The organism is Acidovorax sp. PRC11 (assembly GCF_031844105.1).
Classification (GTDB): Bacteria; Pseudomonadota; Gammaproteobacteria; order Burkholderiales; family Burkholderiaceae_C; genus Paracidovorax.
Genome location: NZ_JAUZUQ010000003.1, coordinates 1 through 56,113 on the forward strand (window position 1 = coordinate 1; position 56,113 = coordinate 56,113).

Consider the following 56,113-nt stretch of genomic DNA (forward strand, 5'->3'; position numbering starts at 1 on the left):
CGGCTGCGTACTCCACGGCTTCCTTGAGGATTTCGTTCTCCAGGGTTTTCTTGCCGAGCACGCGCTGGAGCTTGGTGATCTCCGCGCGGGCAGCCGCCAGTTCCGAAGCCGGCACCACGGCTTCACCCGCGGACACGGCCGTCAATGCCCCCTGGCGCTCGAGCTTGCGCCACTGGAACAGCAGCCCCGCCGAGACGCCTTCCTGGCGGGCCACCAGCGATACGCTCATGCCTGGCTCGTAGGTGCGCCGTACCAGGGCAGCTTTCTCCGCCGGGGACCAGCGCCTGCGGCGCTGGTCCTTCACCACTACCTCTACTGACTCCGTATGCCTAGTCATATGCACAGTCCTGTTCCTATCTCCAAAGATAAGCGACAGGACGGGGCCGGGGAATCAGGGGGCTATCTCATTTGCAGGGCCTGGATGCAGCCCAAGCCGGCGCGGCTCAAGGTGTGACAGCCCAGACCGCCAGGAAGTGGCTTGGGCGGTATCTCAGTGGCGGCGAAGCCGCCTTGGCCGATGCATCTTCCAGGCCCACACGCTCGCCAGGGCCATCGACGAGTCCAAAGCGCTGCTCATCGTCGAACTGCGCAAGCGTCGAATGCTGCAGTCACGCATTGCACGCTACGCAGGTGTCTCGGACTCCACCGTCAGCCGCGTGTTGGCTCGCGCAGGCCTGTCGCGACTTAGCGACCTGGAGCCCTCAGAGCCCGTGGTTCGCTACGAGCACGACGCGCCCGGCGACATGCTGCACATCGACACCAAGAAGCTCGGGCGCATCGTGCGTCCCAGCCACCGCGTGACAGGCAATCGACGCGACTCGGTGGACGGCGCAGGGCTGGGAGACCCTGTTCGTGGCGATCGACGACCACGCCCGAATCGCCTTTACGGCGATGCATCCAGACGAGAAGAAGCACGAGGCCGTCGAGTTTCTGCACAACGCCGTGGCGTACTACGCCGGGCTGGGCGTGAGCGTCAAACGGCTGCTCACCGACAATGGCTCGGCCTTCCGCTCGCGGGAGTTTGCGGCGGCCTGCAAGGCCTTGGGCGTGCAGCACAAGTTCACCAGACCATACCGGCCACAAACCAATGGCAAGGCCGAGAGGTTCATCCAGTCGGCCCTGCGCGAGTGGGCCTATGGCTGGACGTACCAGAACTCAGCCGAGCGAACCGACGCTCTGGCCGGCTGGCAGCATCACTACAACTGGCATCGACCGCACAGCGCCATCGGCAGCATCGCTCCGATGCACAGACTCAAATCTGCAAACAACCTCTTGACGGTTCACACCTAGCCCTTCAAACGCTGTCGCTCTGAACCTGACCCCCGGCCACGTGCAGCGCCAGTTGGTCGCCAACGGAGAAGTGTTGGCGCGCTACGGAGACGCGCCGACCACCGAACAGAGCACGAAGCCGACGAACAACCCGGTGTACGTGGACACGGCGGACTTCCGTCTGCAGGCCCCGGCGATGAAGCTCAAGAACCAGAGCCTGGACCCGGTGGCCTACACGGTGGTGGGCGGGGAGACGCTGAAAGACATCGCCCGCAAAGTGCTGGGCGATGCAAGCCTGTGGTGGCGCATCGCGGAGGCCAACAGCCTGGCGGTGTCGGGCGACGGGGCGCTCACGGCGGGGCAGACGCTGACGATTCTGAAGCTGTCGTTGAATGCGAACAGCGTGGAGACGTTCCAGCCGTACGACCCGAGCCAGGCGATGGGGAGCATGGATCCAGCGCAGAATGCCGAAGAGACCGCGACCATGAACGACGCGACTTGGCGTTCTTTGTTTTGTGGCCGTGTTGCCCACCCTGTTTTTGCCCTTTCGAGGAGTTGACCCCATGCCTCTCGCTTCCCCCGACGTCGCCGCGGCCTTCGCCCCCACCGGCCGCCTGCGCGCCTCCATCAACCTCGGCAACCCCATCCTCGCCCACCGGGACGCCCAGGGCGCGCCGGGCGGTGTCTCCGTCGATCTCGCCCGCGAGCTGGCGCGCCGCCTGGGTGTGGAGGCCGAGCTGGTGGTGTTCGATACGGCGGCGAAGTCGGTGGAGGCGGTGCGGGCGGGGAAGGCGGATGTCGGCTTTTTCGCGATCGATCCGCTGCGAGGTGAGGGCATTGCGTTCACGGCGCCGTATGTGCTGATCGAGGGTTCCTATCTGGTGCGGGAGGATTCGCCGATCACCGACAACGCGCAGGTGGACCGTGCGGGGGTGTCGGTGGCGGTGGGGCAGGGCAGTGCCTACGATCTGTTCCTGACGCGCGAGCTGAAGGCCGCGCGCATCGTGCGGGCACCGAGTTCGCCGGCGGTGGTCGGAACCTTCCTGGAGCAGTCGCTCGACGTGGCGGCGGGTGTGCGGCAGCAGCTGGAGGCGGATGCGCAGCGCCTGCCGGGCCTGCGCCTGCTGCCGGGGCGGTTCATGGTGATCCAGCAGGCGATGGGCCTGCCCAAGGACCGCCCGGAGGCCGCCGCCTGCCTGCTGCGGGAGTTCGTCGAGGAGATGAAGGCGCAGGGATTCGTGGCGGAGGCGATGCGGCGGCATGGGGTGCAGGGCGCATCGGTGGCGCCCGCGGCGCAGGTGGGCTGAAGTTCGGGCGCATGGGGCGCATTGGGGCGCATGGCTGCCAGGTCGTGGCCCCGGCGCGCCCTGGGCCGACAAGGCCGCTCAGACTGCGCCGACAGGCAGCGCGGCGGCGCACGGCGAGGATGGCGGCTGCTCGTTTCCCAAGGAGAACCCGTGCCGTCTACCCATCCCATCAAGACCTCGACCCCTTCCCGCCTGGCCCTCCCGGCCCTGCTGGCGGCCTGCCTGCTCGCCGCGCAGCCCGCCATGGCGCAGCAGCCCGGGCAGCCCGCTCGTGCCGGCAACATGCCGCCTCCCTCCGCTGCCGCCACTCCGGCTGCAACTGCGGCCCCCGCGCCGTCCGCCCCGCTGCCCGAAGCCAAGACCCAGGGCTCCCTGCGCTACACCTGCGGGGGCATCAGCGTGGACGAGTCGCAGGCCATGCGGGCCGCGATGAAGGACCATCCGCTGTCTCTGCTGTTCGCGGCGCAGGGCGGTGCCTACCTGGCCGACGTGCAGGTCAAGCTGGTGCCGCAGGGCTGGGGCGATGCCGGCGCGCTGACGTTCACCGCGAGCGGCCCGGTCTGCCTGCTCGACCTGCCGGCGGGCTCGTACGAGGTGGAAGCGAGCGCCGGCGGCAAGGAAAAACGCCAGACGGTGATGGTGGGCAAGGACGCGAAGACGCTGGACTTCCGGTTCTGATGCGTGTCCCGCGGGCGGGCCGATCGAGCCCGCTCAGTCGCCCGCCAGCAATCCTTCGACGATGTCGCGCCACTCCTCCGGTTCGATCGGCGTGATGGACAGCCGGTTGCCGCGCTGCAGTATGCGCATGTCGGCCAGGGCCGGGCGTTCTCGCAGCTCCGCGAGGCCGACGAGCCGCGTCTTGCGCACGGCCTGCACGTCCAGCAACAGCCAGCGCGGTCGGTCCTGCGGTGACTTCGGGTCGAAGTACGGGGATTCCGGGTCGAACTGGGTGGGGTCGGGCCGGGTGCCAGAAGCCACCCGGGCGATGCCGGCGATGCCCGGCTCCGCGCAGCTGGAGTGGTAGAAAAGCACGCCATCGCCCACCCGCATGGCATCGCGCATGAAGTTGCGCGCCTGGTAGTTGCGCACGCCGGTCCAGGGGACGGTGGCGTTCGGGGCGGCCAGTGCGTCGTCGATCGAGCATTCGGCGGGCTCGGATTTCATGAGCCAGAAACGCGGGGTGCCGGGCGGCGCCTGCGTGTCCGATCGTGCGTGTTCGGTGCTGGAGGAGGGGGCCGGCGAGGTCATGGCGGGATTGTGCCGCCAGCCGTCAGCCGTCAGCCATCAGCCATCAGCCTTCAGCCTTCAGCCGCCAGGGGCATCGCCCTGCGGCGAGGCGCGGCGGATGCAGCGCTTTCCGGTGGCGCCCCAGCGCGGATCTTCCTCCGCAGGAATGGCGAGCGGGTTGCGGAGCGGTTCTGCCAAAGGGGCGAGCAGGGCGTCCAGATCCGCAGGGGTGAATTTCGGCAGTCCGTCGGCATCGTGGCCCAGGACGCCATCCGCCAGGGCCTGCTTGCGGGCCTGCAGCTCCAGCATGCGTTCCTCGATGCTGCCTTCCACGACCAGGTGGTGGATGAATACCGGCTTGTCCTGCCCGATACGGTGAGCGCGGGCGGTGGCCTGTTCCATCACCGCCGGGTTCCACCACGGATCGAGGTGGATGACGGTGTCGGCGGCCGTGAGGTTGAGGCCCGTGCCCCCGGCTTTCAGGCTGGCCAGCAGGATCGGCGCCGAGCCCTGGGTGTCCGGTTCCTGGAAGCGCCGCACCACGGCGCCGCGCTGCCGGGCCGGGGTGGCGCCAGTGAGGGCCAGCCAGGGCAGGCGAAGCGCATCCAGCCGATCCGCGACCAGGTCCAGCATGCGCGTGAACTGCGAGAACACCAGCATCCGCCGGCCTTCCGACACCAGCGCCGGCAGCAGCTCGGCGAGCCGGTCGAGCTTGGCGCTTTCCATGCCGGGCGTGACCGCAAGGCCCGGGACGAGCCGGGGATCGCAGCACACCTGCCGGAGCTTGAGCAGGGCGTCCAGGATGGTGATGAGCGCGCCCTCGAAGCCCTGGCGTTCCAGGGCGCGGCGCACCTGCTGGTCGGCGCCGGTGCGCACGGCTTCGTAGAGTTCGCGCTGCCGGCCCTGCAGCACGACGCGTTCCACGATGGTGGTGCGCGGCGGCAGTTCGGGCGCCACGTCGTCCTTGCGGCGCCGCAGGATGAACGGGCGCACGCGCAGCGCCAGCAGTTGCGCGCGCAGGGTTTCGCCGTTCTCCTCGATCGGCTTGCGCCAGCGCTGGGAGAAGCTGCGCGCATCCCCCAGGAAGCCCGGCATCAGGAAGTCGAAATGCGCCCAGAGCTCGCCCAGGTGGTTCTCCAGGGGCGTGCCGGTGAGGCACAGCAGATGGTCGGCGCGCAGCCGGCGCAGCACGCGGGCACCGCGGCTGCCGGCGTTCTTGGCCATCTGCGCTTCGTCGAGGATGAGCAGGTGCCAGGGCTGCGCGGCCAGGGCATCGGCATCGCGCCAGAGCAGCGGGTAGGTGGTCAGCACGAGATCGTGGTCTGCCGCGCGCATGAAGTCCCCCGCACGGTCGGGGCCCTGCAGCGCCAGCACGCGCAGGCCCGGCGCCATGCGCGCCGCTTCCGCCTGCCAGTTGAAGAGCAGCGAGGTCGGCACCACCACGAGCGCGGGCCGCGCCAGCCGGCCGGCCTCCTTCTCGGCCAATAGATGGGCCAGGGCCTGGGCGGTCTTGCCCAGGCCCATGTCGTCCGCGAGGATGCCGCCAAGGCCCTGGGCGCGCAGGTACTGCAGCCAGGCCAGCCCGTCGCGCTGGTAGGGGCGCAGCGCGATGGCCAGGCCTCGCGGCGGGGCGACCGGCCGCGGCATTCCGGCGTCGCGCAGGCGCCGGGCCAGTTGCGCCAGGCCGGGGTCGCCCTGCAGTTGCCAACCCAGGTCCTGCCCGGTCTGGGCCTGCCGGTGCGCCACGCGGCCGCTCTGGTCGAGCGCGGCGCGCAGGGCATCGATGCGGTGCGCCTCCCAGGCCCCCAGCCGCAGCGGTTCGCCCGCGCGGCGCTGGTGCAGTGCCGGATCGGTGAGCAGGTCCACCATGGCGCCCACGATCGCCTTGAGCGGTGCCGCGGGTGCGTCGATGCGGCGCCCGCCCGGGGCGCGCAGCGGGATGGTGGCATGGTCGTCGATGGCGGCGAGGGCGCGCGCGTCCAGCCAGCGCGGATCGCGGCGCAGCAGGTCGGCCACCATCGGGGCGAGATCGAGGGTTTCGCCGTCGATCTCCACGCCCAGGCTCAGCAGCCAGGCGCCTTCGCGCTCGGGCAGCCGCAGCTTCTGCACGGAGCGCGAACGGCGGGCCAACGGTCCGGCTTCGCGGCCCAGCACCTCGCCGCTGGCGGCGTCGAGCAGGATGCGCCATCCCTGCACGGGCACGCTTTCGTGGGCGAAGCCCGGTACCGCCACCACGGACCAGCCCGCCGCCTGCAGGCGCGGCACGGTCTCGGCCCAGAAGTCTCCGAAAGCCGCCTCCTGCGGCAGTGTCCACAGCGGACCGGGCAGCGCGGGCACCACTCCTGGTGACCCGGCGGACGAGCCCGCGAGGGGAGACTGCCCGGGGGATGCATCGGCGAGCGCGTGGCCTATCAGGCCCGCGCCGTCGCCCGGAGCGCGCCACTGCAGGCGGTCCGCCGCTATGGGCACGAGGCCGGTATCGCGCAGCAGGTCGACCGCATCCGCCTCGGCACGCACGTCGCGGTGCAGCCAGCCATCCGCCATGCCCGGTACGGCGACGCGCGCGGGAGCGCGGGTGTTCAAGACGCTGGTGGGCGCGGGCGCGCTCCAGAGGGTGCCATCGTCCAGCTGGTAGGTCCAGTCCACCTGCGCCAGCGTGACCTGCCCGCCGCGCGGGCCGATGGCGCCTTGCGCGCGCATGCCCAGCAACCCGTCGCCACGGCCCAGCGTGCGCAGCGTGAGGCGGGGACGGAAGGCCGCCACCCCGGACGTCTGCTGGGAGCGAGGCTCTTGCGCAGAGCCCGGGGTGCCGAGGGCAGTCACCGGGCCGGCGGAGGAGGCCGGCGCTGAGGACGCCGTGTCGCGCAGCAATGCCAGGGCCTGCCGCGCTTCGTCGCCCGTCAGTCGCGGCAGATGCTGCAGCGCAGGAGAACCCGCCTGCGCCTGCAGGGCCTCGACCCACGCATGGACGGCGGCGCTGCCGGACGACGACGGCGGCGATGGCGACGACGGTGGCGATGGCGATGGCGATGGCGACGTGGCGGCGGGCGGAAGTGCGGCGGACGTACGGCGCGGACGGGGCATGGACGCATTGTGCCGCTGGCTTCGTGGCATGGGTACCGCCCGGGATAGGGCGGGTCATGCCATCACGCCCGGGAAACCCGCGGCGGGTGCCGCGAGCGCCGCGCGGTCCGCTCAGGCCTAGCCCCGGCGGCGAGGGGTGGGGGCGGGGGCGGGCAGCAGCAAGTCCGAGGTCTTCGCTACCTCCACGCAGTCCCGCAGATGCATTTCCCCGAGGTAGCGCAGCGTGGCGTAACCCAGCGCGGCCGAGGCCGCCTGGCCGGCCAGCGGCACGAACTTGGCGGCCTGCTGCGCCGTCAGGCGCACGCCGACGATGCGCAGGGCCCGCATGACCAGTTCACGGGTGATGAGCCGGCCGATGAGCGCGGAGCCCACCATGCCGACCGCCTTCTGCACTTGTTCGCGCTTGTGGGGTGTCAGCCGGTCGAGCTGCGCTGGCGTCAGCCCGAACTCGGCATTGATCTGGGGAATGAGGCGCGTCAGCAGGGCCGCATCCACCGCCCAGTCGAGTCCGGGCACGGGAACGACCCCTGCCGCCGCGGCCATCATCGCGCGGCGGTGCAACAGCTTGCGGCTGCGGGCGACGGCGGCCTCCAGAGCAGGATGGCCGCGGGCCAGCGCCTGCGCGTCGGGCGCACCGTCCTTGTCCGTGCCGGACGGCGACGGCGAGCGGTCTTTGCGGGCAGGTTTCGAGAACAGAGCCATGGCGATGCGGAGCGGGCGGCGCGGAATCAGCGGGCCCTGCTGCGGATCAGTCCATAGATCGCGAGCAGTACGATCGCGCCGATCACGGAGGCGATCCAGCCTGCCGCTTCCCCTTGCTCGTACCAGCCCATCGCCACGCCCACGTAGGTGGCCAGGAAGGAGCCGGCGATACCGAGCAACGCGGTCATGATCCAGCCGAGCTTGTCGTCACCGGGCTTGAGCGCGCGGGCGAGAAGGCCGACGACGAGGCCGACCAGCAGGGTTCCAATGAGGGAGAACATGGTTTTTTCGCTTTCCGGTACGAAGGAAGGATGTGGGTGATCCCAACGGGGCCGGGCTCCGTGCCCGGTGCCCCTCGGACGCCGCCAATCTACCCGGCGGTCCGGCATGGTCGTGTCAGACAAGGTGCACAGCGGACCACGGCCGGAGGCGGCCGATCCGAGTACCGCCGGGGTGCGAGGGGGGCTAATGTGGTCGGCCCGGCCCGTGTGGGAACCATCCCACAGGCCGTTGGGAGCGCTTCCGGCGCGTGCGGCCCCCTGTCCGTCTTATCGTTGCCCGACCAGCGAGCCCCCGAGAAAGGACGGATGCCAGGATGTGCGATGCGAACCGTTGTGCGGCAGGCGAGCGCCGGGCCCGGCAGTGGCTGGCCACGGCCCTATTGTGCTGCACACCCTTGGCGTGGGCGGCTTCGCCAGACTTGGACAGTGCATCGCTCGACCGGGGTGCACGGCCCGACACGACGGCGGAGCAGCGATACCAGTCGGCCATCCGGGAAGCAGGCGGCGGTCTGAAAGCCGCGCTGGCGGATTGCCGGTCCCAGGGCGCAACAGTGCGACAGGGCTGCGAGGATGAAGCGCGCAAGCGCTACCAGCAGGACATGGCGGAAGCGAAGGCGCTCTTGCACCCGCCGGGCACCCGGGCTTCCGGAGCGCCGGCCGGGCCGAACAAGGAGGTGGAGCCGCGGATCGTGGGCAAGCCCCAGCCGGGCTCCTGAAAAGCACAACGCCCGCAGAGCGGGCGTCGGATGGCACGGAGCAGGGGGATCAGTTGATCGGATTCTGGGCCGAGGCCTTGGGCAGCAGGCTGGCGGATTCCTCTTCGCTGAGAACGCGGCGGGCGCCGTTGAAGCGGAGCTTCCAGTAGGAAGCGCTCATGTCCTCGACACGGACTTCGGCGCCGGAGCGGGGCGCATGGATGAACTTGCCTTCGCCGAGATAGAGGCCCACATGGCTGTAGGCGCGGCGCATGGTATTGAAGAAGACGAGATCGCCGGGCTGGAGATCCTTCTTGTCGATCTTCTCGGTGGCCTCGGCCTGCTCATTGGCGCGGCGGGGCAGCGCGAGCCCGACGGTCTGGCCGTAGATCGCGCGGATGAAACCGCTGCAATCGAAGCCGCTGTCGGCGGTATTGCCACCACGGCGGTAGGGCACGCCGAGGAAGCCCATGGCGGTGGAGATCAACTCGCCGGTACGGTCCTGGACGGAAGCCCTCACTTCGCGCAGCTGATTGAGCACCTGATGGCGGTCGATCAGGAACCGATCGAGGTCATCAGTGGCCGAGGCGGCTGCGTTGTTGTGGGGAGCGGCCTGGGCGGTGGCGCTGGCGCAAACCAGTAACAAAAGGCAAATCCAACGTGACATGGGTCGCGAGAGTACCACGCCTCGCGGACGGTCAAAATGCAAAAAATGTTGCTGCAGGTCTTTTCTTCATCGGTTTAGCCTATCGGACAAGTCCTACAAGCACGGTGCGAACGTCGTTCGTGGCGCTGCAGGACAGCACCTCGCGCCGACTAAGACGGTTGCGTGGAAATTCATAAAGAGGACATTTGATGCGCATTTGCAGGAATTTGGCGGCTGTTGCGGTGTTCGCTGCGGTCGGTTTGGGTGTTGCGTCGGCCCGGTCAACCGAGCCTTCTCCACCGGCCCCCGTGGTTTCAAGAACACCGGTTACGGTTGAACACATCACCGAAGGGTTATCGAACCCGTGGGGCCTCGCATTCCTGCCAGATGGCAGTTTCCTCATCACGGAACGTCCCGGCCGCCTGCGCATCGTGTCCGGCGATGGCCGCTTGGGGTCGCCCTTGCAAGGCCTGCCGAAGATCGATGCCGGCGGCCAGGGGGGGCTGCTGGATGTGATCACCGATGCGCAGTTCGAGCGCAACCGGCGCATCTTCTTCTGTTTCTCCGAGCCCGGCGAGGGGAGAGGGGGCGCCAACGGCACGGCATTGGCCAGCGCCGTGCTGCCTGCCGGCGGGAAAACGCTGGAGTCCGTGCGGGTGATCTTCCGCCAGCAACCCAAGGTGGCGAGCCGGCTGCATTTCGGTTGCCGCATCGCCCAGGCGGCCGACGGATCGCTGTTCCTGACCCTTGGCGAGCGCTTCGAACGCAAGGACGACGCCCAGAAGACCGACAACCACCTCGGCAAGGTCGTGCACGTGCAGCCCGACGGCAGCCCTGGCCCCGGCAATCCGTTCGCCCAGGGGCAGGGTGGCCTCCCCGAAATCTGGAGCTGGGGCCATCGTAACGGGCAGGGCGCGGCCATCGGCCCCGACGGGCGGCTGTGGATGCACGAGCACGGCCCCCAGGGCGGCGACGAAATCAACATCCCGCAGGCAGGCCGCAACTACGGCTGGCCGGTGGTCACCTTCGGCGAAAACTACGGCGGCGGAAAGATCGGCGAGGGCCTGACCCAGAAATCCGGCATGGAACCGCCCGTGCACTACTGGGTGCCGTCGATCGCCCCTTCCGGCATGGCGTTCCTGACCAGCGACCGCTACGGCTCCGCCTGGAAAGGCAGCCTGTTCATCGGCTCCCTGAAGTTCGCGCGCCTGCACCGCCTCGAACTGAAGGACGGCCGCGTCGTGCGGGACGAATACCTGCTGGCCGACCTGGGCCAGCGCATCCGCGACGTGCGCCAGGGCCCCGACGGGTGGCTCTACCTGCTCACCGACAGCCCGCAGGGGCAGCTGCTGCGCCTGCGGCCCGCAGCGCCATAAGGGCGCCTGCCACGGCCCTTCCGCCGCCATTGCCGCGCCTGGTCCGGCGCGTCCCGCGAACGGCTCGCAGAACGGCCCGGCACGACCCGACATGGCATGAAGTGATGTGACATAGCAGAGCCCCCATCAGGCCGAGAGCGCCGGGTGGCCCCTGCAGCGAAATCAAGGAGGAGGCGAAGCCGGGGGACATTCGCGGAAGGGGCTACCCGGCGATCCCGGCCCGAGCGCAGAGCCCGCGCACCCCCGTCCCCGCATTCCCGCAGCGCCACGCACCGCCACGCCACACCCGTCGCTCACTAACCCCCCAGGTCTTGCGACAATGCGCCATTCGCCCATCCGAAGACCCGCCCCTCGCCCCGCCCCATGCTGCTCGACGCCCTTGAATCCCAACTCGTCCTGATCGACTACCAGGACCGCCTCATGCCCGCCATCTCCGACGGCCCGGCCGTGCTCGCCAACGCACGCCGGCTCGCGCAGGCGGCCCGCGCCCTCGACGTGCCCGTCTGGGGCACCGAACAGAACCCCTCCAAACTCGGACAGAACGACCCCGCCCTGCGCGCCCTCTGCCGCAAAACCCTCGCCAAAATGCAATTCAGTGCCGCCGAGGAAGGCCTGGGCGAATGGCTGCGCCCGCCGGCCCGCCCGCAGCAGGGCGGCAACGCCCGCAGCCTCCCGCGCCACCTCCAGAAACCGGCGGCGCAGCAGCCCGCCGACACGCGCGGCAGCATCGTGCTGGCCGGCTGCGAAGCCCATGTATGCCTGCTGCAGACCGCCCTCGACCTGCTGGAAGACGAATTCGAGGTGTGGGTCGTCACCGACGCCTGCGGCTCCCGCACCGAGCGCAATCGCGATGCCGCGTTCGACCGGCTCGCCGGCGCCGGCGCGGAACTCGTGACGACCGAAATGGTGGTCTTCGAATGGCTGCGCGGCTGCGAACACCCGGAGTTCAAGGAAGTGCTGGCACTCGTGAAGTAGCGTACCTGGGCGTCAGGCTGCCGCAAGCGCATGGTGGATGATGGAGTCCATACAAGAACCATCAGGAGACCCAACATGGCCCGAGACGCCGAATCCGCCGCGTATGCGGCCTTCCACCAGCGATCGCTCGCCGAGCGCGACGCCTTCTGGGCCGAGCAGGCCCGACTCATCGGCTGGCAGGTGCCGCCGCAGCGCATCTGCAACTACGACCAGCCGCCGTTCGCGCGCTGGTTCGAGGGCGGCACCACCAACCTCTGCCACAACGCGGTCGACCGGCACCTGCCGGACCGCGCCGGGCAGACCGCGCTGATCGCGATCTCGTCCGAAACCGACACGGAGCGCAGCTACAGCTTCGCAGAGCTGCACGCCGAAGTGCAGCGCATGGCGGCGGCGTTGCGGTCGCTGGGCGTGGAGCGCGGCGACCGCGTGCTGATCTACATGCCGATGGTGGCCGAGGCGGCGTTCGCGATGCTGGCGTGTGCCCGGATCGGCGCGCTGCACTCGGTGGTGTTCGGCGGATTCGCCTCGGGCGCGCTCGCCTCCCGCATCGACGATGCGGAACCCGTGGCCATCGTGAGTGCCGACGCGGGCTCGCGCGGCGGCAAGGTGGTGCCGTACAAGCCGCTGCTGGACGAGGCGCTGCGCCTCGCGCGCCACCGCCCCCGCGCGGTGCTGCTGGTGGACCGCGGCCTCGCGCCCATGGAGCTGCAGGACGGCCGCGACCACGACTGGGCTGCGCTGCGCGCCCGCCACCTGGAGGCGCAGGTGCCGTGCGAATGGCTGGACGCCACGCACCCGAGCTACACGCTCTACACCAGCGGGACCACGGGCCGGCCCAAGGGCGTGCAGCGCGACACCGGCGGCTACGCGGTGGCGCTCGCGGCGAGCATGCGGCACATCTTCGGCGTGGGCGCGGAGGGCGGGGTTTTCTTCGCCACGAGCGACATCGGCTGGGTCGTGGGGCACAGCTACATCGTCTACGGCCCCCTGATCGCCGGCATGGCGACGGTGATGTACGAGGGCCTGCCGGTGCGCCCGGATGCGGGCGTGTGGTGGCGCATCGTCGAGCAGTACCGCGTGACGCACATGTTCTCGGCGCCGACGGCGGTGCGGGTGCTGAAGAAGCAGGACCCGGAGTGGCTCCAGCGCTACGACCTCTCCAGCCTCCAGGCCCTGTGGCTCGCGGGCGAGCCGCTGGATGCGCCCACGGCGCAGTGGATCGGCGACGCGCTGGGCGTGCCGATCGTCGACAACTACTGGCAGACCGAGACGGGGTGGCCGATCCTGACGCTCGCCAATGGGGTGGAACGGCAGGCTGCGCGCGCCGGCAGTCCGGGCAAGGCCATGTACGGCTACGACGTCAAGCTGCTCGACCAGGCGACGGGCGAAGAACTCACGGCCCCCGGCGAGAAGGGGGTGCTCGCGATCGAGGGGCCGTTGCCCCCCGGCTGCATGCAGACCGTGTGGCGGGACGACGCGCGTTTCGTGCAGACGTACTGGAACAGCATTCCGGGGCGGCTGATCTACAGCACCTTCGACTGGGGCATCCGCGATGAGGACGGCTACTACTTCATCCTCGGGCGCACGGACGATGTGATCAACGTGGCCGGCCACCGGCTGGGCACGCGCGAGATCGAGGAGAGCATCGCCGCCCACCCGCAGGTGGCGGAGGTGGCCGTGGTCGGCGTGGCCGACGCGCTGAAGGGCCAGGTGGCGCTCGCCTTCGCCGTGGCGCGCGATCCCGCCGCCGCGGCCGACGACGCGGGGCGCCGCCGGCTGGAAGGCGAGGTCATGCAGCTCGTGGACCAGCGGCTGGGGGCGGTGGCGCGGCCGGCGCGCGTGCATTTCGTGGCGCTGCTGCCCAAGACGCGCAGCGGCAAGCTGCTGCGCCGGGCGTTGCAGGCCGTGGCCGAGCGCCGCGATCCGGGCGACCTCACCACCATGGAGGATCCTTCGGCGCTGCAGCAGGTGAAGGACCTGATCGGATAGGACGGCGCCAGCCGTCGGGGGCGCGCCAGGCGCTGGCCCAGCCGGGGAACTCCTCCGCCGCCATCGGCCGGGAGATGCGGTATCCCTGGGCCAGGGTGCAGCCCAGATCCAGCAGGGCCGCGCCCTGGGCCTCGGTCTCGACGCCTTCCGCGACGATCGAATAACCGAAGGAGTCCGCCAGCCCGATCACGCCCTTCACGATGGCGAAGTCTCCCGGGTCGGTCATCATGCCGCTCACGAAGCTGCGGTCGAGCTTGAGCGTGTCCATCGGCAGCCGCCGCAGGTAGGACAGCGAGGAGTAGCCGGTGCCGAAGTCGTCGAGCGACACCGTCGCCCCGAGCCGGCGCAACTGCAGCAGCTGCGGCACGACATGGTCCATGTCGTAGAGTGCCGCGCTCTCGGTGATCTCCAGGTCGAGCAGTTGCGCCGGCATGCCGGGGCGCAGCGCGATGCGGCCGGCCACCCACTGCGCGAAGTCCTGCTGCTGCAGATGGCGCGCGGAAATGTTCACGCTCACGGGCAGCTCCACCCCCCGGGAACGCAGCATCTCGATGAGCCCGAGCGCGGAATCGACCGCCCATTCGCCGAAGGCGGTCTCCAGTTCCGCCTGCTCGATGAGCGGCAGGAAGGCAGCCGGGGCGAGCAGCCCCCGGTCGGGATGCCGCCAGCGGGCCAGCGCCTCGGCGCCGACCACCGCGCCCGATCGCATGTCCACCTTGGGCTGCAGGTAGAGCTCGAACTGGCCGTACGCCAGCGCGCCGCGCAGTTGCCGGGCCTGGTCGGCGCAGGCCTGGCGCGCCCGCTCCTGGGCGGCGTCGAAGGCCTGCACGCGGTTGCGTCCCGCCTGCTTGGCGCCGTACATGGCATGGTCCGCATGGCGCAGCAGCGTGTCGGCATCGGCGCCGTCCTCGGGGTAGAGCGTGTAGCCGACGCTCGCCGTCACCACGGCGTGTTCCGTGCCCAGCGTGAAGGGCGCCGAGAGGTTGTCCATGAGGCGCTGCAGAAGCTCCTCGGCATCGGCCCGGTTGCGCAGGCCGGGCAGCAGGATGACGAACTCGTCGCCCCCCAGGCGGGCCACGCAGTCCATGGGCCGCAGCGCCCGCACCAGCCTGCCGGCCACGATCACGAGCAGCCGGTCGCCCGCGCTGTGGCCCAGCCGGTCGTTGACGGGCTTGAACCCGTCGAGATCGAGATAGGCCACGCCCAGCAACCGTCCATCCTGCTGCGCTGCGGCCATGGCCTGCTCCAGCCGGCCCGCCAGGTGCACGCGGTTGGGCAGGCCGGTGAGGGTGTCGAAGTGGGCCAGCCGGTGCAGCAGATCCTCCTGCGCGCGCTGGCTGGTGACGTCCATCGCCACGCCCAGCATGCGCAGCGGCCGGCCGCCCGCATCGCGGTCGACCACCTTGCCCAGGTGGCGCACCCAGCGCCCGGCCGCGGCCGGCGGGTCTGCCAGCGCGCCGGGGGGCGACGCCGGGAAGGCGGGGGCAGCGGGCTCTACGTACCATGTCGCGTCGAAATGGGGCTCCGGCCCGGCCAGATGGCGCTCCAGCTCCTGCGCGACGCTCTCGATGTCGGCGGGGGCCATGCCGCGGGTCCAGTGGATTCCGTCCGCCGCCACGGCATCCTGCGCTTCCGGCAGGCCATGGAGTTCGCGCCAGCGGGCATCCCCGGCGACCATGCCGGTGGCGAGGCTCCAGTCCCACAGGCCGAGGGAGGCGGCGGACAGGGTGAGCGACAGCAGGGCCTCGCGTTCGCGCACGAGGTCTTCGCCGCGCTTGCGCTCCGTGATGTCGTAGGCCGACACCAGCCACACCGGCACCCCGTCCAGCTCGGCGGCATGCATGGACTGCAGCAGGGTGCGGGTGCCGCCGTTGCGGGTGTGCACGGCGATTTCCAGGCCGTTGTGCACGCTCCGGCCGCTCATGTCGTGCAGCAGCCGCCGCCGGTCTTCCGGGGTGAAGATGCCGAGTTCGATCGCGGTGCGGCCGATAGCCTGCTCTCGCGGGATGCCGGTCAGCCGTTCCCAGGCCTTGTTGACCACCAGGTAGGTGCCGTTCGCCCGCTCCGACATCAGCACGGGATAGGGCATCAGCTCGAAGAGGTGCATGAAGCGGTCTTCGGACTGGGTGAGCCGCTCGGCGGCGCGCCGCCAGCCGTCGATGTCCTGGATGATGCCGCGCATGCCCGTCGCCGCGCCGTCCCGCAGCACCGGCTCCGCATGGATCCGGACCCAGACGGCGCGGCCGTCGTCGGCCCGCTGCACCTGCAGCTCCATGCTCCAGCCGGAGGCGGTCTCCAGGCCGTGGCGCATGTAACCGTCCAGCGGCGCCCGGAACGGCTCGACCACGAAACGATCCAGGTATTCGGAGGGGCCGGGGAGGCGGGAGCCGCGGGGCACCCCGTGGATGCCGAAACACGCGTCCGACCAATACACCAGCCCGGTGCCGCGCCCGTGTTCCCAGACGCCCAGCCCGGCCATGTGGCCCGCCTGCAGCAGCAGTCCGTGCGCCGCGGCCAGCTGATCGTGCGCAAGCTGGGTCTCGGACGTGTCCTGGAAGATGGATACCAGGCAGTCCCGGTCGCCGACGCGCATTTTCCGCGCGGAGAACAGCCCGGTGATGGTCCGGGTTCCGCTCAGCAGCGTGGCGGGCATCTTCTCGACGTGGCCCTGCCGGCGCAGCAGTTCCATCATGCGCTCGCGTTCCGCGGCGCAGGCCCAGACGCCGATGTCGAGGGTGGTGCGGCCGAATGCCTGCTCGCGGGTGATGCCGAACATCGTCGTGAATGCGGGATTCACATCGATGCAGAGACCGTCGTCGACGCCGGTGATGGCCGCCGCATCGGGCAGCATCTGGTAGAGGACGGATTGCTGCTCGTGCACCCGGCGCGCGGCCTCCTGCTCGTCGCGCGCGGGCGTGACGTCCAGGTGTACGCCCGTGGCGCGCAGGACACGGCCGTGGGCGTCGCGCTCCGCCACCTGCCCGCGGGAGAGGATCCACCGCCAGCGGCCCCGCGTGTCGCGCACGCGGTACTCGGCGCTGAACATGTCTTCCCGGCTCTGCCGGGCCTGGTGCAACTGCCCGGACACGCGCTCCGCATCGTCGGGATGCATCAGCGCGGTCCAGCGCAGGGCCGAGGCTTCGGTGCCATGCGCTTCGATGCCGAAGGCTTCGTAGAACCGTCCGTGGCAGGCGAGCCGGTCTTCGTGCAGTGTCCATTCCCAGCGCCCCCCCGCCGTTGCCTCCAGCATGGCCTGCAGGTCGGCCTGGCGGCGCAGCAGCGCATCGGTGGTGCGCGCGCGTGCGATCACCAGAAGGGCCCCGCCCCCGAGGACCAGGGCGCCCGCGAGCGTCGGCCAGGACGGCGCGCCGGACCAGGCGCGCGCGGCCAGGGCCAGCGTCGCCGCCAGACCGGTGACCGCGACCCAGCCGGGCCCGGGCCCGCGCAGTCTCCGCAATGCGCCCCAGGCGCAGCCCATGGCCCAGGCACTGGCGAGCAGGCCCGCGCCTGCGCCCGCGGTGTCCGGGCGCAAGGCCGCCTCGCCGACCGCGGCGACCAGCCCGCTCAGGGCGCCGGCCAGGGGACCGAGGCAGGCGGCGGCGATGGCGGTCGGAACCGCGTCTGCCGAAGGCCCTGCCCAGAGGGACAGACAGGAGGCGGCCCCCGCAACCAGGCCGCTGCCGATCTGCAGCCGCCGGTCAGGGGGCGTGGCGGCCAGGCGGCGGGCGGGCACCAGGGCCAGCGCCGCGACCAGCGCGACGTGGATCCAGAGCAGCAGCCCGGTATCAATGGCCATTTCGCGGGGGCGACCCGGCCATGCGGACGCCCGTCCGGAGGACGGTGCAGGCGCAGGCGCGGAGGGCGATATCGGGCATACGGTCGAGTTTAAAGCTCTACCGTGCCCGCGTCCGTCCGGCCGTATCGGGGTTTACACACGCTTGCGCAGCCGCGCGCCCACCAGCCCGGTGGACAGCAGGGTGCCGCCCACGATGATGCCTCCGCACAGAACCATCCAGGGCGTCACGGACTCCCCGAGGAACAGCACGCCGTAGGCCACGGCGAACACCGGCGCCAGGAACGTGACGGCCAGGGCGCGGCTGGGCCCGGCGTGCGCGATCAGCCGGAAGTACAGGATGTAGGCGATGCCGGTGCACAGCACGGCGATGGCGATGATCGCGGCCCAGGCCCGCAGGCCGGGGGCCTGGGAGGGCCAGGTCCACAGCGCCGGCACGGCGAGCGCCAGCGCCGCACCCAGCTGGCTGCCGGTGGCGGTGGCCAGCGGCGGCAGCCCGACGAGGTACCGGCGCGTATAGCTGGCACCGACGGCGTAGCAGGTGGTGGCCAGCAGGCAGGCGCCCATCGCCCAGCCTGCATGGTCCGACTTGAAGCCGATGGCCGCGGGGGCGCGCCAGGCCAGCAGGGCCACGCCCAAAAAGCCCAGCGCCAGTCCGGCCCAGCGCAGCCGGCCGATGCGGTCGCCCAGCCAGATCCAGGCCACCAGTGCCCCGAACAGCGGCACGGTGGCGTTGAGGATGGACGACAGCCCGGTGGTGATGTGCAGCACGGCCCAGGCGTAGAGCGCGAAGGGAACGGCGGAGTTGACGATGCCGCCGAGCAGGATGGGTTTCCAGTGGCGGCGCAGGGCTGGCCATTGTCCTTGGCGGAGCAGGATGGGCCAGAGGAAGAGCGTCGCGAGCGCCACGCGCAGCCCGGCCGTGGGCAGCGGTCCGAACTCCGATGCGCCCATGCGCATGAACAGGAAGGACGCCCCCCACAGCGCCGACAGCAACAGGAATTCGCCCAGCCAGTCGCGTGCCGGCGCCCCGGCGGCGGCCGCCGCGCTCACGCCTGCGCTCCGGCGGCCGGCGCGGAAGAGTCTCCGATATCGGCGGCCTCCCCTTCGCCCGGCCAGAGGGGCAGGCTGCGCAGGCGTGCGGGCAGTGCGCCTTCGATCCGCAGCAGGGCGGTCTTGCGCGGCAGGCCGCCCGCATAGCCGGTGAGGGTTCCGTCAGAGCCCAGCACGCGGTGGCACGGCACGATCACGCTCACGGGGTTGCGTCCCACGGCCGCGCCCACCGCCCGCACGGCCAGCGGCCGGCCCAGGTCCCGCGCGAGCGCCGCGTAGCTCGTCACCGCGCCATGGGGAATGGCGGCCAGGGCCCGCCAGACTTCCTGCTGGAAGGCCGTGCCCGCTGCCAGATCCAGCGGCACGTCGAAGCGGCTGCGGGCGCCCTGCAGGTACTCCAGGAACTGGGCGGCCGCGGCCGCCAGCAGCGGGTGGGTGGGGTCTTCGGGCCAGGCGCCCGGACCGTCGAGCCGGTCCGCGGGCTGGTGCCGCTGGCCGTCGAACCACAGGCCGGCAAGGCCGTGCGGCGATGCGGCCAGGCGCACGTCGCCCAGCGGCGTGGCGATGCGCGTCTGTACGCGGGAAGAGAGTTGCGCGATGGGCATGGTGGCGGCCTGTGGCGGATGGGAAGGAGAGGGCGGAAACGGGAGGCGAAGACGAAGACGAAGACGAAGGCGCGGCGGAGGGCGTCACCGGACGGCATCCCGGGGCATGCGCTCCACGGGCGTTTGGCGCTGTTTTGCGCAGGGTTTCTCGGCCTTGCCAGCGGGGAGCGGGTCCTCGGCCGCAGTGCGGCCGAGGCCGCTCCAGGCGCGCACCACGGCATAGCTGCGCCAGGGGCGCCAGGCCTGCGAGGCCTCTTCGGCGGCCTGCGCCGGCCGGGGCGCCGACCGGACGCCGAGGGCCTTGTGCAGCGCGACGTCGCCCGCGGGGAAGGCATCGGGCCAGCGCAGTGCGCGCATCGCGATGTAGTGCGCCGTCCAGTCGCCGATGCCGGGCAGGGCACGCAGCGCGGCCAGGGTGGCCTCGACATCGGCCGCGGCATGCAGCGCGAGGCGCCCCTCGGCCACGGCGCGGGACAACGCCAGGATCGCTGCCTGCCGCTGGCGCACGATGCCGAGCTGCCCGAGGGCGTCGGGCTCGCACGCAGCGAGTGCGGCGGGTGAGGGGAACAGCCGGGTGAGCTCCGGCCACGGCGTCTCGGTGGATTCGCCCCAGCGTTCCACCAGCCGCTGGGCCAGCGTGCGGGCGGCCGCCACGGTGACCTGCTGGCCGAGCACGGCCCGGACCGCCAGTTCGAAGCCATCCCAGGCCCCCGGCACGCGCAGGCCCTCGCCCTGCGGGAAGTCCGCCCGGAGCACGGCATGGATCGCGTCGGGGTCGGCATCCAGATCGAACAGGCCCCGCACGCGGGCGATCACGCCCGGCAGCAGCGGTAACAGGCTGGCTGAAACCCGCAAGTGCACCTGGGGCTTCGGCGGCCCGCCGCGCGGCCCGGCCCCGGCGTCGAACCGTGCGGCGAGCCAGCCCGTGCAGGCACGGCCTTCGGCATCCTGCAGCCGCACGGTGCGGCGCAGCTCCAGTGCCTGCGCATCCACGGCTTCCATGCCCTGGATACGGCGCTGCGCGAAGAACGCCAGCAGGGCCGGCGCGTCGAGAGGCGGCCGGAAGCCCAGCCGCACCGCGCCTGCGGCGGCACCGATGTCCAGCGCGTCGCCCGAGCGGCGCAGGGCGGTCGGCTGCAGGCCATAGTGCTGCGTGAACGCCGCGTTGAACCGGCGCACGCTGCCGAACCCGCTCGCCATCGCGACGGAGGTGACGGGCAGGGCCGTGTCGGTCAGCAGTTGCTTGGCGGCCAGCAGGCGGCGGGTCTGCAGGTACTGCAGCGGGGAAATGCCCAGGGCCGATTCGAACACCCGCCGCAGGTGGCGGTCGCTCACGCCCAGGCGCGCCGCCACGCGCTGGATGGGCGCGGCTCCGTCCCGGGCGCCGGGGCCCTGTTGCGCGCCTGCCGCCGCGCCGTCCCAGAGGGCGCCTTCGGCATCCAGGCAGCGCAGGGCCTCGCGCACCAGGATGCCCTGCGCGTCCTGGATCGACCAGGCCGGCAGGCGGGGGGCCAGTTCCGGCCGGCAACGCAGGCACGGGCGGAAGCCCGCGCTTTCCGCCTGGGCGGCAAGCGTGAAGAACCGGCAGTTCTCGCGGCGCGGCGTACGGACGGCGCACACCGGCCGGCAGTAGATGCCGGTCGACGTCACCCCGGTGAAGAACCGGCCGTCGAAGCGCGCGTCCCGCGCGGCGAGCGCCAGGTAGCGGGCCTCGTCGAGTGCATCGACGGCCGGGGTGGCAGGAGGGGTGGGGCGGGGCATGGAGGGCATCATAGGCCGCGCCCCTGACGCTGGCTGGCCGTTTCCGGACATCTCCCCGGACGCCCGGAACGCGGCCGTGCGTCGGCTGAGAATGCGGCCTCAGCCTACGCGCCGCGACCGCTCCGCCGGGTCGCCCGACGCCTACAATTCCCCGCGACCCGCCGGCCCCGCCGGTGCGGACCCGATCCGGACGCCGGTGCGCAGGCCCTTGCGCAGCCGGTGCCTTCATCCCTGCCAGCAAAGGAACCCTCCGTGCAGCTCCATTCCGCCATCTTCAAGGCCTACGACATCCGCGGCATCGTGCCGAGCACCCTGACCGAAGAAGTGGCGCGCGCGCTCGGCCGGGCCTTCGGCACGGCGGCCCGGCGCGAGGGCCAGGCCACGGTGGCGGTGGGCCGGGATGGTCGCTTGTCGGGCCCCGCGCTGTCGCAGGCGCTCATCGCCGGCCTGGTGGATGCGGGCATCGAGGTGATCGACGTCGGCGCGGTCACCACGCCGATGCTGTACTTCGCTGCGCATACCCTGTGCCAGAGCGGCATCCAGGTGACCGGCAGCCACAACCCCAAGGACTACAACGGCTTCAAGATGGTGCTGGCCGGCCGTGCGATCTACGGCGACGAGATCCAGGGCCTGCGCCGCACCATGGAAGAAGAAAGCTGGGACCTGCAGCCCGGCGGTTCGGTGCGGCAGGCCGACGTGCTGCCCGCCTACGTGCAGCGCATCACCTCCGACGTGAAGCTCGAGCGCCCGATGAAGATCGTGGTGGACAGCGGCAACGGCATCGCCGGCGCGTCGGCGCCCGGCATCTTCCGGGCCCTGGGCTGTGAAGTGATCGAACTGTTCTCGCAGGTGGACGGCAATTTCCCCAACCACCATCCCGATCCGAGCAAGCCCGAGAACCTGCGCGACCTGATCCGCGCGCTGCAGGAGAGCGACGCGGAACTGGGCCTGGCCTTCGACGGCGACGGCGACCGGCTGGGCATCGTCACCAAGGACGGCCAGAACATCTTCCCCGACCGCCAGATGATGCTGTTCGCGCGCGACGTGCTCTCGCGCGTGCCGGGCGCGCCCATCCTGTTCGACGTGAAATGCACGCAGCGCCTGGCGCCGGCGATCGAGGCCGCGGGCGGCCAGGCAGTGATGTACAAGACGGGCCATTCGCTCATCAAGGCGCGCATGAAGGAACTCGACTCCCCGCTCGGCGGCGAGATGAGCGGCCACATCTTCTTCAAGGAGCGCTGGTTCGGCTTCGACGACGGCACCTACGCCGGCTGCCGCCTGCTGGAGATCCTGAGCCGCCACGACGACCCGAGCGCGGTGCTCAACGGCCTGCCCACGAGCCACTCCACGCCCGAGCTGAACGTGGCCTGCGAAGAGGGCGAGCCGCACCGCCTCACGGCCGAGCTGCAGGCCATGGCCCAGGAGGCCTTCCCCGAGCCCGCGCGCATCAGCGCCATCGACGGGCTGCGCGTGGACTGGCCGGACGGTTTCGGCCTGATCCGCGCGAGCAACACCACGCCCGTGCTGGTGCTGCGCTTCGAGGGCCACACGCCCGAGGCGCTGCACCGCATCGAGTCCGCCATGATGCAGCTGCTGCAGCGCGTGAAGCCCGGCGCGACCCCGGGCGCGGCCGCGCACTGAGCGCCCCGCCATGCGCGTCGCAGCGGCCCAGACCACATCGCGGCCCGGCGGGCCGGCGGCCAACATCGACACCCACCTGCGGTTCGCCCAGGCGGCAGCGGATGCCGGCGTGAACGTGCTGGTGTTCCCGGAGCTGTCGCTCACCGGCTACGACCTGCCGGCACTGGAGCACTGGGCCCGCGCGCCGGAGGACCAGGCCTTCGCGCCGCTGCGGGAGGCCGCGCGGCGCCACGGCATGTCGCTGGTGGTCGGTACGCCGGCCCCTGCGGAGCGGCCGGGCGGCAGGCCGGGCATCGGCGCGATCACGTTCCGCGCGGACGGCGGCACGCAGGTCTACCGCAAGCGCCACCTGCACCCCGGCGAGGAAGCGCACGCCGAGGCAGGGACCGAAGACGCGCAGGTGCAGGATTTCTCGGGCCTGCCCGTGGCGATGGCCGTGTGCGCGGACATCGGCCATGCCGTGCACGCCGACGCCGCCGCGCGTGCGGGCGCGGCGCTCTACGCCGCGGGCGTGGTGGTGTCGGACGGGGGCCATGCCCACGATACGGCCTGCGCCCAGGGCCATGCGAGGCGCTGCGGCATGGCGGTGCTGCTGGCCAACCACGGCGCGCCCACCGGCGGCTATGCCTGCGTGGGCCGCAGTGCCTTCTGGGCCCCGGACGGCGCGTTGCTGGCCGAGGCCCCGGGCACGGGCGACTGGCTGGTCGTCGCGGAACGCTCGCCTTCGGGCTGGACCGCGCACGCGCGCCCCGTCGCGCCGTGAACCCGGCACGCCTGCTGTATTCCGCGCTCATGGTGGGCGCCCAGCCGCTGCTGCGGCGCAAGCTCCGGCGGCGCGCCGGTGCCGAACCCGGGTATGCGCACGCGGTCGAGGAGCGCTTCGGCCGGTACGGCGATGCCCTCGGGGCGACCGGTGCATCCGCGGCAGCGTCCGGCCCGCTCGTCTGGATCCATGCGGTATCGCTGGGCGAGACCCGGGCCGCAGCCATCCTGCTCGGCGTGCTGCGTCCGCTGTTGCCCGGCATGCGGCTGCTGCTCACGCACGGCACGGCCACGGGCCGGGCCGAAGGCGCGAAACTGCTGCAGCCCGGCGATCTGCAGGTCTGGCAGCCCTGGGACACGCCCGCGGCCGTGGGCCGCTTCCTGGAACGCTTCCGGCCCGCCATCGGCGTGCTCATGGAGACCGAGGTCTGGCCCAACCTGATCGCCGGATGCCGGGCGCGCGGCGTGCCGCTGGTGCTGGCGAACGCGCGGCTCAACGCGCGCTCGCTGGCCGGCGCGCGGCGGCTGGCGTGGCTGTCGCGCCCGGCCTATGGCGCGCTGGCCGAGGTGTGGGCGCAGAGCGAAGGCGATGCCGGGCGTCTGCGCGCAGCCGGCGCGCACGTCGGGGGGGTGTTCGGCAACCTCAAGTTCGACGTGGTGCCCGATGCGGCGCAGCTGGCCCAGGGGCGCGCATGGCGCGGCGCGGAACGGCGCCCCGTGGCGCTGCTGGCGAGCAGCCGGGAAGGCGAGGAGTCGATGTGGCTGGAAGCCCTGTCGCGGACTGGGGCCGGAGCGGCACGGCCCGTCCAGTGGCTCATCGTGCCGCGCCATCCGCAGCGGTTCGCCGAGGTGCGCGCGCAGCTCGAGGCCGCGGGCCTGAGCGTGTCGTGCCGCAGCGCCTGGGGCGCCGCGCCCGCGCCGGCCGACGTGTGGCTGGGCGATTCGATGGGCGAGATGGTCCTCTACTACGGCCTGGCGCATGCCGCGCTGCTGGGCGGCAGTTTTGCGCCGCTGGGGGGGCAGAACCTCATCGAGGCCGCCGCCTGCGGATGCCCGGTGGTGATGGGGCCGCACACGTTCAATTTCGCCGAGGCCGCGGACAATGCGGCGCTGGCCGGCGCCGCGCTGCGCGTGGACGGCATGGCGCAGGCCGTCGCCACCGCCGAGGCGCTGGTGCTCGACGCTCCGCGGCAGTCGGCGCTGGAGCTGCGGGCGCTGGAATTTTCCGCCGCCCACCGGGGCGCGGCCCTGGCCACGGCCGAGGCGGTGGCCGGCGTGCTGTACGGCGAAAGGCCGGTTCCCGCGGGCGAGGCCGGTTGCGGTGCGATCGGGTAGCGCAGGTCCCGCGCCTGGATGCTCGGCGGCGTGCCCGAAGGTGTTGCCGGTGCCGTCGACCCGGCCGCCCGCTCGGCACGACGGATAAAGAACCCCTTTCGCCGCCATAGCCAACCCCGATCGGCGAGTCAGTATCCATTCAGGTTGGTCGGCGGCGTGCGCGCGAATGCGGAGAGCGTGGCCACGGCAAGTGCCGAGATGGCGCAGGGCAATACCGACCTGTCGTCGCGTACCGAACAGGCCTCGCGCCGGATCGCGGACATCATCGGCCTGATCGACGGCATCGCCTTCCAGACGAACATCCGTGTCTCGCAGGTGGGAGAGGCCGTGGTGCAGATGGACCAGGCCACGCAGCAGAACGCCGCGCTGGTCGAACAAAGCGCCGCGGCGGCTTCCAGCCTGCGGGCACAGGCGGAGCAGCTGGTGGGGGCGGTGTCGGTGTTCCGTTTGCCGGGCGCCGCGGGCGCGGTGCGGCAGCTCGCGGCCTGATCCGGCTCCGCAGGCCGGAAAGACCCGGGGTTTTGCCGCAGCGCAGGCGCTGCCGGGGGGCCATGCCGCACAATGGCGGCTCCCCCGGGCGCCACCGGTGCCGGCGGGCTGCCACATGATCGAAAAGCACTACCTCACCCCGCTGTTCGCGCCCAGTTCCATCGCCGTGCTGGCGGGCCGGGCCGACGCACCCGACTCCCTCACCCCGGCCGCACGCGCCCTGCACGAGGCCCTGCGCGCGCAGCGCTTCACGGGCACGCTGCAGTTCCTCGACATCCACACCAGCGGCACGCTGGCCGATCTGGCGCAGACACGCGCCGATCTCGCCGTGATCGCCCAGCAGCCGCAGGACACGGCCGCGGCGCTCGAAGTCGCCGGCCGCATCGGCTGCCGCGCCGCGCTGGTGCTGTCGCACGGCATCGACGCCGACGGTGCGCTGCAGCTCAAGAAGATCGCGCGCCGCGAAGGCATGCACCTGCTGGGCCCGAATTCCCTCGGCCTGCAGCGACCCCACCTGCAACTCAATGCGAGCGCGGCCGGGCCGCTGGCACGCGAGGGCTCGCTCGCGCTCGTATGCCAGTCGGGCGCGCTCACGGCGTCCATCCTCGACTGGGCGCACAAGAACGCCGTGGGCTTTTCCACCGTGGTGTCCCTCGGGCCCCACACCGACGTGGACATCGCCCAGGTGCTGGACTTCCTCGCGAACGACGGGCGCACCCAGAGCATCGTGGTGTACATGGAAGGCATCGGCAGTGCGCGCCGCTTCATGAGCGCGCTGCGCTCGGCCGCCAACGCCAAGCCGGTGGTGGTGCTGAAGGCCGGCCGCAAGCCCGCCGGCAACGAGGCCGCGCAGACCCACAGCGGCGCCATCGTGGGCAGCGACGACGTGTTCGACGCGGCCCTGCGACGCGCGGGCGCCGTGCGCGTGCGTTCGTTCGTGGAGCTGTTCTCGGCCGCCAAGTGCCTGGCCTCGCGCTACCGGCCGGTGGGCAAGCGGCTCGCGCTCGTCACCAACGGCGGCGGCCCGGGCGTGCTCGCCGCCGACTGGGTGAACGAGATCCTGCTGGAGATGGGGCGGCTCTCTCCCGAGTCGGCGCGCGCGCTGGCGCCGCAACTGCCGCCGCTCGCATCCCTCACGGACCTGATGGACCTGTCGGAAGAGGCGGGGCCCGCCCATTACCGCGCCGCCATCGACGCCGCCGAGAAAGACCGCCAGATCGACGGCGTGCTGGCCATCCATTCGCCCAAGGCCGGCACCGATCCCGCCGAAGTGGCCACGGCGCTCGCCGAGGCCAAGCGCCTGATGGGCAAGCCGCTGCTGGCCTGCTGGATGGGCGACGCCACCGTCGGCCCGGCACGCGAGGTGCTGCGCGCCGCGGCCATCCCGAATTTCCGCACGCCCGAGGCGGCCGTGGGCGCCTTCGGCAACATCGCCTCGTTCTACCAGAACCAGCAATTGCTGCAGCAGACGCCGCCGCCGCTGTCGGCGCTGTCCAAGCCCGACATCGAGGGCGCGCGCCTGCTGATCGAAAGCGTGCTGGCCGAGCGCCGCCAGGTGCTCACCGAGATGGAGTCGAAGACGCTGCTGGCCGCGTTCCAGGTGCCCGTGACCAAGACGCTGCTGGCCCGCAGCGCGCACGAGGCGATGATGATCGCCACGCAGCTGGGCTTCCCCGTGGCGCTGAAGATCGATTCGCCCGACATCTCGCACAAGTCCGACGTGGGCGGCGTGGCGCTCGACATCCACAGCGGCACGGCCGCGCGCGACGCCTACACCGACATGGTGCAGCGCGTGGCGCGCCTGCAGCCGGGCGCGCGCATCAACGGCGTGACGGTGCAGAAGATGGCGCGCGCGCGGCGCGGCCGGGAGATCTGCATCGGCCTGGTGACGGACGACCCGTTCGGCCCGGTGATCACCTTCGGCGCGGGCGGCACCATGATCGAGCTGATCGACGACCGCGCGATGGAGCTGCCGCCGCTCAACCAGTTCCTCGCGCGCCGGCTCATCGAGCGCTCGCGCGTGGCCGAGACGCTGGGCGAATGGCGCGGCGCGAGCGCGGTGGACCGCGACGCGCTGGAGCAGACGCTGCTGCGCGTCTCCGAAATGGTGTGCGCGCTGCCGCAGCTGCGCGAGATGGACATCAACCCGCTCATCGTGGATGCGGGCGGCGTGGTGGCGGTGGATGCACGCATCGTCGTGCGCGACACCGCCCAGGGCACCGGCGGCCGCAGCGAGGGCTACGGGCACCTGGCGATCCTGCCGTACCCGGCGCGCTACGAGCAGATCTGGCCGATGCGCGGCGGCGGCGAGTTCCTCGTGAGGCCCGTGCGGCCGGACGATGCGCAGATGCTGCAGCGGCTGGTGAAGGAGCTTTCGCCCGAAAGCCGGTACTTCCGCTACATCTCGCAGATCGCGGAGCTGCCCGCGCCCATGCTCGCGCGCTTCACGCTCATCGACTACGACCGCGAAATGGCCCTGGTCGCCGTCCACCGCGAGCGCAGCGCGGGCGAGGACGGCGAGATCCGCGGCACCGAGCGCATCGTGGGCGTCTCCCGCTACGTGACCAACCCGGACCAGACCAGCTGTGAATTCGCGCTGGTGGTGGCCGACGATTTCAACGGCCGCGGGCTGGGATCGCGGCTGATGCTGAGCATCATGGAAGCGGCCCGCGACAAGGGCCTGACCGAGATCCAGGGCCTGGTGCTCTCGCACAACCCGAGCATGCTCAAGCTCATGCGCCGTCTGGGGTTCGAGGTGCGGGCGTATCCGGACGATCCGGAGTTCAAGCTCGTGGCGCACCAGCTCTGACGGTGCACGGCCGGCGCGCGGGACGCCCCGGTGGGCCGTCAGCGGGCCGAAATTGCCTCGATCGGCCGCAGGTCGTCCGGCGTCAGCGTGCCCGCGGCCTGGCGCAGCCGCAGCGACCCGAGCAGCACGTTGTAGCGCGCCTGCGCGAGGTCGCGCCGGGTCTGGTAGAGCTGGCTCTGGGCGTTGAGCACGTCGATGTTCACGCGCACGCCGACCTGGTAGCCGAGCCGGTTGGCGTCCAGCGCGCTCTGGCTCGAGACTTCCGCGGCCTCCAGCGCACGCACCTGGCCCCGGCCGGACTGCACGCCGAAGAAGGCGCTGCGCACGGCCTGCGCCACCGTGCGGCGGGCATTGTCCAGATCCGCCACCGCCTTGTCCTCCAGCGACAGGGTTTCGCGGATGCGGTTCTGCACCGCGAAGCCGGCGAACAGCGGCAGCGTCATCTGCACGCCGATGCTGGCGTTGCGCGCGTTGGAATGCAGGTGCGGCGCGGTCACGGTGCCATTGGGATTGCGGGCCGCCTGGTAGCCTGCCTGCAGGTCCACCGTCGGCAGGTGGCCCGTCTCGGCCTTGCGGATTTCGAGCCGCGCCACGTCCAGCGCGATGGCGGCCTGGCGCACCTGGGGCTGCAGCTCCTCGGCGGTGCGTACCCAGGTCTCGACCGTGTCGGGCACCACGGCCGGCAGTTGCACGGGCAGGGCGAGCGGCAGCGGCGAGGTGCCCGGACGGCCCACGAGCTGGTCCAGCGCCAGCTGCTTCACGCGCAGGTCGTTGTCTGCCGCGATCTCCTGCGCCTCGACCAGGTCGAAGCGGGCCTGCGCCTCGCGCGAGTCCGTGATGGTCGCATTGCCGACCTCAAAATTGCGCTGCGCCGAAGCGCGCTGCTCCGACACTGCCGCCTTCTGGGCGCGCAGGGTGTCGAGCGTGTCGCGCGCTGCCAGCACGTCGAAATACGCCTGCGACAACCGCACGATCAGGTCCTGCTGGGCGGCCTCCAGGCGGGCCTGGGCGATGTCCACCCCGCGCTGTCCCTGCTCGAAGGCGATCCGGTTGGCGGGCCGGTAGAGCGGCTGCGATGCCGTGATGCCCGCGGTCTGCTGCGGTGTCGAGAGATCGATCGGCGGGCGGTTCACGTCGGTGCGCGTGTACGACGCGCCGGCCGACAGGCCCGCGCTCGGCAGCAGGCCTGCGCGGGCCTGCTCGGCGCGGCTCACCGCCGCACGGGCCTCCGCGAGCGCGGACTGCAGCGGCGCGTCGTAGCCCTGCGCGAGGTCGTAGAGCGCCGGCAGGCTCTGCGCCGATGCCGGGGCGGCGACCCACAGCGAGGACACCACGGGAAGCGCGAGCCACAGTGCGCGGGCGGTAGCTGCACCGCGGGAGGAGGGCGAACGGAGGAAGGTCATGGCGGACAAGCGTCTCTTTCCTGGCAGATGAACCGGTGGTCGGATTCCGACGGGCGGCCGCATTCCCGCCCGGCTCCCTGGGGAGGCGGGCGCGTGCCGGCCGGCCCGGCGAGGTCAGTAGCGGGGCACCCCGGGATCGCGCTCGTGCGACCAGGCGTCGATGCCGCCCGAGATGTTGGCCAGCCGCTGGAATCCGTGCTGTTCGAGGAAGGCCGCCACGCGCAGGCTGCGCATGCCGTGGTGGCACAGGCAGGCGACGGGGCGCTCCGCTTCCAGTTCTTCGAGCCGGGCGGGGATCTCGCCCATGGGAATGGCGACGACGTCGAAGCCGCCGCCCTCCGCCGCGCGCACGCTGGCGGTCTGCAGTTCCCAGGGCTCGCGCACGTCCAGCACCAGGGGGCGGCCGCCGCCGGCTGCGGCGGAGAACCATTCGTCGAGCTGGGCGGGACGTACGTGGTCGATCATGGAAGGGAGTCCTGTGTCAGGAAAGAAGAGAGGGGGACGCTCGCGCCGCTCAGAACGTGAAGCGCGGGCGCTCCGGGAAGTTCAGCAGGCGCGCCGCGTTGGTGTCCCAGGGGGTGCTGGCGGCGAAGCGGTCGCCCGCGCGGCGCACGAAGGTCGCGCGCATCACGGGTTCGTCGCCGGTGATCGCGGCCAGGCGGCCGCCTTCGCGCAGCAGGGCCAGCAGGTTCTGGGGCACCTCGTGCACCGAGCCGCTCAGCAAGATCACGTCGAACGGACCGTCGGCGATCGCATCGCGCGCGCCGTCACCCTGGCGCACGACCACATTGTCGATGCCCGCGCCGAGCAGGTTCTCACGCGCGAACTCGACCAGGTCGGGCACGATCTCCAGGCTGACCACGTGCTCCGCGCGATGCGCGAGCAGGGCGGCCATGTACCCGGAGCCGGTGCCGATCTCCAGCACGCGGTCGGTGGGGCGCACCTGCAGGTCCTGCAGCAGGCGGGCTTCCACGCGCGGGGCCAGCATGCACTGGCCGAGGCGCTGGGCTTCCTCGGCGGACGGATTCAGCGGGATCTCCATGTCCATGAAAGCCATGCCGCGGTAGGCGACCGGCACGAAATCCTCGCGGCGCACGACGTTCAGCAGGTCCAGCACGTCGGTGTCGAGCACGTTCCAGGGGCGGATCTGCTGCTCGATCATGTTGTAGCGGGCCAGGGTCACGGGATCGCTCGCGTCGGCAGTCGTGTTGTAGGGAAGGGTCATGGGGGATTTCTCCGGTGCACGGGGGTCAGGTCGGGACAAACCCACGATTCTAGGCCGGGCGCACGCAAAAGCCCGCCAGCAGGTTGTCGAGCTGCGCGTCGATGAAGCGCTGCGGGGTCACGTCCTGCGACTCGGGCATGCAGACGCCGGAGTGGCGCCACATCATCATGAACACCAGCGGCGCGACGACGACCTGCACGGCGCAGTCCAGGTCGAGCGGGCGGAATTCTCCGCGCGCCACGCCGCGCTCCAGGATGCGCCGGATCAGGCGGTTGCTCGGCAGGACGACCTCGGCGCGGTAGAACGCCGCGATGTCGGGAAAGTTGTGCGCCTCGCTCAGGATCAGCTTGGACAGGCCCGACGCCTTGGTGGAGCCGATGTGCGTCCACCAGAGGTCATAGGCATGGCGCAGCAGCTCGGACGTGCCGTGCGGGTACTGCTCGATCTCCACGTCCCATTCGGCGAAGTGGCGGCCCATGTTGTGGCGCACGACCTCCTTGAACAGGTCTTCCTTGCTGGGGAAATACAGGAACAGCGTGCCCTTGGAGACGCCGGCACGCGCGGCCACCTCGTCCACCTTCGTGGCGGCATAGCCCTTCTCGACGAACAGATCGAGCGCCGCGTCGATCAGCTCGCCGGGGCGCGCGTCCTTGCGCCGTGCACGCCGGGGCGAAGGCACGGGCGCAGGCGACGTGGAAGAGGGAGCAGAAGCGGGGGACACCATAATTAATGACTGACTGGTTAGTAATGTAGCGACCCCGCGCGACGGAGTCAACGCGCCAGCGCGGACAATTCCCACATGCGCGGCGCCGCGGCGCCTCTACCGTATCGTTTTCTTCACAGCGAGGTTTTCCATGGGTTCAGAAACCATCACGTTGGGCGGCGGCTGCTTCTGGTGCACCGAAGCGGTCTTCGACCGTGTGCGCGGCGTGACCGACGTCGAGAGCGGCTATGCCAACGGCCATGTGGCCCGGCCCACCTACGAACAGGTCTGCTCGGGCACCACGGGCCATGCGGAGGTGGTGCGCCTCACCTTCGATCCGGCCGTGATCGGCCTGCGCGAGATCCTGGAAATCTTCTTCGCCACGCACGACCCGACCACGCTCAACCGCCAGGGCAACGATGTGGGACCGCAGTACCGCAGCGGCATCTACACCAGCACCCCCGAGCAGCAGGAGATCGCCGAAGCCATGGTCCGGCAGCTGACGCAGGACCGCCTGTTCGGCGCGCCGGTCGTGACGGAAGTGGAGCCGCTGGAGTCGTACTGGCCCGCCGAGGACTACCACCAGGACTACTACCTGCAGCACCCGGAGCAGGGGTACTGCGCCTTCGTCGTGGGCCCCAAGGTCGAGAAGTTCCGAAAGACCTTCTCGCGCTATCTGAAGCCCGAATGAGGCGCGCGGGGCGGCGTATGCATAATGCAACCCGATTGCATTAACCAGCGCGCGCCAGGCCTCTTCCCGCCGCCCGGGTTCCGGCCCGGCTGATCTGGAAGAGGGCAGGGCGTGCGAGCCCGCCATGCCTGCTTCCGTCCGTACTCCGCGTTCTTCCCGCGCTGCGCCGTCCCCGGCGCGGGCCACCGCACCCGCGGCCCCGGAGCGCGCGCTTCCCCAGGGCCTGCGCTCCACGCGCGCCACCCGGGCGGTGCTCGCGCTCATGGAGTCCGATCCGTCGGCCGCGCGGTCCGGCACCGAGGTGGTGGCCGCGCTGGAGCGCCGGGGCGTGCCCGCCAACCGCGTCACCGTCTACCGCCTGCTGGACCGCCTCGCCGTGGCCGGACTGCTGGAGCGCCACGTGGACGGACAGCGCGTCACCCGCTACACGCTCGCCGGCACGCCCGCCGAGCGCTGGGCGCCGCGTTTCGAATGCACCGACTGCCACCGGCAGATCCGCATCGCGGACGGCGCCGCGCCGCTGCGGGCGGCGATGCGGCGCGTGCTGCAGGCACTGGCTGCGGCCGGGCACGAGCAGCTTGCCGCGGACATCGCCGTGCAGGGGCGCTGTGCGGACTGCGCGCAGGCCGGAGCTGCGCGCGGATGATCCGTTCCCGCGCGCTGGCGTTCGCACATGCCGGTGGCGCCCCCCTCCGGTTCCCCGATGCCGACCTGCCGCAGGGCGGCTGCCTGCTGCTGCGCGGTCCCTCGGGTTCCGGCAAGTCCACCTGGCTGGCGCTCGCCGCCGGCCTGCGCACCGCCACCGAAGGCACGCTCGTGGTGGCCGGCCAGACGCTCGCGGGGCCAGGGGCACTGCCGCGCGCGGCACGCGACGGCTGGCGGGCGCGCCACCTCGGCTTTCTGCCGCAGGCGCTGCACCTGTCGCCGGCACTGTCGGTCGCGGAGAACCTGGCGCTGCCGTTCTTCGCCGCCGGCCTGCCGCGCGACGACCGGGCGATCGCCGATGTGCTGGGCCGGCTGGATCTGGGCGCATTCGCCGGGCGGCGGCCGCACGAGCTCTCCGGCGGCCAGGCCCAGCGCGTGGCGCTGGCGCGAGCGGTGCTGCTGTCGCCGCGCGTGCTGCTGGCCGACGAACCCACCGCCAGCCTCGACGACGGTGCCGCGCAGGCCGCGCTGGCGCTGCTCATGGCCTGCGCGGCGGACTGCACGGCCACGCTGGTCGTCGCCACGCACGACCGGCGCGCGGTGCAGGCCCTGGAGGCCCGGCCCGGTACGGTGTCGATGCTCCTCGGCGCCGGCGCAGGGGACCCGCGCGGCGCCGCAGGTTCCGGCGGAAGGAGGGGGCCATGAGCGCGGCGACCCTGCGCGCCGGCAGCGTGCCCCGGCTGGCGTGGCGCTATCTCTGGTCCAGGCCGCTCACTTCGGCGCTCAACCTGCTGCTGCTCACGCTCGGGCTGGCGGCGGTGACGCTGGTGCTGCTCGTGGCCACCCAGGTGGACCGCGGCTTCGAGCGCGACGTGCAGGGCATCGACCTGGTGGTCGGGGCCAAGGGCAGCCCCCTGCAGCTGATCCTGGCGGGCGTGTTCCACATCGACGTGCCGCCGGGCAACATCGCCCTGGAGGATTTCGAAGCCCTGCGGCGCAACCCGCTGGTGGCCCAGGCGATCCCGATCAGCCTGGGCGACAGCTTCGCGGGTTACCGCATCGTGGGCACCACGCACGAATACCCAGCGCACTATGGCACGGAACTGGTGGCCGGTCGGCTCTGGAACGCGCCCATGGAAGCCGTGCTGGGTGCCTCGGTGGCGGTCGCCATGCAGCGCGCGGCGCGTGGGCCCGGCGGCGACGGGCACCCCGCCGCCGGCGCGCAGGGGCTGCTGGGCCGCACATTCTTCGGAACACACGGCCTCGCGCCGGGCGGCGAGGAGCATGGCGGCCATCCCTACCGCGTGGCGGGCGTGCTCGCGCCCTGCGGCTGCGTGCTCGACCGGCTGGTGCTCACCGCCACCGAATCGGTGTGGCAGGTCCACGAGTCCGCGCAGGCGGACGACCCGGATGACCTCGCGGTGCTGCGCCAGGAGCGCGAGATCACGCTGGCGCTGGTGCGCTGGCGCAGCCCGCTCGCCGCGGTGACGCTGCCGCGTGCCATCAATGCCACCACCCCCATGCAGGCCGCGGCACCCGCCGTGGAGATCACCCGGCTGGTCCGCCTGCTCGGCGTGGGCGCCGACGTGCTGCGCGCCTTTGGCGGCGTGCTGCTGGGCGTGGCCGGGCTGAGCGTGTTCATCGCCCTCTGGAACGCGGTGCGCGAGCGCCGTGCCGACCTGGCCATGCTGCGCATGCTGGGCGCGCCGCCCGTGCGCGTGGGCAGCCTGCTGCTATGCGAGGCGCTGTGGCTCGCCCTGCTGGCCTCGGTGCTCGGCCTGGCGGTGGGGCACCTGCTCGCCGAGGGCGTGGGGCGCCTGCTCGCCGCCCAGAACGCCATGCCGGTGACCGGCGCACTCTGGCTGCCCGGCGAATGGGCCGTTCCCGGTCTGGCGGCGGTCCTGGCTTTCGCCTCTGCAATCCTGCCCGCTGTCCAGGCCTGCCGGGTGGACGTGGCCGAACTGCTGGGTCGCCCATGAGTCCGGTGCTGCGGCATCCACCGCCTGTTTTCGTTTCCCTCCTCCCATCGTTCAAAAGGAACCACACCATGCGCCGCTCCCTTGCCCGATCCATCATTGCGCTGGCCTGCGCCCCGCTGCTGGCGCTGGGCGCCTTCTCTGCCGCCCATGCGCAGGACACGAAGGAACCCCATGCCCACGGCGACAAGGAGATCCAGGCCGACGTGCAGCGCCACCGTGCCATGGCCGCCGCCCACGAGGCCGCGGCCAAATGCCTGGAGGCCGGCAAGGGCCACGACCAGTGCGTGAAGGATCTGCAGGCCGCCTGCAAGGGGCTGGCGATCGGCAAGTACTGCGGGATGAAGCACCAGCACTAGAGCCTGGCATGGGATTGCTCTGCCGTAAGACCGCCACATCGTGGAAAATGGCAGAGCCGGAAAGTTGTATTCGCTCCATGAAACCCTCCCTCCTCGTCGTTGCCGGAACGGCCGCCTGCGCCATGGCCTGGGCGGGTGCGTGCATGGCTGCGGGCACGCCTTCCGCGCAGGCACCGGCGGGAGGAGCGGGCGCCCAGCCGCCGCTGTCGCCGCCGCTGGGCGGCCCTCCCGGTGCGGGCGGGTTGCCTGCAGGCACCGGCGCGGGCTACCACAGTCCGCAGAGCCCGATCAAGCCGCTGCCGCGTCGCGAGGACGTGGTGCCGTGGTCCACGCTGACGGGTCTCACCAAGAAGACGCTCAAGACCCGTATCGCGCCCGTGTTCAACGCCGAGCAGAAGGTGCTCGACGGCAAGGTGCAGCGCATCCAGGGGTTCATGGTCCCGATGGACACCCGCCCGCTGCAGCGGCATTTCCTGCTGACTTCCGTGCCGCTCACCTGTGCGTTCTGTATTCCCGGCGGGCCCGAGAGCATGGTGGAGGTCAAGGCCTCTGTGGGCGTGCCGTATTCGCTGGAGCCGGTCGTGGTCGAGGGCGAATTCAGGCTGCTGGGCAATGACGAGTACGGGCTCTTCTACCGCATGGTCAACGCCGAGCCCGTGAAGTGATCCGCGCCGCAGCCACCCACCGCGGCGCCAGGGGCGTCCACCTGCCGGCCGGAGCCGGGCCGGCGCGGTCACGCGCGCTGGCGCTGTGGCTGTGGTTCATGCTGGCCGTGGCCATGTCGCTGGCGCCGGCGCTGGGCCGCATGCACCAGGTGGTGCACGGGCCCGCGGCGCAGGGGATGGGCGCGGTCGCGCTGCCGTCGGCCGGCCCGGCGCACGCCGCGCGCCCGGAGATCGACCAGGCTGCCGTGCGGCACCCGCCGCATGCCCATCCTGCCGGCATGCTGGAAGCGCTGTTCGCCGGGCATGCGGGCAGCGACTGCACGCTGCTGGACCATTCGCTTTTCGGCGCGGCCTTGCTGTCTGCGCTGCTGCCGGGGGCCGCTCCCGCGGCCGCCCCCGCACCGCGCGGGGTGCCCGCCACCGGCATCGGGGCCCGCCCGCCGCTCACCCGCCTCGCGCGCGCCCCTCCGGCCGGCCTGGCCGCTTCGGCGTAGCAGCCGCGGCCCGTCGGGCCTCCCTCAGGGGCTTCTTGCGGGCCTGCCTTTGGGCTGCTCGCGCTGTTCGCGCCGCTCGCGCGGTACCGGGGACCTTCGGGCCTCCGGTGCCACACCATCCCTTCCCTGATCGTTTTTTTGCGACCTCCGGACGCGCCGGGCGCGTTGCTGCGTCCTGCGTGCGTGCCCGCGTTGGCAACGCCGAGCGCGCCACTGCAGCGCGCGGCGGGCGGTGGCCGCCGCGCGTCCCTTTTTTCTTTTTCCCTCTCTCTTGCCCTTCCTTGCCATGACACCCCATACCCTTGCCTGCTCCCTCCGGTCGAACCGTGCCGGCCGTCCGGTCCGCGCCGCGCTCCATCCGCTGGCGTGCGCCGTACTGCTGCTCGCTTCCGGCGCGCACGCGCAGACGGCCGCCACCGATGCGGCCGCCGCTGCGCGTGTCCGGTTGCCCGAAGTGACCGTCACCGGCAACCCGCTGGGCGCCGATGCCGTGGTCGTGCCCGCCGCACAGCTGTCGGGCGACGATCTCACGCTGCGCACCGAATCCACGCTGGGCCAGACGCTGGACGGCCTGCCCGGCGTGAGCAGCACCTACTTCGGGCCCAACGCCAGCCGGCCCATCATCCGCGGCCTCGACGGCGACCGCATCCGCGTGCTGCAGAACAGCGGCGCCACGCTGGATGCGTCGGCCCTGAGCTTCGACCATGCCGTGCCCACCGAGGCCCTCACCACCGAGCGCATCGAGGTGCTGCGCGGGCCGGCCGCGCTGCTCTACGGCGGCAGCGCCGTCGGTGGGGTGGTGAACGTGATCGACAACCGCATTCCGCGCGAGCCGTTGAACGGCGTGGACGGCAAGGCCGAAGCCTCGGCCGCCACCGGCAACCGGGAGCGCGCGGGCGCAGCGATGGTGGAGGGCGGCAACGACCGCTTCGCGCTGCATGCCGACGTGTTCGACCGCGACACCGACGACGTGCGCGTGCCCGTCGAGCTGGGCTGCGAGAAGCCCGGGTCGCCCGGCCTGTCCCGGCGCATCTGCAATTCCGCCAGCCATACGCGCGGCGGCGCCGTGGGCGGCACGGCCTTTTTCGACCGCGGCTACCTGGGCCTATCCGCGAGCACCTACCGCAGCGACTACGGCACTGTCGCCGAGGACGACGTGACCATCGGCATGCGCTCCAACCGCTATGCGCTGGACGGCATGTGGCGCTTCGGCGCCGGCCCGCTGGAGAGCGTGCGCGTGCAGGCCAGCCACACCGACTACCGGCACACCGAGTACGAGGGCGGCGAGCCCGGCACCACGTTCCGCAACCGCGGCAACGATCTGCGCGTCGAGGCGAAGCATGCGCCCGTCGGACGGCTGCAGGGCGTGATCGGTCTGCAGGCCGAATCCTCCCGTTTCTCGGCCGAGGGCGAAGAGGCATTCGCCCCGCGCAGCCGCAGCCGCAGCACGGCGCTCTTCGTGCATGAAGAGCTGGGCATGGACTGGGGTAAGCTGACCTTCGGCGCCCGCACCGAGCGCGACACGGTCGAGTCGTTCGGCAGCCAGGGCATCGACCGCTTCGCCGTCGGGAAGCGAGACTTCCATCCGCACAGCGCCGCGGTGGGCGCGCTGTTCAACCTCACGCCCGCGTGGCAGCTGACGTCCAACCTCTCGTACACCCAGCGCGCGCCGAAAGACTACGAGCTGTTCGCCAACGGCCCGCATGTGGCCACCGCCGCCTGGGAGACGGGCGATCCCACCCTCGGCCTGGAGAAGGCGACCAGCGTGGACGTGGGCGCGGCCTGGAAGAGCGGGCCGAACCGCTTCGCCGCCACGGCCTTCGTGAGCCAGTTCAGCAACTACATCGGCCTCACGCCCACCGGCCTGCTACGCTCGGAAGAGGGCGACCCGGTGCCCGCGGGCACGGACGGCGCGCTGCCCGAGTACCGCTACCAGGGCGTGCGCGCGCGCTTCCACGGGCTGGAGGCGAGCGGCAGCGTGCGCCTCGTGGGCCAGACTGGCCTGCTGGCGCAGTCGTCGCGCCTGATCGGCGACGCCTCCACGCTGGACCTGCAGCTGCGCGGCGACGTCGTGCGCGCCACCAACCGCGACACCGGCCAGCCGCTGCCGCGCATCGCGCCCTTCCGCCTGGGCAGCACCCTGCAGTGGGCGAGCGGCCCGTGGCGTGCCGGCCTGGGCTTCGACTACGTGGCTGCGCAGGACCGCGTGCCCGACGACGGCACCCGCGCCACGGGTGGCTACACGCTCTGGAACGCCTCGCTGGGCTACCGGACGCAGTGGCAGTTCGGCGCCACGCGCAGCAATGCGCTCTGGTATGCGCGGCTGGACAACATCACCGACAAGCTCGCCTACAGCCCGACCTCGATCCTGACGACGACGGCGTTCCCGAAGGCGCCGCTGCCGGGGCGCAGCCTGAAGGTCGGGGTGAGGGTCGACTTCTGAGAAACGCCGGAGCCCGGGCCCGCGAGCGCCGGGGGCTCCGCCGCGCTGCCGGGCGTCCCTATACGTCCCTGGAGGGCGAGGGTCAGACCGCGCCGAAAGGCGCTTGCGGCACCACGCCCGGCAACGGCAGCTGCATCGATCCGTCCGGCATGTCGGTCGGCTCACGCGGCACGCGGATGTGCTCCGGCAGGTGCCGGACCGCGAACTGCGAGGCCGGCAGCGCGACACGCCGGGGGCCGGGGGCCGGCGCCTCCGCGGCGATGTGCGGCCAGGAAGAGGACGGGCTCCTGGCGAAGCCCGTGGCGAAACCCTGCGGCTGGAGGTAAGGCGCCGCGTCGTGGGAGGTCGGTGCGTGCCGCGGCAGCAGCCGGTCGTAGATTTTCTTGACGACGCTGTAGCATTCGCACGACCGCTGCTCCAGCCCGGCACGGTCGACGATCTCGATGCGGCCCCTGGCATAGCGGATCAGCCCCGCCTTCTGCAGCTTCGTGGCGGCTTCGGTCACCCCTTCGCGCCGCACGCCGAGCATCGTGGCGATCAGTTCCTGCGTCATCAGCAGGTCATTGCCCTGCACGCGGTCCAGGCGCAACAGCAGCCAGCGGCACAATTGCTGGTCGAGCACATGGTGACGGTTGCACGCTGCGGTGTGCGACATCTGCAGGATGAGTGCCTGGATGAAGCGCAGCAGCAGCCGCTGGATGTGCGGAAGGGCCACTTCTCGGCTGAGGAAGTCCGTGTGCATGCGCACGGCGGCGCCCCTGATCAGCACCACGGCCCGGATGGCGCCGGAGATCTCGCCCATCACCACGGACATGCCCACCAGGCCCTCATTGCCGATGACCGCGATCTCCGCGGACGAGCCGTTCTCCATCATGTGCAGCTTCGAGACGATGGCAGTGAGCGGAAAGTAGACATGGCTGGTTTTCACGCCCTCTTCGGAGAGCACCTTGCCCGCGGGCAGGTCCACCACCTCCATGAATGGAAGCCATCGCTGCAGATCGGCTTCATCCAGCGCACCCACCAGCGCGTTGCGTGATACCTCGGAAATCCTCAATGGCATGCGCATGGTGTTGGTCGTGAAGTGGTGGGTGCAAGTGCAATATAGGTAAAGTTTTTCGATTTCTCTGTTCGATAGCGAACATAGGGGCGCGATACCCGGGTCCGCACGGTGCGGAAGGCAGGGCCGGGGGCCCGCGGCGCGCACTACAGGGCAGTCAGCCAGAGCGCATGGTTGGCTGCCTGCTTCAGCTGGCGCTTTTCTTCTTCGAGATCCTCGATCTGCTCCAGCGCCCGCGCGAGCGCGGCCTGCAGGTGCTCCACGGTGCGCACGGGGCGCAGTTCGGGCGGCACGGGGGCATGGGGGGCGGGGTCGTCGTGCATGTCTGGGCCTTTCGTCGCGGCCATGCCGCGGGTGGGTTTTTTTACCCGATGGGCCGTCGCCGATCTGTGCGCCAGCGCACGCACGAATCACCCGGCGAGCAGCGTGCTGCCGATGTGCGGCAGCGAACAGACCTGACGCGAACCAACGCATTCAATGGCCGTTCTCCACGACGGAAGGGCGAACCATGTTTTTATCCAGAACCCATTTTTCGGCCCGCGCGGATTCTTCGCGCATGGCCGATGCCGGCGGAGCGCCGCTGCTGTGCGTCGGCATACTGGCGCTGCTGTCCGCGTGTGGCGGAGGCGGCGGCACGGATGCGCCGTCGGCCGAGGCAGCGAGCGCGGGTACCAGTGCCATCGCCGCCTCCGCGGCAGCCGATGCCCTGGCGCCGCGGATCGCGGCGGTGCGCATGCCGTCCTTCGCAGGGTCTTCGGTCGGCGATGCCGTGTCCGATCTCGGAGGTTCCAAATCACAGCCGCAGCCGCAGCCGCAACCGGTCGCGCAGTCCCCCGCCCGGGGGGCGACGGCCGTGGGGACGCCCACCGTCGCACCTTTCAACGGCGGGGTGGAAGACCCGGGCCTGTTGATGCTGCTGCTGCCCGATGACCAGCCCACCGCGGACCCGCGCGTGTCGGCATGGATGGATGCCGCGTCGGAGACAGGCACGCGCATCGCGGTGGTCACGGATGCGCAGTTCCTCGCCATGGCCCCGGGCAAGTCACTGAAATATGCCGGGCTGGTGCTGCCCGATCAACTGCACACGATCGCCACCGACGCCCTGCTGGCGGCCGTGCGCGGCTACGTGACGGCAGGGGGCCGGGCCCTGCTGGCCTACGACTTCGGCGCGCTGACGCTCAACGGCGTCGGCCAGCCCGTCTATCCCATTCCCAAATCGCGCCTCAGCGACCTGGCAGGGGTGGACTACGTGCTGTACGACTCGCTGCTGGACCAGACGGTGGGCCTGGGACCGGTGGCCGCCATGCGCAGCACCATGCGCGAGCTTCTCGTGCCGCCGGGCAAGTCGATGCCCTACAACCTGCCGCAGCCCGCGGGCGGATCGGCCGCGGCCCTCGCGGCGCCGAAGACCGCGGGCCGCGCGGCGGTGGCGACCGGTGGACTCCTGGACGCGGCGGGCCTGGCGTCGGGCGAGGCGCTTTACTTGCCCGCCAGCCCCGCTGATCCGGGCGGAACCCGGGGTTTCGATCCGCAGCAGTTCCAGGCGCTGCCCTCGTATTCGCTGCAGGACCGGCAGCGCGCGGCGGCCGGCCGGGTACGCCCACGGTCTGTGCAGGTGGATTTCGGCAGGGCGTTCAAGGGCCGGCAACCAGCTGCCGCCACCCGGTTGCAGCCGGGCGCGCTGGCACGGCATCCACTGGCCGACGCAGGGGGCAGGGCGGCCGAGGCCACACCGGACTCCGGCGCCGAGTTGAAAGCCACTCAGGAAGACACGCTCGACGCCTACCACGGCTACCTGCTCGGCCACCTGATCTACCCGTCCTACGTGACCTCCGGCACCTACACCGGGACCCCGCTGGCGATCTCGCCCTCCTTCGGGCTCGTGGCGGGCCTGAAGGCCATCGGCACGGGCAAGGTGCTGTTCGTGAACCTGCCTCTGGGCTACCTGAAAGGGCGTACCGACGCGCTGCCGATGCACGGCTTCCTGCGCTATTTCATGGAGCACGTCGTCCAGGGCGCACGCCTCTCGGCCATGCCCGATGGAGTGGCCGGGATGACGCTGGACTGGCACCTGGATTCGATGGCTGCGCAGCAGCCCTCGCTGGCGCTCGAAACCGCGGGCATTTTCGCGACGCACCCCTTTTCCGTGGAGATGACGGCCGGCCCCGACACCATCGAGCCGGGCGACGGCCTGGGCTGGAACCTGAACGCCAATCCCACCGCGCAGCAACTGCTGCGGCGCCTGGATGCGCGGGGCCACGCGATCGGCTCGCACGGCGGGTGGATCCACGACTACTACGGCCTGAACGCCACGGAAGACAACGCGGCGACGTTCCGTCCCTACCTGCTGCAGAACAAGAATGCCGTGGACAGCGCGTTGGGCCGGCCGATGCGCGACTACTCGGCGCCGCAAGGCAACAATCCGCTCTGGGCCATGGACTGGCTGGAAGAGCAGGGCGTGGTCGCTGCCTATTTCGGAGGGCACACGGGGCTGGGCGCTACGCGGCAGTACCGCGACGGAGTCTTGCGCAATCCGTCGCTGTGGGTGTTCCCTGTGACACCCCAGGGTACGTACGCCACGTTCGAGGAATGGCAGGACTACGGCGTGCCCAAGGCCGACGTCAAAGCCTGGTACCACGCCATGGTGGACTTCTCGGTCCGCTACAACACCAGCCGCATGGTGTATGCGCATCCGCCTGGTGCGCACCAGTGGATCGACGTCGTGAAGGATCTGCTGGCCTATGGGCAGACCAAAGGTACGGCGTTCAAGTGGTACACCATGCCGCGCCTGGCCGACTTCATGGCCGCGCGCGACCAGGTGCGCTGGACGCAGGCCCTCTTGCCGGACGGCACGACGATGCGTTTCACCGCCACCCATCCCGCCACGCTCGCCGGGATGGTGTGGACGCTGCCCAAGGCCCGGTACCTGCGGCCGACCGTCACCGTGGCCGGAACGGCCACCGTGACGGACGGGGGCTCCGCCTGGCTGGTGAAGGGCAAGGCCGTGGCCCTGGCGCAGTTCGATGCGCGACGCAACACGTCCTTCGTTCCCTGAGCGTACCCGTTCCCGCACCCGTGAAGTCATCTCCACGGGTGCGGCACTTATGTGGGGAAGCGAACAGACCCGCCACGCACCGCTTCCCAGAATGGCCCCGTGTCGTCCAGAAAGGGAGGAAACCCATGCAGCCTGATCCAGATCCATTCCGCCGGAACGCCGGCGCGTCCGCGCCGCAGCCGGCATCCCGCGTGCCCGGTGTTCCCTCGTTCATTCAGCCCCCCCATGCCAAGGAGCCCGTCATGCAGGACATCCTCATCGTCTCGGGCACCCGGCCCGAGATCATCAAGCTGGCGCCGCTCTACCACGCGCTGTGCTCCCTCGTGTGGGCCCGCGTGCGCTGGCTGCACACGGGACAGCACGAGGAGATGGCTTGCCAGATGCTGAATTGCTTCGCGATCCGCCCGGACTTCGTGCTGCAGCGCGAGGGCAGCACGCTGCGGGAGTTCAGCGCCGGCTGCCGCCGCCAGATCGACCAGGTGCTGCAGCAGCACGCCTGCTCGCTGGTGATCGTGCAGGGCGATACAGAATCGGCCTTCGTGGGCGCGCTGGCGGCCTTCTATCACGGGTTGCCGGTGGCCCACGTGGAGGCAGGTCTGCGCACCTACAACCTGGCGCGCCCGTTTCCCGAAGAGGGTCTGCGGCAGATGATCAGCCGGCTCGCACGGTTCCATTTTCCGCCCACGGCGCGCTCGCGCCTCGCGCTGCAGGCCGAGGGCATCGCGGACGACGCCATCCACGTCACCGGCAACACGGTGGTGGATGCCCAGCACTGGGCCTGCCATCGCCACGGCGTGCAGCGCCGTGCCGCGGGCCGGGGCCACCTGCTCGTCACGTTCCACAGGCGGGAAAGCTGGGGCGACGGCGTATTCGACATCTGCAGCGCCATCGCCGACCTGGCACGGCAGCAGCCCGAACTGAAGGTGCTGTTCCCGGTGCATCGCAATCCGGTGGTGCGCGAACCCGTGCAGGATCTGCTGGGTGGCATCGGCAATATCGAGCTGTGCGATCCGCTGGACTACGTGGAAATGCAGCAGGCGCTCGCCGACGCATGGCTGCTGCTGACGGATTCCGGAGGCCTTCAGGAGGAAGCGCCGACGTTCGGCGTGCCCGTGCTGGTGCTGCGCGACGAAACCGAGCGGCCCGAGGCCGTGCAGGCAGGCTGCGCGCTGCTCATCGGCCCGTCGTACGAGGCCATCGTGCTGCACGTGAACCGGCTGCTGGCAGACCCGCATGCCCATCGGCGCATGGCGCAGGTACAGAGCCCGTTCGGCGATGGCCAGGCCTGCCGGCGCATCGTCGCCGTTCTGGAACGCCAACTCGCGCCCGCGATGCCCATCTCCCTGGCGGCCTGACACCATGCAGACGCTCGGGCTCCTTCCCTCCTTCTCGGCGCAGCCGGTGGCGGCCGCCATGGCCTGCCTGCTCATGGTCGTGGTCCTGTTCATGGTGCTGTACGGCGTGCGGCACTTCATGTTCACCATGAGCCGGCTCATCGGAGAGCAGCGCCATCCGTATCTGGACATCGCCGTGGCCCAGTGGCCCGTCATCACCGTGTTCATCGCCGCGCACAACGAGGAAAAAGTCATCGCCGGCTGCATCGAGGCACTGCTGAACACCGACTACCCCGCGAACCGCATGACGATCATCCCGGTGAACGACCGTTCCACCGATGCGACGGCGCAGATCGTCAACAGCTACCACGAGCGCTATCCGAGCCGGCTCTCGCCGTTCCACCGCACCGGCGGCAAGCCGGGCAAATCGGCGGCGCTCAAGGATGCGCTGCGTTTCGCGGACGGCGACATCGCGATCATCTTCGATGCCGACTACGTGCCCGGGCGCGGGTTGCTCAAGCAGCTGGTCGCGCCATTCTTCGATCCGGAGGTGGGGGCGGTGATGGGGCGCGTGGTGCCCGTCAACAGCGGCGCCAACCTGCTGACCCGACTGCTGGACCTGGAGCGCTCGGCCGGCTACCAGGTCGACCAGCAGGCGCGCATGAACATGAACCTGATGCCGCAGTACGGCGGCACCGTCGGCGGGGTGCGCATGTCGGCGGTGGAGGCGGTGGGCGGGTGGCACGACGACACCCTCGCTGAAGACACCGACATCACCTACCGGCTGATGTTCAATGGCTGGAAGACGGCCTACACCAACCGCTCGGAATGCTATGAGGAGGTGCCTGAGGATTGGCGCGTGCGCATCAAGCAGGTCAAGCGCTGGGCCAAGGGGCACAACCAGGTGCTGGCGCGGCACTGGTGGAAGTTCGCCGCAAGCCCCTACCTGACCGCCGGGCAGCGCGTGGACGGGCTGCTGCTGCTGTTCGTCTTCGTGATTCCGCTCGTGATGCTGGCGGGATGGTGCCTGGCGCTGGGGCTGTATTTCCTCAACGCAGGATCGCTTCTCTCGCAACTGATTCCCGTGTTCGCGCTGATGGTCTACGGGACGCTGGGCAACTTCGCCGCGTTCTTCGAGATCGTCATAGCGGTGCTCATCGACGGCAATCGCCGCCGCCTGCGGCTGCTGCCGCTCAACATCCTCGGGTTCATGGTGAGCCTGTTCGCCATCTCCGGCGCTGTCGGAAGCCTCGTCATGGACTCGCTGCTGCGGCGCGAACTGGTGTGGGACAAGACGGTGCGCTACCGCAAGAAGGTCGGCAATGCCTGAATCCCACCTGATGCTCGTGGCCTTCGCCATGGCCTGCGCCGTGCTCTTCGCGCTGCCGTTCGTGCCCGCCATCAGCGAATGGCGCCACCCCACCGACAGCGCGGCCCTGCCCGTGCCTCCCGACCACGCGGCCGACATCGACCACTTCGCCCGGCGTCTGCGTGCCGATGCACAGGCGCGGCTCGGCCGCGGCGAACCCACGGGCTACGAGGCCTTCGACCTCATCGCCCCCGATGTCCCAACCACCGCTTGGGGTGAGGCCCGGGACCGCCTGCTGGTCTGCGGCGACGTGGCGACCGGTGCCGCCATCTTCGCGTTCCAGCCCGTGTACGTGGACGGCAACCTGCGGGCCGGGCCGGGCTGCGCGTTCTCCAGCCTCTACACCGCCGGCGACCTCGAACTGGGAGAGGCGAGCAAGATCGCCGACTGGGCGCATGCGGACGGCGAACTGCGCCTGGGCGGCGGCAGCACGGCCCTGCGGCGCGTATCGGCCGGCACGGCGTTAAAGCTGTCGGCGCCCTGCTGGTTCGAGCGGCTGCATGCGCCGCTGGTGCGGCTGGGAAAGGCTCCCGCTCTTCCCGCGGAAGCGCCGGTGCCCGCGCGGCCCGTCCAGCAGACAGCCACCTATGCCACGCTCGCACATGCCGTCGAACGCACGCCCGCGCTCTACATGGTGCGGGGGGACTGCGCGCTGCCAGAGCACCGCGTCTACCGCGGGTCGCTGGTGGTGACGGGCTTCCTGACCGTCGGTTCCTTCACCACGGTCGTCGGCGACATCAAGGCGCGCGGAGGCATCGCGCTCGGGGAGGGTGCGGTAGTACATGGAGCGATCACCTGCGAGCAATCCGTGCACCTGCTGCCGGGCGCGCTGGTGCTCGGGCCGGTGGTATGCGAGGGCGACGTGCTGCTCGGCACCCGCACCGTGGTGGGGCTGCACGATGCGCTGACGACGGTGAGCGGGCGCTGCATCGTGGCCGAGGAAGGTGCCACCGTGCACGGCACGCTCTGGGCGCACGAAATCGGCATGGTGAAGCACACATGAAAAGCCTTGCCATGAAAGCCTTCTCCATCCTCCGCACCGCGGCCGCGTTATTTTCCATGGCATCGGCGCAAGCCGGTGCTCCGCCGCAGCTGGATCTGCGGGGCTACGGAGGAGACACCGGGATCATCACCATCCTGCACGGAGGCCAGGCGAGCGATCCGTACTTCACGCTGCAGGCCCTGCTGCTGGCCCACGACAACGGGCTGGACATGGCGGCCCCGGCGGCGCGGTTCGTGGACTGGCTGGTGCCCCTGCAGAAGCCCGACGGCACCTTCGACCGCTTCTGCCGCGAGGGCGACCACTGGAAGTCCTGCAAGACCGCCGATGCCGACGATTCGCTGCTCGCCATGTGGCTGCGCCTGTTGCAGACCATGCCCGCGCACGTGAAGGCGTCGCCCGCGCTGCGCCGGAGCCAGGTGGCCAGCCGGGCCGCTCTGGCCCACCTCTACCAGCCGTCGCGCGGGGTCTACATGGTCTCGCCCGTGTACCTGCACGGCCTGTTCATGGACAACCTCGAGGTCTGGTCCCTGCGCGTGCGCGAAGCACCGGGAACCCGCGGCGGCGTGCCGCCCGAGCAGCTCGCGCGAGCCATCCACGACACGTTCTGGGATCCGGTGAACCGCCGCTTTCTGGTATCCACACAGCTGGAGCAGCGATCGCAGCAGGCGGCTTTCTACCCCGACCACGTGGCGCAGCTGTTTCCGTTGATGGTGGATTTCCCCCTGCTGCCCGCCGCCGCGGACGTGCACTACCGCGACTGGATGCGACAGCACCGCAGCGCGTGGCTCGCACAGGGCCGCACGGACTATCCCTGGGGAATCATCGCCGTGCTGGCGCTGCGCCGCCAGGACACGGACACCGCACGCTGCTGGCTGCGCCACAGCGTCCCGATGCGCCATTCGGCGCGCTGGGCCGTCACCGACGAGGTCGCTTTCCAGATCCTGGACAGCCAGGGGGTGCGCGAGGCATCTCCCGCGGCCTCTTGCCGATAGCGGCCCGAGCGTGCACGCGCACGCGCACGCACATCGACGAAACCATAACCATCCACGAACCGCAGGGAGTCTTCCATGTACCGCCACCTGGCCAGCGCTGTCGCCTTGCCCCTGATCGTCTCGATGCCGGCGCTCTGCACCGCGCAGGCCCCCGCCACGGGCGGGGACCTCACCGTTCCCGCGCCGCCCGCGACCCCCGATGAACGCACCCGCAACGTCCAGGTGAGCGCGGGTGCGCAGCACCTGAGCGATCCTTACGGCGACTGGCACGACGTGACGCTGCGCGGGGGATGGGGCCTGCCGGGCCACACGCTGCAGGGCGAGCTGTCCGCCCACCGGCGCTTCGGCGTGAATGGCACCTACCTGGGGCTGGGCGACACGCACGAATTCAACGAGGACTGGTACGGCTCCGCCACCGTCGGCGCGGGCGACGGCGCCTTCTATCTGCCCGACTACCGCGTGGACGTCACGCTGAACCGCAAGCTCCTCGCCGACCGGCGGCTGGTGGCCACGCTGGGGGCTGGTTATTACAAAGCGCCCGACGGACATTCCGATCGCAGCGTGCTGCTGGGAGCCACCTACTATTTCACGGCGCCCTGGATCGTCGAAGGGGGCGCGCGGTTCAACGAAAGCGCTCCCGGCAGCGTGAAGACCCGCCAGTACTTCATGGCCGCGACCTGGGGCCGCCAGAAGGCCGACCTCGTGACGGCGCGCGTGGGCTGGGGAGGCGAGGGCTACCTGGCCACCGGGCCCGCGACGCAGCTGGTCAATTTCCGCAGCCGGGAGGCCAGCCTCGCCTGGCGGCACTGGATCGGTGCGAACACCGGCTTCCTGCTGGCCGCGAACCGCTACAGCAATCCGCTGTACCGGCGCGTCGGCATCACCATCGGCCTGTTCCACGATTTCTGAGCGGAGACCCCATGCCCCCCCTGAACCCGCCGCTGGTCGCGGCAGAACGTCCCGTGCCGTCCCATGGTCCCGATTTCGCCGCCACCTTTGCGCAATTGCGCCTCACCGGCAGGCAGACCGACCACCGCCCGCACCGGGCCATCACGCCGCTGCGGATCACCCCGTACCTGGTCGCCCAGGCCATCGTGCTGCCCGTCGCGCTGTGCGCGCTGCTGGCATGGCATCGGCACGATCTGTTCGATCTGTGGCGGGACATCATCCTGTTCTGGTCGAGGGAGCTGGGGGTGCCGCTGGTGCGCGCGCCGCTCGAAGGGCGGCTGGGGTCGGACGGCATGGCACTCTCGGCCGGCGCGTACGACCGTCCCCTGCCGAGCCTGCCCGGCATGGCGGTGGCGGCCGCGGCCGTGGTCGGACTGCTTTGGGCCTCATTGCGGATGCGCAATGACAGCCTGCCGCTGAAGTACCCGATGCGGATCGTGGGCGTGGTGCAGGGGTTCGCGCTGGCCTATTTCTGGTTCGTTCCGCAGCAGTTTCCGTACACGATCTCGCGGCACAGCGAGGAACTGCTGTTCATCGGCTACGTGATGATGATCGCCACGCCGGTGATGCTCGCCGCCGGCTACTACCTGTTGAACGAAAGCCTCTGGGCGAAGGTGGCCAATACCGTGGCGATCCTGGCATTCTTCACACTGTTCATTCCCCACCAGGTGATGGCCCAGGCCTGGATCATGCACCACCTGTCGGTGCTCTACATGCCGGTGCTCTACATCTGCTTCGGCGCGGTGTTCGACGCGCTGGTGTTCGTGGCGCTGTATTCCTGGGCGATGAGCGACGTCTCGCCGCATGCCACGCGTTGACCTCGCCGCGCGCTGACTCCGGTTCGCCCAGGGCCCGGGCGCATGGCCCTGGGCGCTTCGGCGCGTTTCGCGAGTCGCTCTCAGTGGGGCGGCGCCGGCAGCAACCGGTCGTATTCCCGTTTGACGACGGCATAGCATTCGCAGGAGCGCTCTTCCAACCCGGGGCGGTTGAGGATTTCGATGTGCCCGCGGGTATACCGTATCACCCCTGCCTTCTGCAATTTGGCGGCAGCCTCGGTCACGCCCTCCCGGCGCACGCCCAGCATGCCGGCAATGACTTCCTGGGTGATGTGCAGGGAGTTGCCCTGCAGGCGGTCCAGGCTCAACAGCAGCCAGCGGCACAACTGCTGATCCACCACGTGGTACCGGTTGCACACTGCCGTCTGCGACATTTGCGTGAATAGCGCCTGGATGTACCGCAGCAGCAGCGGCATGACCACCGGGCTCAGGAATTCGTGCCGGACGAGGTCGGCCCGGATGCGGAACGCCTGGCCGGCGCTTTGCACCACCGCATTGCCGACCGTCGATCCTCCCCCGAGCAGCAGGGAGATGCCCACCAGCCCTTCACGGCCCACCACGGCGATCTCCGCAGCGGAGCCGTTCTCCATGGCATATTTGATGGACACCACTGCCGTCGAGGGAAAATAGATGTGGCGCACCATTTCGCCCGACTCGTGCAGTATCTTGCCGGCCGACAGTTCCCGTTTCTCGAAATACGGCAGCCACCGCGCGAGATCCCGCGCGGGAATACTCCTCAATATTCCGTTGCTTACGGCTTCTTCAGCTCCCAGCACATGCGGCCCTGTTTTGACAATATGTGTGCATACGCATCAAAAGTATAGGAATAGGGGAGAGTGGCCTCTGTGCGCTAACGCACTCAACTGGAAATGGTCAGGCCGTCGTGACATCCGCAGGCGCGGCATGGCGCAGAGGCACTCGGCCACTGAATTTCTGCAGGAAGCTAAGGTTGGGATATGCGCCGGTGGGGACCTGGATAGAAAGCGACGAAACTCGGCCGTCAGAACGTGAAGGGGGCCGCCAGGGGTGAAACGTCAGGGCGCGGCGGCGCGGTGGCGTGGAGGGGGCAGCGGCGCCGGAACGATTTCATCGGCAGCCCATGCCACAAGCTACGCTAAAAATCCAGTTGCCGCTTGTCAGCAAATGTCGACGATTGCCCCCGTAACTCGGCAGCAATCGACGCCCCCGCGCTTCCAGCCCAGAGGGTGAGGGCGGGCCGGACCAGCAGGCCGCAACGGCCGGATAATCGTCGCTCTCCTCCCTGCCGTCCGCCCGTGAACTCCCCCGTCTTCGCTTCGCTCGTCCCGGTCATCCTCTGCATCGCCATCGGCTTCTTCGCGGCCCGCATCGGCTGGGTGCGCGCCACCGCGATCAAGGATCTCTCCAACATCGTCTTCCTGGTGCTCACGCCGGCACTGCTGTTCCGCACCATGGGCGCGGTGCGGGTGCAGGACCTGAACTTCGAGCCGGTGGCGCTGTACTTCCTCGCGGCGAGCCTGGTGTTCGTCGTCACCATGGCCTTCGCGGGCTTCACCACCCGCGCGGCGGCACGGGGGCTGGCCAACATGTTCAGCAACAACATCATGATCGGCGTGCCGCTGGTCGGGCTGGTGTACGGCAAGGAAGGGCTGGTGACGCTCTTCACGCTGATCTCGCTGCATGCGCTGGTGCTGCTCACGGCCGCCACGGTCGTGTTCGAACTTGCCGAGGCGCGCGAGAGCCAGCGCTCGGGCCGCAGCGCGCCGCGCCCGGTGCTGCACACCGTGCTGCAGGCGGTGCGCAACGGCATCGTGCACCCGGTGCCGCTGCCCATCCTGGCGGGCCTGCTGTTCGGCCAGACGGGCCTGGTGCTGCCCGAGGTGATCGACAAGCCGCTGCAGGTGCTGGGCACCGCGCTCGGCCCCATGGCGCTGCTGCTGGTCGGGGTCACGCTGGCCTACACCAAGGTGGGCCACCATGCGCGCGAGGCGCTGGGCATCGCCGTGGTCAAGAACATCGCGCACCCGCTGCTGCTGTTCTCGCTAGCCTGGGCCCTGGGGCTGTCGGGCCTGTCGGTGGCGGTGATGTTCACCGCCGCGGCGCTGCCGGTGGGCGCCAACGTGTTCCTCTTCACCCAGCGCTACGGCACCATGCAGGACGAGGTGTCCGCCAGCATCGCGCTCTCGACCGCGCTGGCGCTGGTCACGGTGCCGGTGATGCTGCTGCTCGCCCAGCGGCTCTGGCACTGAGCGAGATACGGCGCCGCCGCGTCAGAACGGCCGGGTCAGCAGGCCGTAGACGGTGCGGATGCCGTCCATGTAGTTGCCCATGCGCATGTTCTCGTTGCTCGCGTGCTGGTTGTTGTCGGCATTCACGAGCGGCACGATGACGAAGGGCACGTCAAGCACCTTGACGATTTCCGCCGTGGGCACGGTGCCCCCCATCATGCGGATGCGCACCGGTTCGGGCTGCGCGCCGAAGGTGCCGGCCATCGCCTGGTACGCCCAGTGGCCGACGGCCGAATCGATCGGCGTGCCGGCGGCATTCCCGCCCTCGCTCTGGTACGAAAAGCTTGCCAGCTTGTCGTAGCGGGCCCGGTCCTCGTCGCCCGGCTGGCCCTTCACCAGGTGGTAGCCCTGCTGGCGGATGTGCGTCTCGATGCGCTGGCCGAGGTAGCGCGCATCCGAATCGGGCGTGGTCCGCAGGTCGAGTTCGGCGACGGCGGTGTGCGGCACGATGTTGGCGACCTTGTCGCCCACCGCGGCCGAGGCCATGCCCCGCACGTTGAGCGACGGGTACTGCATCGCCTCCTGGTAGTTGGAGCCGACGCTGTCGGGCTTCGCGATGCCCAGGCGCTTGCGCATCGCGCCTTCGTCGTCGGGGACCGCCGCCATGATCTTCCGCTCGGCATCGCCCAGCCGGACGTGGTCGTAGTAGCCCGCCACGGTCACGCGGCCCTGGTCGTCCTTCATCGAGGCCAGCAGCGTCGCCAGGCGCTGCGCAGGGTTGGGCGAATAATTGCCGTAGTGCCCGCTGTGCAGCGCCACCTTGGCGCCGTACACCGTCAGGGTCGCCTGCGCTGCGCCGCGGTTGCCGAAGATCAGCGTCGGGCGGTTGGTGGCATGCATCGGGCCGTCGTGGATGACGATGGCGTCGGAACGCAGCAGCTCGCGGTGGGCGGCCATCACCTTGCCGATGGACGGCGAGCCCTTTTCCTCTTCGCTGTCGAGCACCACCTTCACGTTCACGCCCAGCGTGGCGGCATCGGCACGGATGGCGTCGATCGCCGAGAGGAACATCATGATCGGCGCCTTGTCGTCCGCGGACGACCGGCCGAACACGCGCCATTCCGGATCGACCCGGCCTTCTAGGAGCTGGGCCGGATCGATCTCTTCCCAGTCGCCTCCGGCCGAGCGGCGCTTGAGCACCGGGACCCACGGGCTCTTCTGCGCCCACTGCTCGGGGATGACCGGCTGCCCGTCGAGGTGCATGTAGAAAAGCACGGTCTTGCGCTGCGCATCGGCGCCCGGCAGCTCGGCGAACAGCATCGGCTTGCCGTCGTTGTCCAGCTGGCTGGTCACGAACCCGCGCTTGCGGAAGGACGCTTCGAGAAACTCCACGTTCCTGCGCACGTCCGCCGGCACGATGGCGTCGTTGGGCAGCTTCAGCAGCTCGAAGTATTCGCGGTAGCTCGCCTGCGCGAAACGCTCGGCGGAGGCGGCGGACAGTTCGGCGGCATGGGCGCCGAAACCAGCGGCGAGGGCGGCTGCGGCGGCCAGGGAAAGAAGTTGTTTCATACCGGCCGAAGATACTCCGTAAAACACCGTCAGGGCGCGAGGCGCTCGCGCACCCAGGCGCCCGGGGTTTCCTCCCGGTAGCAGAGCCGGTCGTGCAGGCGGCTCTTGCGGCCCTGCCAAAACTCCCAGCGGTCGGGCTTCAGCCGGTAGCCGCCCCAGTGCGGCGGGCGGGGCGGCTGCAGCAGGAACTGCGCTCCGTACTTGGCCGCGTTGGCCACCAGCACGCCGCGGCCGGAGATCACCTCGCTCTGCGGGCTGGCCCAGGCGCCGATGCGCGAATCCAGCGGCCGGCTCGCGAAATACGCATCGCTTTCGGCATCGCTCACTTTTTCCACGCGGCCCTCGATGCGCACGACGCGCTCGAGCTCGACCCAGTGGAACTGCAGGGCCGCGAATGGGTTGCCGGCCAGCTGCCGGCCCTTGCGGCTCTCGTAGTTGGTGTACCAGACGATGCCGCGCTCGTCGTAGCCCTTGACGAGCACGATGCGCGAGCTCGGCCGCAGGTCGGCGCCCACGGTGGCCAGCGTCATCGCGTTCGGCTCGGGCACCTGCGCCGCCACGGCTTCCTGCAGCCACTGGTCGAACTGGCGCAGCGGGTCGGCATGGGAGGCCTCCTCGCTGAGCTCGGCGCGCTCGTAGCTCTTGCGCAGGTCGGCGATGGAGGACGACAACGGTGAGGAGTGGGAGGACATGCCGCGATTGTGCATGCCTTCCCCACCCGTCCCGCGGCCCGCGGGCCGGGCGGCGTCACACCGGGGCCGATTGGCGGTCCTGCCCGGCGATGCGCTGCATCAGCGCGCCGACGTCCACCTGTTCGCCGGGCCGCTCCTGCGGCGTGCCGCGCAGCGCGCCCCAGCAGCGTGCGATCAGGTCGGTCACTCCGTTCATCGTGTCCACGATCGCGCGTCCGGCCGGGAAGGTGACTGCCAGCGAGGGGTGTTCGATGGCGCGCAGTTCGGCTTCGGTGATCTCGATGCCCGGAGCCTCGCCGGACTCCTGCCCCTGCGACCGCGCGAGGCGCTCGACCGCCTTGTGGGCGATCAGTTCGATCATGCGCCGGTGCTTCTCCGCATCCGTGGTGAGCCGGCCGCCGAGGCCCCCGAGATGGTTGGCGGTCAGGATGCCGGTGCCCAGGCTGAGCACCTCGGTCGGCGTGTTGACCATGATCGTGGCGATCTTCTGCACCACCGGCCGCAGCACATGGGCGCGCGACATCGAGTCGAAGGGGAGGAATCCCGTGAGCAGGCTGATCACCGAGCCGATGCCCATCGAATTGATGGACAGGCCATGGCCCGGCGCCACCTCCAGGGCCCCCTGCGTGTCCGCCAGGGCATGGTCGGCCAGCGCACGCCGGGCCCCGGCCTCGCCGGCGTCCGCGGGCAGCGCCACGCCCGGCGCGGGGAAAAAGCCCTCGTTCATGCGCTCCAGCACGCCGGATGCCATCTCGCCATGGCCCTCCGCGACTTCGTGCGGCACCATGGCGCCCGACGTCGAGACGGCGATCTGGTTGGCCACGAGGCTCACCGGCTGCATGGCCCAGCTCTGCGTCAGCTCCACCGCGTTGTTGGGAATCGATCCGACGGCCGCGATGGTGCCGGACACGAAGGACGCCTTCAGGTCGTCCATGAACTCCTCCATCGACTCCGGCAGCAGCGGCTCGTGCTGGAAGGTGCCGAGCAGGCGCTTGATCACGAACGAATCCATGCCTTCCGCGAACAGCGGCGTGAGCGAGGCCAGCATCACCTCGGCGAACTTCGTGGCGGGGTGGTCCTCGCCGTAGGCCGAGGCGATCGCCTTCGTCACGGCGCCCCACGCCACCACATCCAGTGCGAACGCCACGCCGCCGCTCGCGACCATGCTCGCCAGCATGCTCCAGCCCAGCGCCGGCGTGAACTGCTTGTGCGACAGCACCGCCTGGATCGCCTGGGCGCCCATGCGCCCCCGCAGTTCGAGCGTGACCGGATCGCCCGCGCCCAGCGTCCGGTTGACCAGCGCCTGCAGCCCTTCATGGCTGGATTCCGCCCGGTAGCGCACCCCCTGCAGGAACTCGAACGGGCGGTTCTCCGGATTGGGCCCCAGACCCGGTACGGGGGCCAGATGCGGGTCGTCCACGGCACTGGAGGGGTCCACGTCCTTCAGGCTGACCGGGCGCAGCCGCGCCTGCTCGCCGAACGCGGCGGCCCCCTTCTTGATGGCCTCGCGCGCCGCGTAGGTGGAGAGATCGATGCTGGCTTCTTCGGTGCCGCCGTCCGCCAGGTGGATCTGGCGGACCCTGCAGCCGGCGGAGAACTCCCAGGCGTTCAGGAGGATGTCGGCCTCCAGGGGCAGGCGGAGCTCGGGCGTGCCGCCGAGCGACAGGCGCGCCGCTTCCTCGGGAAACTTCGCCTGCACATAGTCGAGCACCGCCTGCACGGCCTTGTCGGACGAGGTCAGGCGCTGGTCCGGGCCGCGGCCGACCGTGCCCTTGAGCACCATCGGAGGCGTGAACCGTTCGGTGGAGACGATCTCCTTGAGCTGCGCGACGTAGGCGTCCCGCTGCAGCTTCTGGATGCGCTTGAGCCGCCCCAGCAGCGCGGTCTGCCGCACCAGGGTGGTGAGATGCGCGTCCGTGCGGCCCGCGCCCCGGGCTTCCGGGGTGGGCAGGGCGTCCGCCTGGGCGAGGCGCTCCGTGGCCCGGCCGCGCTCCAGCTGCAGCATGTGGGCGAGCACGGCGCTGCGCAGGCGCGCGTTGCGGGGCGGGCCGGCGGGGGGCGATGAGCTGCTGGCGGAGTCTTCACCGGAGGTGCGCTGGCGCTGCAGCGCACCGGTGAGCGGGGTCTCGGCGTGCTGCCGGCTGCCGCTGGCCGATGCCGATGACGGGGCTGCCGCCTCGGACGAGGGGGATGCCTGCCGTGCAGAGGGCGCGCTGGCGAGGAGGGTGCTTTGGAGGGAAGGCATGGTTCTTTTCTGGGGTTGCGGGCCGGGGGGCCGCCTCTCGCGAGGCGCCGGAAACGGCCGGACGGGCCGCCCCGGCCCTGGGATGGGCCGTTGGGCCGCAATCTATGCCGCCGCGGAAAAGAACCGGCCAGGGCGCCGAAGCGATCGCCCACCGCCCGAAACCGCGCCACGTCCAGCGCCCGCGGAGGGCGCCCCGGCTCAGGCGCCGCCGCCCGCGCGCGGCGAGAAGCGCAACAGGCGCGCCAGCGCCCGGTCTTCGATGCCCAGGCGGCGCAGGCCGTCGTAGGTCGCCTGGGCGTAGTCGAGCGTGGTGCCGTAGCGTCCGCTGGCCTGCGAGAAGATGCGGCGGTATTCCGCCTCGGTCAGCTCGCCCGTGTGGTTCGGGCTGCTGCGCGAGAGCGTG

48 protein-coding genes and 2 pseudogenes (1 of these 50 cut by a window edge) are annotated in these 56,113 nt (G+C 70.8%); 29 read left to right on the plus strand and 21 right to left on the minus strand.

All coding sequences use genetic code 11. The annotated features are described in order from the left end of the window. The coding region (locus Q9R47_RS03970; RefSeq protein WP_311231912.1) for a transposase at positions 1–337 on the minus strand (337 nt) is incomplete at its 3' end. A 53-nt stretch (positions 338–390) separates the two neighbouring features. Between Q9R47_RS03970 and Q9R47_RS03975 the strand changes: the two are divergent. The 4 genes and pseudogenes from Q9R47_RS03975 (at position 391) to Q9R47_RS03990 (ending at position 3,254) form a co-directional block, all read left to right on the plus strand. Next, positions 391–1,290, plus strand: a pseudogene (locus Q9R47_RS03975) (IS481 family transposase). Positions 1,291–1,330: 40 nt separating this feature from the next. Beyond that, positions 1,331–1,828, plus strand: coding sequence for a LysM peptidoglycan-binding domain-containing protein (locus Q9R47_RS03980; RefSeq protein ID WP_311231913.1), 498 nt, complete (start codon positions 1,331–1,333; stop codon positions 1,826–1,828). A gap of 4 nt (positions 1,829–1,832) precedes the next feature. Further along, the gene (locus tag Q9R47_RS03985) at positions 1,833–2,576 is read left to right on the plus strand and encodes an ABC transporter substrate-binding protein (protein WP_311231914.1); all 744 of its coding nucleotides are present in this window, start codon (positions 1,833–1,835) and stop codon (positions 2,574–2,576) included. 150 nt (positions 2,577–2,726) lie between these two features. Next, positions 2,727–3,254, plus strand: coding sequence for a carboxypeptidase regulatory-like domain-containing protein (locus Q9R47_RS03990; protein WP_311231915.1), 528 nt, complete (start codon positions 2,727–2,729; stop codon positions 3,252–3,254). Positions 3,255–3,287: 33 nt separating this feature from the next. Here Q9R47_RS03990 and Q9R47_RS03995 read toward each other — a convergent pair whose 3' ends face one another. The 4 genes from Q9R47_RS03995 to Q9R47_RS04010 form a co-directional block, all read right to left on the minus strand. After that, on the minus strand, positions 3,288–3,824 hold the full coding sequence (locus tag Q9R47_RS03995) for an EVE domain-containing protein (RefSeq protein ID WP_404977089.1): 537 nt from the start codon (positions 3,822–3,824) through the stop codon (positions 3,288–3,290). 57 nt (positions 3,825–3,881) lie between these two features. After that, on the minus strand, positions 3,882–6,887 hold the full coding sequence (locus tag Q9R47_RS04000) for a DEAD/DEAH box helicase (RefSeq protein WP_311231916.1): 3,006 nt from the start codon (positions 6,885–6,887) through the stop codon (positions 3,882–3,884). Between the two features lie 117 nt (positions 6,888–7,004). Continuing rightward, entirely contained in the window at positions 7,005–7,502 is a 498-nt protein-coding gene (locus Q9R47_RS04005) for a hypothetical protein (RefSeq protein ID WP_311232217.1), read from the minus strand. A 113-nt stretch (positions 7,503–7,615) separates the two neighbouring features. Continuing rightward, positions 7,616–7,870, minus strand: a complete 255-nt coding sequence (locus Q9R47_RS04010; RefSeq protein WP_311231917.1) for a GlsB/YeaQ/YmgE family stress response membrane protein — start codon at positions 7,868–7,870, stop codon at positions 7,616–7,618. A 419-nt stretch (positions 7,871–8,289) separates the two neighbouring features. Between Q9R47_RS04010 and Q9R47_RS04015 the strand changes: the two genes are divergently transcribed. Beyond that, entirely contained in the window at positions 8,290–8,586 is a 297-nt protein-coding gene (locus Q9R47_RS04015; RefSeq protein WP_311231918.1) for a hypothetical protein, read from the plus strand. Positions 8,587–8,635: 49 nt separating this feature from the next. On the opposite strand, the gene Q9R47_RS04020 is transcribed toward Q9R47_RS04015, so the two are convergent. Continuing rightward, a complete protein-coding gene (locus tag Q9R47_RS04020; RefSeq protein ID WP_311231919.1) occupies positions 8,636–9,232 on the minus strand; it encodes an NlpC/P60 family protein in 597 nt (198 codons plus the stop codon). A 188-nt stretch (positions 9,233–9,420) separates the two neighbouring features. On the opposite strand from Q9R47_RS04020, the gene Q9R47_RS04025 reads away from it, so the two are divergent. The 3 genes from Q9R47_RS04025 (at position 9,421) to Q9R47_RS04035 (ending at position 13,551) form a co-directional block, all read left to right on the plus strand. Further along, on the plus strand, positions 9,421–10,587 hold the full coding sequence (locus tag Q9R47_RS04025; RefSeq protein WP_311231920.1) for a PQQ-dependent sugar dehydrogenase: 1,167 nt from the start codon (positions 9,421–9,423) through the stop codon (positions 10,585–10,587). A 363-nt stretch (positions 10,588–10,950) separates the two neighbouring features. Further along, complete coding sequence (locus Q9R47_RS04030) at positions 10,951–11,562, plus strand: isochorismatase family protein (protein ID WP_311231921.1); 612 nt, start codon at positions 10,951–10,953, stop codon at positions 11,560–11,562. 75 nt (positions 11,563–11,637) lie between these two features. Further along, a complete protein-coding gene (locus Q9R47_RS04035; protein WP_311231922.1) occupies positions 11,638–13,551 on the plus strand; it encodes a propionate--CoA ligase in 1,914 nt (637 codons plus the stop codon). Here Q9R47_RS04035 and Q9R47_RS04040 read toward each other — a convergent pair. From Q9R47_RS04040 to Q9R47_RS04055, 4 genes are all read right to left on the minus strand, one after another. Continuing rightward, positions 13,496–17,347: an EAL domain-containing protein gene (locus Q9R47_RS04040; RefSeq protein WP_311231923.1), complete on the minus strand. Its 3,852-nt coding sequence runs from the start codon at positions 17,345–17,347 to the stop codon at positions 13,496–13,498. The two genes, Q9R47_RS04035 and Q9R47_RS04040, sit on opposite strands and share 56 nt — an antisense overlap. A 132-nt stretch (positions 17,348–17,479) precedes the next feature. Then, on the minus strand, positions 17,480–18,397 hold the full coding sequence (locus Q9R47_RS04045; protein WP_311231924.1) for a DMT family transporter: 918 nt from the start codon (positions 18,395–18,397) through the stop codon (positions 17,480–17,482). Next, complete coding sequence (locus Q9R47_RS04050) at positions 18,394–19,002, minus strand: methylated-DNA--[protein]-cysteine S-methyltransferase (RefSeq protein ID WP_311231925.1); 609 nt, start codon at positions 19,000–19,002, stop codon at positions 18,394–18,396. Before Q9R47_RS04050 ends, Q9R47_RS04045 begins: the two co-directional genes overlap by 4 nt. Positions 19,003–19,086: 84 nt before the next feature. After that, on the minus strand, positions 19,087–20,763 hold the full coding sequence (locus Q9R47_RS04055; RefSeq protein ID WP_311231926.1) for an Ada metal-binding domain-containing protein: 1,677 nt from the start codon (positions 20,761–20,763) through the stop codon (positions 19,087–19,089). A gap of 252 nt (positions 20,764–21,015) precedes the next feature. Here Q9R47_RS04055 and Q9R47_RS04060 point away from each other — a divergent pair, with 252 nt between their 5' ends. The 5 genes from Q9R47_RS04060 to Q9R47_RS04080 all read left to right on the plus strand — a co-directional run bounded on the left by Q9R47_RS04060 (position 21,016) and on the right by Q9R47_RS04080 (position 27,799). Beyond that, entirely contained in the window at positions 21,016–22,404 is a 1,389-nt protein-coding gene (locus tag Q9R47_RS04060) for a phosphomannomutase/phosphoglucomutase (RefSeq protein WP_311231927.1), read from the plus strand. 10 nt (positions 22,405–22,414) lie between these two features. Then, the gene (locus Q9R47_RS04065) at positions 22,415–23,167 is read left to right on the plus strand and encodes a carbon-nitrogen hydrolase family protein (protein ID WP_311231928.1); all 753 of its coding nucleotides are present in this window, start codon (positions 22,415–22,417) and stop codon (positions 23,165–23,167) included. A 29-nt stretch (positions 23,168–23,196) separates the two neighbouring features. Then, positions 23,197–24,501 (plus strand): 3-deoxy-D-manno-octulosonic acid transferase, encoded by a 1,305-nt coding sequence (locus Q9R47_RS04070; RefSeq protein ID WP_404977097.1) that lies wholly within the window; start codon positions 23,197–23,199, stop codon positions 24,499–24,501. Between the two features lie 177 nt (positions 24,502–24,678). After that, positions 24,679–24,990, plus strand: a complete 312-nt coding sequence (locus Q9R47_RS04075; protein ID WP_404977090.1) for a chemotaxis protein — start codon at positions 24,679–24,681, stop codon at positions 24,988–24,990. 115 nt (positions 24,991–25,105) lie between these two features. After that, positions 25,106–27,799 carry a bifunctional acetate--CoA ligase family protein/GNAT family N-acetyltransferase gene (locus Q9R47_RS04080; protein ID WP_311231930.1) on the plus strand — a complete coding sequence of 898 codons (2,694 nt, stop codon included), beginning with the start codon at positions 25,106–25,108 and terminating at the stop codon, positions 27,797–27,799. Between the two features lie 38 nt (positions 27,800–27,837). Here the strand turns inward: Q9R47_RS04080 and Q9R47_RS04085 are convergent, their stop codons facing one another. The 4 genes from Q9R47_RS04085 to Q9R47_RS04100 all read right to left on the minus strand — a co-directional run bounded on the left by Q9R47_RS04085 (position 27,838) and on the right by Q9R47_RS04100 (position 31,151). Next, on the minus strand, positions 27,838–29,202 hold the full coding sequence (locus Q9R47_RS04085) for a TolC family outer membrane protein (protein WP_311231931.1): 1,365 nt from the start codon (positions 29,200–29,202) through the stop codon (positions 27,838–27,840). A gap of 114 nt (positions 29,203–29,316) precedes the next feature. Then, the gene (locus Q9R47_RS04090; RefSeq protein ID WP_311231932.1) at positions 29,317–29,667 is read right to left on the minus strand and encodes a rhodanese-like domain-containing protein; all 351 of its coding nucleotides are present in this window, start codon (positions 29,665–29,667) and stop codon (positions 29,317–29,319) included. Positions 29,668–29,716: 49 nt separating this feature from the next. After that, the gene (locus Q9R47_RS04095; protein ID WP_311231933.1) at positions 29,717–30,427 is read right to left on the minus strand and encodes a protein-L-isoaspartate O-methyltransferase; all 711 of its coding nucleotides are present in this window, start codon (positions 30,425–30,427) and stop codon (positions 29,717–29,719) included. Between the two features lie 49 nt (positions 30,428–30,476). Next, the gene (locus Q9R47_RS04100; RefSeq protein WP_311231934.1) at positions 30,477–31,151 is read right to left on the minus strand and encodes a TetR/AcrR family transcriptional regulator; all 675 of its coding nucleotides are present in this window, start codon (positions 31,149–31,151) and stop codon (positions 30,477–30,479) included. Positions 31,152–31,281: 130 nt separating this feature from the next. On the opposite strand from Q9R47_RS04100, the gene msrA reads away from it, so the two are divergent. The 8 genes from msrA (at position 31,282) to Q9R47_RS04140 (ending at position 38,403) form a co-directional block, all read left to right on the plus strand. Next, on the plus strand, positions 31,282–31,821 hold the full coding sequence (msrA, locus tag Q9R47_RS04105; protein ID WP_311231935.1) for a peptide-methionine (S)-S-oxide reductase MsrA: 540 nt from the start codon (positions 31,282–31,284) through the stop codon (positions 31,819–31,821). A gap of 124 nt (positions 31,822–31,945) precedes the next feature. Beyond that, positions 31,946–32,467, plus strand: a complete 522-nt coding sequence (locus Q9R47_RS04110) for a transcriptional repressor (RefSeq protein WP_311231936.1) — start codon at positions 31,946–31,948, stop codon at positions 32,465–32,467. Next, a complete protein-coding gene (locus Q9R47_RS04115; RefSeq protein ID WP_311231937.1) occupies positions 32,464–33,171 on the plus strand; it encodes an ATP-binding cassette domain-containing protein in 708 nt (235 codons plus the stop codon). The genes Q9R47_RS04110 and Q9R47_RS04115 overlap by 4 nt, the downstream gene beginning before the upstream one ends. Then, positions 33,168–34,445, plus strand: a complete 1,278-nt coding sequence (locus Q9R47_RS04120; protein WP_311231938.1) for an ABC transporter permease — start codon at positions 33,168–33,170, stop codon at positions 34,443–34,445. Before Q9R47_RS04115 ends, Q9R47_RS04120 begins: the two co-directional genes overlap by 4 nt. A gap of 68 nt (positions 34,446–34,513) precedes the next feature. Next, the gene (locus Q9R47_RS04125; protein ID WP_311231939.1) at positions 34,514–34,801 is read left to right on the plus strand and encodes a hypothetical protein; all 288 of its coding nucleotides are present in this window, start codon (positions 34,514–34,516) and stop codon (positions 34,799–34,801) included. Between the two features lie 77 nt (positions 34,802–34,878). Further along, positions 34,879–35,466 (plus strand): DUF3299 domain-containing protein, encoded by a 588-nt coding sequence (locus Q9R47_RS04130; protein WP_311231940.1) that lies wholly within the window; start codon positions 34,879–34,881, stop codon positions 35,464–35,466. Further along, positions 35,463–35,960, plus strand: a complete 498-nt coding sequence (locus tag Q9R47_RS04135; RefSeq protein WP_311231941.1) for a hypothetical protein — start codon at positions 35,463–35,465, stop codon at positions 35,958–35,960. The genes Q9R47_RS04130 and Q9R47_RS04135 overlap by 4 nt, the downstream gene beginning before the upstream one ends. Positions 35,961–36,246: 286 nt before the next feature. Then, positions 36,247–38,403 (plus strand): TonB-dependent receptor domain-containing protein, encoded by a 2,157-nt coding sequence (locus Q9R47_RS04140; RefSeq protein WP_311231942.1) that lies wholly within the window; start codon positions 36,247–36,249, stop codon positions 38,401–38,403. Between the two features lie 355 nt (positions 38,404–38,758). On the opposite strand, the pseudogene Q9R47_RS04145 reads toward Q9R47_RS04140, so the two are convergent. After that, positions 38,759–39,463 (minus strand): annotated as a pseudogene (locus Q9R47_RS04145) (Crp/Fnr family transcriptional regulator); the annotation flags it as partial. A gap of 143 nt (positions 39,464–39,606) precedes the next feature. After that, on the minus strand, positions 39,607–39,783 hold the full coding sequence (locus Q9R47_RS04150) for a hypothetical protein (protein WP_311231944.1): 177 nt from the start codon (positions 39,781–39,783) through the stop codon (positions 39,607–39,609). A gap of 233 nt (positions 39,784–40,016) precedes the next feature. On the opposite strand from Q9R47_RS04150, the gene Q9R47_RS04155 reads away from it, so the two are divergent. The 7 genes from Q9R47_RS04155 (at position 40,017) to Q9R47_RS04185 (ending at position 48,979) form a co-directional block, all read left to right on the plus strand. Further along, positions 40,017–42,515, plus strand: a complete 2,499-nt coding sequence (locus Q9R47_RS04155; protein WP_311231945.1) for a polysaccharide deacetylase family protein — start codon at positions 40,017–40,019, stop codon at positions 42,513–42,515. Between the two features lie 242 nt (positions 42,516–42,757). Next, complete coding sequence (gene wecB / locus Q9R47_RS04160) at positions 42,758–43,870, plus strand: non-hydrolyzing UDP-N-acetylglucosamine 2-epimerase (RefSeq protein WP_311231946.1); 1,113 nt, start codon at positions 42,758–42,760, stop codon at positions 43,868–43,870. 4 nt (positions 43,871–43,874) lie between these two features. After that, entirely contained in the window at positions 43,875–45,179 is a 1,305-nt protein-coding gene (locus tag Q9R47_RS04165) for a glycosyltransferase family 2 protein (protein ID WP_311231947.1), read from the plus strand. After that, positions 45,172–46,221, plus strand: coding sequence for a polymer-forming cytoskeletal protein (locus Q9R47_RS04170; protein WP_311231948.1), 1,050 nt, complete (start codon positions 45,172–45,174; stop codon positions 46,219–46,221). Before Q9R47_RS04165 ends, Q9R47_RS04170 begins: the two co-directional genes overlap by 8 nt. Positions 46,222–46,232: 11 nt before the next feature. Further along, positions 46,233–47,213: a hypothetical protein gene (locus Q9R47_RS04175; RefSeq protein ID WP_311231949.1), complete on the plus strand. Its 981-nt coding sequence runs from the start codon at positions 46,233–46,235 to the stop codon at positions 47,211–47,213. Between the two features lie 75 nt (positions 47,214–47,288). Continuing rightward, positions 47,289–48,122, plus strand: coding sequence for a YaiO family outer membrane beta-barrel protein (locus Q9R47_RS04180; protein WP_311231950.1), 834 nt, complete (start codon positions 47,289–47,291; stop codon positions 48,120–48,122). An 11-nt stretch (positions 48,123–48,133) separates the two neighbouring features. Next, on the plus strand, positions 48,134–48,979 hold the full coding sequence (locus tag Q9R47_RS04185; protein WP_311231951.1) for a hypothetical protein: 846 nt from the start codon (positions 48,134–48,136) through the stop codon (positions 48,977–48,979). 80 nt (positions 48,980–49,059) lie between these two features. Here Q9R47_RS04185 and Q9R47_RS04190 read toward each other — a convergent pair whose 3' ends face one another. After that, positions 49,060–49,770 (minus strand): Crp/Fnr family transcriptional regulator, encoded by a 711-nt coding sequence (locus tag Q9R47_RS04190; protein ID WP_404977098.1) that lies wholly within the window; start codon positions 49,768–49,770, stop codon positions 49,060–49,062. Positions 49,771–50,271: 501 nt separating this feature from the next. Between Q9R47_RS04190 and Q9R47_RS04195 the strand changes: the two genes are divergently transcribed. Beyond that, on the plus strand, positions 50,272–51,225 hold the full coding sequence (locus Q9R47_RS04195; RefSeq protein WP_311231953.1) for an AEC family transporter: 954 nt from the start codon (positions 50,272–50,274) through the stop codon (positions 51,223–51,225). Between the two features lie 21 nt (positions 51,226–51,246). Here the strand turns inward: Q9R47_RS04195 and Q9R47_RS04200 are convergent, their stop codons facing one another. The 4 genes from Q9R47_RS04200 to Q9R47_RS04215 all read right to left on the minus strand — a co-directional run. After that, positions 51,247–52,773, minus strand: coding sequence for a M20/M25/M40 family metallo-hydrolase (locus tag Q9R47_RS04200; RefSeq protein WP_311231954.1), 1,527 nt, complete (start codon positions 52,771–52,773; stop codon positions 51,247–51,249). A 29-nt stretch (positions 52,774–52,802) separates the two neighbouring features. Further along, positions 52,803–53,480 (minus strand): pyridoxamine 5'-phosphate oxidase, encoded by a 678-nt coding sequence (gene pdxH / locus Q9R47_RS04205; RefSeq protein ID WP_311231955.1) that lies wholly within the window; start codon positions 53,478–53,480, stop codon positions 52,803–52,805. A gap of 40 nt (positions 53,481–53,520) precedes the next feature. Then, the gene (locus tag Q9R47_RS04210; protein ID WP_311231956.1) at positions 53,521–55,710 is read right to left on the minus strand and encodes a hypothetical protein; all 2,190 of its coding nucleotides are present in this window, start codon (positions 55,708–55,710) and stop codon (positions 53,521–53,523) included. Between the two features lie 198 nt (positions 55,711–55,908). Further along, positions 55,909–56,113, minus strand: the 3' end of a protein-coding gene (locus Q9R47_RS04215) for a gamma-glutamylcyclotransferase (RefSeq protein ID WP_311231957.1). It continues 443 nt past the right edge of the window; the window shows 205 of its 648 coding nt (coding positions 444–648); its start codon lies off the right edge, out of view — the gene reads right to left on this strand; its stop codon occupies positions 55,909–55,911.

What these genes read in the sequence shown, in the direction of transcription:
- Q9R47_RS03985 (WP_311231914.1), top strand. Translation starts at nt 1,833, where the DNA reads ATGCCTCTCGCTTCCCCCGACGTCGCCGCGGCCTTCGCCCCCACCGGC.
- Q9R47_RS03995 (WP_404977089.1), bottom strand. Translation starts at nt 3,824, where the DNA reads ATGACCTCGCCGGCCCCCTCCTCCAGCACCGAACACGCACGATCGGAC.
- Q9R47_RS04000 (WP_311231916.1), bottom strand. Translation starts at nt 6,887, where the DNA reads ATGCCCCGTCCGCGCCGTACGTCCGCCGCACTTCCGCCCGCCGCCACG.
- Q9R47_RS04010 (WP_311231917.1), bottom strand. Translation starts at nt 7,870, where the DNA reads ATGTTCTCCCTCATTGGAACCCTGCTGGTCGGCCTCGTCGTCGGCCTT.
- Q9R47_RS04020 (WP_311231919.1), bottom strand. Translation starts at nt 9,232, where the DNA reads ATGTCACGTTGGATTTGCCTTTTGTTACTGGTTTGCGCCAGCGCCACC.
- Q9R47_RS04025 (WP_311231920.1), top strand. Translation starts at nt 9,421, where the DNA reads ATGCGCATTTGCAGGAATTTGGCGGCTGTTGCGGTGTTCGCTGCGGTC.
- Q9R47_RS04030 (WP_311231921.1), top strand. Translation starts at nt 10,951, where the DNA reads ATGCTGCTCGACGCCCTTGAATCCCAACTCGTCCTGATCGACTACCAG.
- Q9R47_RS04035 (WP_311231922.1), top strand. Translation starts at nt 11,638, where the DNA reads ATGGCCCGAGACGCCGAATCCGCCGCGTATGCGGCCTTCCACCAGCGA.
- Q9R47_RS04040 (WP_311231923.1), bottom strand. Translation starts at nt 17,347, where the DNA reads ATGGCCATTGATACCGGGCTGCTGCTCTGGATCCACGTCGCGCTGGTC.
- Q9R47_RS04050 (WP_311231925.1), bottom strand. Translation starts at nt 19,002, where the DNA reads ATGCCCATCGCGCAACTCTCTTCCCGCGTACAGACGCGCATCGCCACG.
- Q9R47_RS04055 (WP_311231926.1), bottom strand. Translation starts at nt 20,763, where the DNA reads ATGCCCCGCCCCACCCCTCCTGCCACCCCGGCCGTCGATGCACTCGAC.
- Q9R47_RS04065 (WP_311231928.1), top strand. Translation starts at nt 22,415, where the DNA reads ATGCGCGTCGCAGCGGCCCAGACCACATCGCGGCCCGGCGGGCCGGCG.
- Q9R47_RS04070 (WP_404977097.1), top strand. Translation starts at nt 23,197, where the DNA reads ATGGTGGGCGCCCAGCCGCTGCTGCGGCGCAAGCTCCGGCGGCGCGCC.
- Q9R47_RS04080 (WP_311231930.1), top strand. Translation starts at nt 25,106, where the DNA reads ATGATCGAAAAGCACTACCTCACCCCGCTGTTCGCGCCCAGTTCCATC.
- Q9R47_RS04085 (WP_311231931.1), bottom strand. Translation starts at nt 29,202, where the DNA reads ATGACCTTCCTCCGTTCGCCCTCCTCCCGCGGTGCAGCTACCGCCCGC.
- Q9R47_RS04090 (WP_311231932.1), bottom strand. Translation starts at nt 29,667, where the DNA reads ATGATCGACCACGTACGTCCCGCCCAGCTCGACGAATGGTTCTCCGCC.
- Q9R47_RS04095 (WP_311231933.1), bottom strand. Translation starts at nt 30,427, where the DNA reads ATGACCCTTCCCTACAACACGACTGCCGACGCGAGCGATCCCGTGACC.
- Q9R47_RS04100 (WP_311231934.1), bottom strand. Translation starts at nt 31,151, where the DNA reads ATGGTGTCCCCCGCTTCTGCTCCCTCTTCCACGTCGCCTGCGCCCGTG.
- msrA (WP_311231935.1), top strand. Translation starts at nt 31,282, where the DNA reads ATGGGTTCAGAAACCATCACGTTGGGCGGCGGCTGCTTCTGGTGCACC.
- Q9R47_RS04110 (WP_311231936.1), top strand. Translation starts at nt 31,946, where the DNA reads ATGCCTGCTTCCGTCCGTACTCCGCGTTCTTCCCGCGCTGCGCCGTCC.
- Q9R47_RS04115 (WP_311231937.1), top strand. Translation starts at nt 32,464, where the DNA reads ATGATCCGTTCCCGCGCGCTGGCGTTCGCACATGCCGGTGGCGCCCCC.
- Q9R47_RS04120 (WP_311231938.1), top strand. Translation starts at nt 33,168, where the DNA reads ATGAGCGCGGCGACCCTGCGCGCCGGCAGCGTGCCCCGGCTGGCGTGG.
- Q9R47_RS04125 (WP_311231939.1), top strand. Translation starts at nt 34,514, where the DNA reads ATGCGCCGCTCCCTTGCCCGATCCATCATTGCGCTGGCCTGCGCCCCG.
- Q9R47_RS04130 (WP_311231940.1), top strand. Translation starts at nt 34,879, where the DNA reads ATGAAACCCTCCCTCCTCGTCGTTGCCGGAACGGCCGCCTGCGCCATG.
- Q9R47_RS04140 (WP_311231942.1), top strand. Translation starts at nt 36,247, where the DNA reads ATGACACCCCATACCCTTGCCTGCTCCCTCCGGTCGAACCGTGCCGGC.
- Q9R47_RS04150 (WP_311231944.1), bottom strand. Translation starts at nt 39,783, where the DNA reads ATGCACGACGACCCCGCCCCCCATGCCCCCGTGCCGCCCGAACTGCGC.
- Q9R47_RS04155 (WP_311231945.1), top strand. Translation starts at nt 40,017, where the DNA reads ATGGCCGATGCCGGCGGAGCGCCGCTGCTGTGCGTCGGCATACTGGCG.
- wecB (WP_311231946.1), top strand. Translation starts at nt 42,758, where the DNA reads ATGCAGGACATCCTCATCGTCTCGGGCACCCGGCCCGAGATCATCAAG.
- Q9R47_RS04165 (WP_311231947.1), top strand. Translation starts at nt 43,875, where the DNA reads ATGCAGACGCTCGGGCTCCTTCCCTCCTTCTCGGCGCAGCCGGTGGCG.
- Q9R47_RS04170 (WP_311231948.1), top strand. Translation starts at nt 45,172, where the DNA reads ATGCCTGAATCCCACCTGATGCTCGTGGCCTTCGCCATGGCCTGCGCC.
- Q9R47_RS04175 (WP_311231949.1), top strand. Translation starts at nt 46,233, where the DNA reads ATGAAAGCCTTCTCCATCCTCCGCACCGCGGCCGCGTTATTTTCCATG.
- Q9R47_RS04180 (WP_311231950.1), top strand. Translation starts at nt 47,289, where the DNA reads ATGTACCGCCACCTGGCCAGCGCTGTCGCCTTGCCCCTGATCGTCTCG.
- Q9R47_RS04185 (WP_311231951.1), top strand. Translation starts at nt 48,134, where the DNA reads ATGCCCCCCCTGAACCCGCCGCTGGTCGCGGCAGAACGTCCCGTGCCG.
- Q9R47_RS04200 (WP_311231954.1), bottom strand. Translation starts at nt 52,773, where the DNA reads ATGAAACAACTTCTTTCCCTGGCCGCCGCAGCCGCCCTCGCCGCTGGT.
- pdxH (WP_311231955.1), bottom strand. Translation starts at nt 53,480, where the DNA reads ATGCACAATCGCGGCATGTCCTCCCACTCCTCACCGTTGTCGTCCTCC.
- Q9R47_RS04210 (WP_311231956.1), bottom strand. Translation starts at nt 55,710, where the DNA reads ATGCCTTCCCTCCAAAGCACCCTCCTCGCCAGCGCGCCCTCTGCACGG.